The 55,779-nt window shown below is 71.2% G+C and carries 53 protein-coding genes, 2 tRNA genes and 1 riboswitch; of the genes, 26 read left to right on the top strand and 29 right to left on the bottom strand.

The genetic code is table 11. The annotated features are described in order from the left end of the window. The first annotated feature begins 119 nt into the window (after positions 1-119). Positions 120-515, top strand: a complete 396-nt coding sequence (sodN, locus tag PV682_RS33715) for a superoxide dismutase, Ni (protein WP_010353595.1) — start codon at positions 120-122, stop codon at positions 513-515. A 70-nt stretch (positions 516-585) separates the two neighbouring features. Here sodN and PV682_RS33710 read toward each other — a convergent pair whose 3' ends face one another. The 3 genes from PV682_RS33710 to PV682_RS33700 all read right to left on the bottom strand — a co-directional run bounded on the left by PV682_RS33710 (position 586) and on the right by PV682_RS33700 (position 2,843). Then, a complete protein-coding gene (locus PV682_RS33710; protein WP_319735556.1) occupies positions 586-1,065 on the bottom strand; it encodes a GNAT family N-acetyltransferase in 480 nt (159 codons plus the stop codon). Positions 1,066-1,417: 352 nt separating this feature from the next. Continuing rightward, positions 1,418-1,654, bottom strand: coding sequence for a hypothetical protein (locus PV682_RS33705; RefSeq protein ID WP_319735555.1), 237 nt, complete (start codon positions 1,652-1,654; stop codon positions 1,418-1,420). A gap of 34 nt (positions 1,655-1,688) precedes the next feature. After that, positions 1,689-2,843, bottom strand: a complete 1,155-nt coding sequence (locus PV682_RS33700; RefSeq protein ID WP_319735554.1) for an inorganic phosphate transporter — start codon at positions 2,841-2,843, stop codon at positions 1,689-1,691. A gap of 94 nt (positions 2,844-2,937) precedes the next feature. On the opposite strand from PV682_RS33700, the gene PV682_RS33695 reads away from it, so the two are divergent. Genes PV682_RS33695 through PV682_RS33685 form a run of 3 tightly spaced genes read left to right on the top strand, consistent with a single transcriptional unit; the run spans position 2,938 to position 4,500 of the window. After that, positions 2,938-3,342 (top strand): helix-turn-helix transcriptional regulator, encoded by a 405-nt coding sequence (locus PV682_RS33695; protein WP_319735589.1) that lies wholly within the window; start codon positions 2,938-2,940, stop codon positions 3,340-3,342. A 10-nt stretch (positions 3,343-3,352) separates the two neighbouring features. Next, positions 3,353-3,766 (top strand): VOC family protein, encoded by a 414-nt coding sequence (locus PV682_RS33690; RefSeq protein WP_319735553.1) that lies wholly within the window; start codon positions 3,353-3,355, stop codon positions 3,764-3,766. Beyond that, positions 3,763-4,500: a VOC family protein gene (locus PV682_RS33685; protein WP_319735552.1), complete on the top strand. Its 738-nt coding sequence runs from the start codon at positions 3,763-3,765 to the stop codon at positions 4,498-4,500. The genes PV682_RS33690 and PV682_RS33685 overlap by 4 nt, the downstream gene beginning before the upstream one ends. Positions 4,501-4,522: 22 nt before the next feature. Here the strand turns inward: PV682_RS33685 and PV682_RS33680 are convergent, their stop codons facing one another. The 3 genes from PV682_RS33680 to PV682_RS33670 all read right to left on the bottom strand — a co-directional run bounded on the left by PV682_RS33680 (position 4,523) and on the right by PV682_RS33670 (position 7,389). After that, positions 4,523-4,834, bottom strand: coding sequence for a DUF952 domain-containing protein (locus tag PV682_RS33680; protein WP_319735551.1), 312 nt, complete (start codon positions 4,832-4,834; stop codon positions 4,523-4,525). Positions 4,835-4,895: 61 nt separating this feature from the next. Beyond that, the gene (locus PV682_RS33675; protein ID WP_319735550.1) at positions 4,896-5,939 is read right to left on the bottom strand and encodes a family 2 encapsulin nanocompartment cargo protein polyprenyl transferase; all 1,044 of its coding nucleotides are present in this window, start codon (positions 5,937-5,939) and stop codon (positions 4,896-4,898) included. A gap of 46 nt (positions 5,940-5,985) precedes the next feature. Next, positions 5,986-7,389: a family 2B encapsulin nanocompartment shell protein gene (locus PV682_RS33670; RefSeq protein WP_319735549.1), complete on the bottom strand. Its 1,404-nt coding sequence runs from the start codon at positions 7,387-7,389 to the stop codon at positions 5,986-5,988. Between the two features lie 171 nt (positions 7,390-7,560). On the opposite strand from PV682_RS33670, the gene PV682_RS33665 reads away from it, so the two are divergent. From PV682_RS33665 to PV682_RS33655, 3 genes are read left to right on the top strand one after another with little or no spacing between them, the layout of a single operon-like run. Then, positions 7,561-8,430, top strand: a complete 870-nt coding sequence (locus PV682_RS33665) for a 1-aminocyclopropane-1-carboxylate deaminase/D-cysteine desulfhydrase (RefSeq protein ID WP_319735548.1) — start codon at positions 7,561-7,563, stop codon at positions 8,428-8,430. A gap of 49 nt (positions 8,431-8,479) precedes the next feature. Continuing rightward, entirely contained in the window at positions 8,480-8,818 is a 339-nt protein-coding gene (locus tag PV682_RS33660) for a trypco2 family protein (protein WP_319735547.1), read from the top strand. Between the two features lie 3 nt (positions 8,819-8,821). Further along, positions 8,822-11,941 (top strand): trypsin-like peptidase domain-containing protein, encoded by a 3,120-nt coding sequence (locus PV682_RS33655; RefSeq protein ID WP_319735546.1) that lies wholly within the window; start codon positions 8,822-8,824, stop codon positions 11,939-11,941. Here the strand turns inward: PV682_RS33655 and PV682_RS33650 are convergent. Together PV682_RS33650 and PV682_RS33645 are read right to left on the bottom strand one after the other, a co-directional pair. After that, positions 11,892-13,490, bottom strand: coding sequence for a Na+/H+ antiporter (locus PV682_RS33650; RefSeq protein WP_319735545.1), 1,599 nt, complete (start codon positions 13,488-13,490; stop codon positions 11,892-11,894). The two genes, PV682_RS33655 and PV682_RS33650, sit on opposite strands and share 50 nt — an antisense overlap. 85 nt (positions 13,491-13,575) lie before the next feature. Beyond that, entirely contained in the window at positions 13,576-14,784 is a 1,209-nt protein-coding gene (locus PV682_RS33645) for an RNA-guided endonuclease InsQ/TnpB family protein (RefSeq protein WP_319735544.1), read from the bottom strand. Positions 14,785-14,889: 105 nt separating this feature from the next. On the opposite strand from PV682_RS33645, the gene PV682_RS33640 reads away from it, so the two are divergent. From PV682_RS33640 to PV682_RS33630, 3 genes are all read left to right on the top strand, one after another. Then, positions 14,890-15,150 carry a UBP-type zinc finger domain-containing protein gene (locus PV682_RS33640; protein WP_010353611.1) on the top strand — a complete coding sequence of 87 codons (261 nt, stop codon included), beginning with the start codon at positions 14,890-14,892 and terminating at the stop codon, positions 15,148-15,150. A gap of 251 nt (positions 15,151-15,401) precedes the next feature. Then, entirely contained in the window at positions 15,402-15,815 is a 414-nt protein-coding gene (locus tag PV682_RS33635; RefSeq protein ID WP_010353612.1) for an ATP-binding protein, read from the top strand. A 17-nt stretch (positions 15,816-15,832) separates the two neighbouring features. After that, on the top strand, positions 15,833-16,852 hold the full coding sequence (locus PV682_RS33630) for an RNA polymerase sigma factor SigF (RefSeq protein ID WP_319735543.1): 1,020 nt from the start codon (positions 15,833-15,835) through the stop codon (positions 16,850-16,852). Between the two features lie 11 nt (positions 16,853-16,863). Here PV682_RS33630 and PV682_RS33625 read toward each other — a convergent pair whose 3' ends face one another. Then, positions 16,864-17,331: a hypothetical protein gene (locus PV682_RS33625; RefSeq protein WP_319735542.1), complete on the bottom strand. Its 468-nt coding sequence runs from the start codon at positions 17,329-17,331 to the stop codon at positions 16,864-16,866. A gap of 422 nt (positions 17,332-17,753) precedes the next feature. Here PV682_RS33625 and PV682_RS33620 point away from each other — a divergent pair, with 422 nt between their 5' ends. Then, positions 17,754-18,722 (top strand): diacylglycerol/lipid kinase family protein, encoded by a 969-nt coding sequence (locus PV682_RS33620; protein WP_055725082.1) that lies wholly within the window; start codon positions 17,754-17,756, stop codon positions 18,720-18,722. Between the two features lie 322 nt (positions 18,723-19,044). Further along, positions 19,045-19,302: a WhiB family transcriptional regulator gene (locus tag PV682_RS33615; RefSeq protein ID WP_006142322.1), complete on the top strand. Its 258-nt coding sequence runs from the start codon at positions 19,045-19,047 to the stop codon at positions 19,300-19,302. A gap of 189 nt (positions 19,303-19,491) precedes the next feature. Here the strand turns inward: PV682_RS33615 and PV682_RS33610 are convergent, their stop codons facing one another. After that, positions 19,492-20,958, bottom strand: a complete 1,467-nt coding sequence (locus tag PV682_RS33610) for a sensor histidine kinase (protein ID WP_055725083.1) — start codon at positions 20,956-20,958, stop codon at positions 19,492-19,494. Between the two features lie 490 nt (positions 20,959-21,448). On the opposite strand from PV682_RS33610, the gene nagB reads away from it, so the two are divergent. Next, positions 21,449-22,234: a glucosamine-6-phosphate deaminase gene (gene nagB / locus PV682_RS33605; protein ID WP_319735541.1), complete on the top strand. Its 786-nt coding sequence runs from the start codon at positions 21,449-21,451 to the stop codon at positions 22,232-22,234. Between the two features lie 24 nt (positions 22,235-22,258). Here nagB and PV682_RS33600 read toward each other — a convergent pair whose 3' ends face one another. Beyond that, positions 22,259-23,737: a glycoside hydrolase family 3 protein gene (locus PV682_RS33600; RefSeq protein WP_319735540.1), complete on the bottom strand. Its 1,479-nt coding sequence runs from the start codon at positions 23,735-23,737 to the stop codon at positions 22,259-22,261. 220 nt (positions 23,738-23,957) lie between these two features. Between PV682_RS33600 and PV682_RS33595 the strand changes: the two genes are divergently transcribed. From PV682_RS33595 to PV682_RS33575, 5 genes are all read left to right on the top strand, one after another. Beyond that, positions 23,958-24,722, top strand: a complete 765-nt coding sequence (locus PV682_RS33595) for a GntR family transcriptional regulator (RefSeq protein ID WP_055719122.1) — start codon at positions 23,958-23,960, stop codon at positions 24,720-24,722. A gap of 115 nt (positions 24,723-24,837) precedes the next feature. Next, entirely contained in the window at positions 24,838-25,095 is a 258-nt protein-coding gene (locus PV682_RS33590; RefSeq protein WP_055719121.1) for a DUF3311 domain-containing protein, read from the top strand. Then, positions 25,092-26,702, top strand: coding sequence for a monocarboxylate uptake permease MctP (gene mctP / locus PV682_RS33585; RefSeq protein WP_319735539.1), 1,611 nt, complete (start codon positions 25,092-25,094; stop codon positions 26,700-26,702). The genes PV682_RS33590 and mctP overlap by 4 nt, the downstream gene beginning before the upstream one ends. Positions 26,703-26,977: 275 nt before the next feature. Beyond that, positions 26,978-27,102: riboswitch (cobalamin riboswitch) on the top strand. A 132-nt stretch (positions 27,103-27,234) separates the two neighbouring features. Further along, on the top strand, positions 27,235-29,595 hold the full coding sequence (locus PV682_RS33580; RefSeq protein ID WP_319735538.1) for a ribonucleoside-diphosphate reductase subunit alpha: 2,361 nt from the start codon (positions 27,235-27,237) through the stop codon (positions 29,593-29,595). Further along, entirely contained in the window at positions 29,595-30,611 is a 1,017-nt protein-coding gene (locus tag PV682_RS33575; RefSeq protein ID WP_319735537.1) for a ribonucleotide-diphosphate reductase subunit beta, read from the top strand. Before PV682_RS33580 ends, PV682_RS33575 begins: the two co-directional genes overlap by 1 nt. Before the next feature lie 399 nt (positions 30,612-31,010). Here the strand turns inward: PV682_RS33575 and PV682_RS33570 are convergent, their stop codons facing one another. The 10 genes from PV682_RS33570 to PV682_RS33525 form a co-directional block, all read right to left on the bottom strand. Next, complete coding sequence (locus tag PV682_RS33570; protein ID WP_319735536.1) at positions 31,011-32,363, bottom strand: bifunctional albaflavenone monooxygenase/terpene synthase; 1,353 nt, start codon at positions 32,361-32,363, stop codon at positions 31,011-31,013. Then, positions 32,364-33,479: a terpene synthase family protein gene (locus PV682_RS33565; protein WP_407705784.1), complete on the bottom strand. Its 1,116-nt coding sequence runs from the start codon at positions 33,477-33,479 to the stop codon at positions 32,364-32,366. 276 nt (positions 33,480-33,755) lie between these two features. Then, positions 33,756-34,406: a peptide deformylase gene (def, locus tag PV682_RS33560; RefSeq protein WP_319735534.1), complete on the bottom strand. Its 651-nt coding sequence runs from the start codon at positions 34,404-34,406 to the stop codon at positions 33,756-33,758. 87 nt (positions 34,407-34,493) lie between these two features. Beyond that, a complete protein-coding gene (locus PV682_RS33555) occupies positions 34,494-35,474 on the bottom strand; it encodes a tetratricopeptide repeat protein (RefSeq protein WP_055719114.1) in 981 nt (326 codons plus the stop codon). A gap of 72 nt (positions 35,475-35,546) precedes the next feature. Further along, positions 35,547-36,839: an HD-GYP domain-containing protein gene (locus tag PV682_RS33550; RefSeq protein WP_407705783.1), complete on the bottom strand. Its 1,293-nt coding sequence runs from the start codon at positions 36,837-36,839 to the stop codon at positions 35,547-35,549. Further along, positions 36,836-38,158, bottom strand: a complete 1,323-nt coding sequence (locus tag PV682_RS33545; protein WP_319735533.1) for an HD-GYP domain-containing protein — start codon at positions 38,156-38,158, stop codon at positions 36,836-36,838. Before PV682_RS33545 ends, PV682_RS33550 begins: the two co-directional genes overlap by 4 nt. 80 nt (positions 38,159-38,238) lie before the next feature. Beyond that, positions 38,239-38,541 (bottom strand): mycothiol system anti-sigma-R factor, encoded by a 303-nt coding sequence (rsrA, locus tag PV682_RS33540; RefSeq protein ID WP_319735532.1) that lies wholly within the window; start codon positions 38,539-38,541, stop codon positions 38,239-38,241. Further along, positions 38,538-39,218, bottom strand: coding sequence for an RNA polymerase sigma factor SigR (gene sigR / locus PV682_RS33535; protein WP_187752656.1), 681 nt, complete (start codon positions 39,216-39,218; stop codon positions 38,538-38,540). Before sigR ends, rsrA begins: the two co-directional genes overlap by 4 nt. 192 nt (positions 39,219-39,410) lie before the next feature. Beyond that, positions 39,411-40,100, bottom strand: coding sequence for an alpha/beta hydrolase family protein (locus tag PV682_RS33530; protein WP_319735531.1), 690 nt, complete (start codon positions 40,098-40,100; stop codon positions 39,411-39,413). 1 nt (position 40,101) lies between these two features. Next, positions 40,102-40,917 (bottom strand): SOS response-associated peptidase, encoded by an 816-nt coding sequence (locus PV682_RS33525; RefSeq protein WP_319735530.1) that lies wholly within the window; start codon positions 40,915-40,917, stop codon positions 40,102-40,104. Between the two features lie 50 nt (positions 40,918-40,967). Here PV682_RS33525 and PV682_RS33520 point away from each other — a divergent pair, with 50 nt between their 5' ends. The 4 genes from PV682_RS33520 to PV682_RS33505 all read left to right on the top strand — a co-directional run bounded on the left by PV682_RS33520 (position 40,968) and on the right by PV682_RS33505 (position 44,493). After that, positions 40,968-41,669, top strand: a complete 702-nt coding sequence (locus PV682_RS33520) for a M50 family metallopeptidase (protein WP_319735529.1) — start codon at positions 40,968-40,970, stop codon at positions 41,667-41,669. Positions 41,670-41,711: 42 nt separating this feature from the next. After that, the gene (gene aroA, locus PV682_RS33515; protein ID WP_319735528.1) at positions 41,712-43,028 is read left to right on the top strand and encodes a 3-phosphoshikimate 1-carboxyvinyltransferase; all 1,317 of its coding nucleotides are present in this window, start codon (positions 41,712-41,714) and stop codon (positions 43,026-43,028) included. A gap of 5 nt (positions 43,029-43,033) precedes the next feature. Then, complete coding sequence (rsgA, locus tag PV682_RS33510; protein WP_319735527.1) at positions 43,034-44,044, top strand: ribosome small subunit-dependent GTPase A; 1,011 nt, start codon at positions 43,034-43,036, stop codon at positions 44,042-44,044. Between the two features lie 125 nt (positions 44,045-44,169). After that, positions 44,170-44,493 carry a DMT family transporter gene (locus PV682_RS33505; RefSeq protein WP_055724892.1) on the top strand — a complete coding sequence of 108 codons (324 nt, stop codon included), beginning with the start codon at positions 44,170-44,172 and terminating at the stop codon, positions 44,491-44,493. A 12-nt stretch (positions 44,494-44,505) separates the two neighbouring features. On the opposite strand, the gene PV682_RS33500 is transcribed toward PV682_RS33505, so the two are convergent. Then, the gene (locus PV682_RS33500; protein ID WP_319735526.1) at positions 44,506-45,123 is read right to left on the bottom strand and encodes a TetR/AcrR family transcriptional regulator; all 618 of its coding nucleotides are present in this window, start codon (positions 45,121-45,123) and stop codon (positions 44,506-44,508) included. A gap of 177 nt (positions 45,124-45,300) precedes the next feature. On the opposite strand from PV682_RS33500, the gene hisN reads away from it, so the two are divergent. The 3 genes from hisN (at position 45,301) to PV682_RS33485 (ending at position 47,280) form a co-directional block, all read left to right on the top strand. Continuing rightward, complete coding sequence (gene hisN, locus PV682_RS33495) at positions 45,301-46,101, top strand: histidinol-phosphatase (RefSeq protein WP_319735525.1); 801 nt, start codon at positions 45,301-45,303, stop codon at positions 46,099-46,101. 159 nt (positions 46,102-46,260) lie between these two features. Continuing rightward, the gene (locus PV682_RS33490; protein WP_319735524.1) at positions 46,261-46,647 is read left to right on the top strand and encodes a CBS domain-containing protein; all 387 of its coding nucleotides are present in this window, start codon (positions 46,261-46,263) and stop codon (positions 46,645-46,647) included. A 216-nt stretch (positions 46,648-46,863) separates the two neighbouring features. Beyond that, the gene (locus PV682_RS33485) at positions 46,864-47,280 is read left to right on the top strand and encodes a Fur family transcriptional regulator (RefSeq protein WP_319735523.1); all 417 of its coding nucleotides are present in this window, start codon (positions 46,864-46,866) and stop codon (positions 47,278-47,280) included. 61 nt (positions 47,281-47,341) lie between these two features. Here the strand turns inward: PV682_RS33485 and PV682_RS33480 are convergent. From PV682_RS33480 to PV682_RS33465, 4 genes are all read right to left on the bottom strand, one after another. After that, a tRNA-Met gene (locus PV682_RS33480) sits at positions 47,342-47,415 on the bottom strand. 197 nt (positions 47,416-47,612) lie between these two features. Next, positions 47,613-49,433, bottom strand: coding sequence for an SEL1-like repeat protein (locus PV682_RS33475; RefSeq protein ID WP_319735522.1), 1,821 nt, complete (start codon positions 49,431-49,433; stop codon positions 47,613-47,615). A 161-nt stretch (positions 49,434-49,594) separates the two neighbouring features. After that, positions 49,595-49,668 (bottom strand) — tRNA-Met (locus PV682_RS33470). Between the two features lie 56 nt (positions 49,669-49,724). Beyond that, a complete protein-coding gene (locus tag PV682_RS33465) occupies positions 49,725-52,649 on the bottom strand; it encodes a UPF0182 family membrane protein (protein ID WP_319735587.1) in 2,925 nt (974 codons plus the stop codon). Between the two features lie 163 nt (positions 52,650-52,812). Between PV682_RS33465 and PV682_RS33460 the strand changes: the two genes are divergently transcribed. Next, positions 52,813-53,355, top strand: a complete 543-nt coding sequence (locus PV682_RS33460) for a PPA1309 family protein (protein ID WP_055723099.1) — start codon at positions 52,813-52,815, stop codon at positions 53,353-53,355. 51 nt (positions 53,356-53,406) lie between these two features. Here the strand turns inward: PV682_RS33460 and PV682_RS33455 are convergent, their stop codons facing one another. From PV682_RS33455 to PV682_RS33445, 3 genes are all read right to left on the bottom strand, one after another. Next, positions 53,407-54,504, bottom strand: coding sequence for a YlbL family protein (locus PV682_RS33455; RefSeq protein ID WP_319735521.1), 1,098 nt, complete (start codon positions 54,502-54,504; stop codon positions 53,407-53,409). A 50-nt stretch (positions 54,505-54,554) separates the two neighbouring features. Beyond that, positions 54,555-54,845, bottom strand: coding sequence for a hypothetical protein (locus tag PV682_RS33450; RefSeq protein WP_319735590.1), 291 nt, complete (start codon positions 54,843-54,845; stop codon positions 54,555-54,557). Between the two features lie 107 nt (positions 54,846-54,952). Further along, a complete protein-coding gene (locus PV682_RS33445; protein ID WP_319735520.1) occupies positions 54,953-55,414 on the bottom strand; it encodes a molybdenum cofactor biosynthesis protein MoaE in 462 nt (153 codons plus the stop codon). Positions 55,415-55,779 lie beyond the last annotated feature (365 nt).

Genomic DNA, 55,779 nt, shown 5'->3' with positions numbered 1-55,779 from the left:
TCCGCGGGTCCAGTGTGACCCCGGACTTTGGTCCTAAGCCCCCGGGGGCGCTCGCGAAAAGCCGTCCCTCAGGGAGTAATCTCCCACTTGAGAAGACGATCACGAGGAAGGAACGCTCCATGCTTTCCCGCCTGTTTGCCCCCAAGGTCAAGGTCAGCGCCCACTGCGACCTGCCCTGCGGCGTGTACGACCCGGCCCAGGCCCGCATCGAGGCGGAGTCGGTGAAGGCCGTGCAGGAGAAGATGGCCGCCAACGACGACCCGCACTTCCAGGCCCGCGCCGTGGTCATCAAGGAGCAGCGCGCCGAGCTCGCGAAGCACCACGTGTCCGTGCTCTGGAGCGACTACTTCAAGCCCCCGCACTTCGAGAAGTACCCCGAGCTGCACGTCCTGGTCAACGACACCCTCAAGGCCCTCTCGGCCGCGAAGGCGTCCACCGACCCGAAGACCGGCGAGAAGGCGCTCGAACTCATCGCCGAGATCGACCGCATCTTCTGGGAGACGAAGAAGGCCTGACCACCGGCTTTCCGCTTGTTCCCGACCGCACCCGGCTGCCTCTCACGGACGCCGGGTGCGGTCGGTTCTCTCAGGCGGACGCGGCGAGTTCCGCCAGCGGCGTACCGGTCAGTCGGCAGATCCGCCACTCGTCGAGGAACTCGGCGCCGAGGGACTTGTACACGGCGATGGCGGGCTCGTTCCAGTCCAGGACCCACCACTCGAAGCGCTCGTAGCCCCGGTCCACGCAGATCGCGGCGAGCGCGGCGAGCAGGGCCTTGCCGTGTCCGGCGCCGCGTGCCGAGGGCCGGACGTAGAGGTCCTCCAGGTGCAGCCCCCGGGTCCCGGTCCAGGTGGAGAAGCGGGGGAACCACAGGGCGTATCCCACGGTCGCGCCGGTCGCGTCGTCCTGCGCGATCAACGCGTACGCCGCCGGCCGCTCCCCGAACAGCGCCTCCCGCAACTGCTCCTCGGTGGCCGTCGCCTGCTCCACCGCCCTCTCGTACTCGGCGAGTTCACGGATCATGGCGCGGATCTCCGCGACGTCGTCCACGGTGGCGTCTCTGATCATGCGCCCGATCATGTGCGGGAGCCGGCCCTCTGTCCATCCGTTTACCCGCCGGGGACACCGCCGCTGCGCCGGCCTCTCTCGCCGCGTTCGCGGGCACGGCCCTCCTCGTCTCGACGGTCCCCGGCAACGACTGCGGCGTCCTGCTCCGGATGGGCGCCCGGGCCCTGTGGCGGACCCGCCGTCTTCGCGACCGCCTTCCTCCAACGCCCCCTGATCCGCCGCCGCATGGCACGCCGCCGCGTAACTCCCCTGATCAGCCTGGAAGTTCGCCTGGCGGCGCAGCCCTGAGCATCCCCGTACGACGGCGGCGGCCCGAGCCGAAGCCCGGGCCGCCGCCGTACGCCGAAGCCGCTCAGTGGAACTGCGGCACGATCAGATAGATCCCGTACGCCACCACCGCCGCGCACGCGAGGAAGCACAGGCCCGCCTGGACCCGGCCAGCCACCGACGCCGTGCCGTCCGCCGGGGTGCCCTCCTCCGGGCCCCGGGCGAGGCCGAGGACGCCGAGGCTGAAGACGACGACCACCGCGACGGTGACGCCGAGACTGACCGCGGCGACCTGGCCGAGGGCGCTCCAGTTGAGATGCATCAGGTTCTCCTCAGAGACTCGGGCGGGAAGAGGCTCAGGCAGCCGTACCGACATGCGCCGGCGGCTCACTGCGCAACGCGACCTCGTGCGCGTCGTTGACGTTGCTCGCGTGAACGGGGTTGCGGCGGGAGGCCAGGAAGATCCCCCCGGCGACGGCGACGCCGATCAGCGCGACCACCGTCGTACCGAAGTTCCCGCCGTGCTTGACGGCGTACGCGGCGACGGCCCCGACGAGCGCCGCGGCCGGCAGCGTGACCAGCCAGGCGACGACCATCTTCCCGGCGACGCTCCAGCGGACCTCCGCGAGCCGGCGGCCGAGGCCGGCGCCGAGGATGGACCCGGAGGCGACCTGGGTCGTGGAGAGCGCGAAGCCGAGGTGTGCGGAGGTGAGGATGACGGTCGTGGACGCGGTCTCGGCCGCGAACCCCTGCGGCGACTGGATCTCGGTCAGCCCCTTGCCCATCGTCCGGATGATCCGCCAGCCGCCGAGGTACGTGCCGAGGCCGATCGCGAGGCCCGCGGAGGCGACGACCCAGACCGGCGGGCCGGCGTCGTGGCCGAGCGCGCCCGCGGAGATCAGGGTGAGGGTGATGACGCCCATGGTCTTCTGCGCGTCGTTCGTGCCGTGCGCGAGGGAGACGAGGGACGCGGAGGCGATCTGCCCGTACCGGAACCCCTTCTCGACCGGCTTCTTCTTCGCCCGCTCGGTGATCCTGTACGCGAGATAGGTCGCCGCGAGCGCCGCGACCCCGGCGACGACCGGGGAGGCCACCGCCGGGACGATCACCTTCTCGACGACCTTGTCGAAGTGCACGCCGTGCTCGCCCGCGCCGACCCACACCGCGCCGATCAGCCCGCCGAACAGGGCGTGCGAGGAGCTGGACGGCAGCCCGACCAGCCAGGTCATGAGGTTCCAGAGGATGGCCCCGACCAGCCCCGCGAAGATCATCCCCGGCGTGACGAGCGTGTCGTCCACGATCCCGCCGGAGATCGTCTTCGCGACCTCCGTCGACAGGAACGCGCCGACGACGTTGAGCACCCCGCTGATGAGGACGGCCGTGCGCGGCGCGAGCGCGCCCGTCGCGATGGACGTCGCCATCGCGTTGGCCGTGTCATGGAAACCGTTGGTGAAATCGAAGGCCAGCGCCGTGACGATGACCACCGCCACCAGGAACGTGATGTGATCCATTCCCCCATGCAAACAAGCGCAGGCCAATCCCGGGCGAACCCCAGGCAAAGCCTCGGCCAGGAGAGTGAACGCGCTCCGTGGCATGCTGGCGGACATGGTGAGCGTCGAGGATCTTGTGCGACTGCGGCAGGCCCGGGACCGCATGGACCGGGAGTACGCCGAGCCCCTCGACATCGCCGCCCTCGCCGCGACGGCCCTCATGTCGCCGGGGCACTTCCAGCGCAGCTTCCGCGCCGAGTACGGGGAGACGCCGTACGCCTACCTGATGACCCGGCGCGTCGAGCGGGCCAAGGCGCTGCTGCGGCGCGGGGACCTGTCGGTGACCGAGGTGTGCATGGCCGTGGGGTGTACGTCGCTGGGGTCGTTCAGCTCGCGGTTCACCGAGTTGGTCGGCGAGACGCCGAGCGCGTACCGGGCGCGGTCGCACGAGGAGAGCGCGGTCATCCCGCCGTGCGTGGCCCGGGTATACACCAGGCCGAAACGCCGCCGCCCTACCTAAGCTGACCGGCATGGACCTGAAACTCCACCAGTGCTTCATCGCCGTGGATGACCACGACAAGGCCCTGCACTTCTACGTCGGCGTCCTCGGCCTGGAGATCCGTAACGACGTCTCGTACGAAGGCATGCGCTGGGTGACCGTCGGCTCGCCGCTCCAGCCCGACGTCTCCGTCGTCCTCGAACCCCCGGACGCCAGCCCCGACGCCTCCGCCGCCGACCGCGAGTCCCTGAACCGCCTGCTGGCCAAGGGCCTCCTGCGCGGCGTGATCTTCGCGACCCCGGACTGCGACGCTCTCGCGTCCCGCGTCCGCGAGGCGGGCTACGACCTCCTCCAGGACCCCACGGACCAGCCGTACGGCGTCCGCGACTGCGCGCTGCGGGACCCGGCCGGGAACCTCCTGCGCTTCATGGAGAGGCCGGCATGAGCGACGTCCGCTGGACCTACGCCTTCATCGACCGCCCCTCCCCGGCGTCCGCCGGCTTCTGGGCGGAGGTGACGGGCACGCGCCTGTCCGAACCCCGGGGAGACCGGGCCGAGTTCGCGACGCTCCTCCCGGCCGGCGGATACGACCCCTGCGTCAAGTTCCAGACAGTCGCCGAGGGTCCCGGCGGCGCGCACATCGACTTCGCGGTGACCGACGTCCGCGCGTTCGCCGCGCGCGCGGTGGACCTGGGAGCGCGGATGATCGCCGACCACACCACCTGGTCCGTCCTGCGCTCCCCCGCGGGCCAGCTCTTCTGCGCGGTCCCCTGGCGCGGCGAGTCCACCCGGCCCCCGGTGCACGCCGCGAGCCGCCTCGACCAGGTGTGCATCGACATCCCCCCTTCCGCCTACGCCTCCGAGATCTCCTTCTTCACCGCATTGCTCCCCACATGGACCTCAACGTCCAGCCCTCTCCCGGAGTTCCACGCCCTCATCCAACCCCCCGGCCTCCCCATCCGCCTCCTCCTCCAACGCACGGACCAGGAACAGCCCCTGACCGCCCACCTGGACCTCGCGGCGTCCCCGAACATCCCGGAAGTCCGCTCCCGCCACGAGGAGTTGGGCGCGCGGACGGTAGCCGAGTTCCCGTACTGGACCGTACTGAGGGACCCCGACGGCGGCGTCTACTGCCTCACGGGCAGGGACGCGGAAACGGGCGGCCTGCCGAGGAGCTAGGGGGAGGGCGTGGGGGTGGACCTCACCCCCACGTCTCGACCCCCACCACCGCACCCACCGGAACCGCCCCGTACACGTGCGGAAACCCGCCCTCGTACCTCACGGGCACCCCCAGCCGGGCGGGGTCGATCACGAGCACGACGAGGTCGACGTAGTCGTCGCCGTACACGAGCGCGGCGGTACCTGCGAGCTGGTCCCGGGTGGAGCAGTGCACGAACCCTTCGTCGTGAAGGGTCCGCCCCCGGGTGGACCACTCGTAGGAGCCCGTCTCCTGAGCCTCCTCCCAGAGAGCGCGCTCGGTCAGATGCAGGACATGGGACGAGGTATCAGACATGCCGACACGATAAAACAGGCCCCGCACACCGTGGGGATGTGCGGGACCTGGTCCGGAGAACTCAGCTGCTCCGCCGGGTGACGAACTCGGCCAGCGTCAGCAACCCTCCCGCCCGCTCCGGATCCGGCACGGCCCGGGCCAGCTCCCCCAGCGCGACCCCCATCCGGTCCGCGGCCTCGATCTGAGCCCAGTCCCGCCCCCCGGCCCGCTCCACGGCGAGGACGACCCTCTCCAACTCCCCCTCCGCGTACGGCAGGGAGTACAGCGCGGCCAGTTCCTCCCCGGCCACCCCACCGGAGGTCAACGCCGCGACGACCGGCAACGACTTCTTCCGGGCCGCGAGATCCGCCCCCGCGGGCTTCCCGGTGTGCAGCGGATCCCCCCATATCCCGATGATGTCGTCGATGAGCTGGAACGCGAGCCCGGCCTGCCGCCCGAACGCGTCGAGGGACTCGACGACCTCAAGCGACCCCCCGCCGTACAACCCCCCGATCGCGCAGGCGCACCCGAGCAGCGCCCCGGTCTTCGCCTCGGCCATCCGCAGCACCTCGGACAGCCCCACGTCACGAGGATCCCGGCGTTCGAGGGCCGTGTCGACCTGCTGCCCCTCGCACAGCTCGATGACACAGGCGGTGAGCCGCCCGACGGCGGCGAGGGCGACGGGATGGGGGTCCCCGGCGAGGAGCTGGAACGCGAGGGCCTGGAGCGCGTCCCCGGAGAGGATCGCGTCGGGATCGCCGAAGACGTTCCACGCGGTGGCCCGATGCCGCCGGGTGGGATCGCGGTCCATGACGTCGTCGTGGAGGAGCGTGAAGTTGTGGACGAGTTCGACGGCCGCGGCGGCCCGCACGGCGGCCGTACGCCCGGCCGTTCCCCCGACCGCCTCGGCGGCGGCCAGCACCAGCGCGGGCCGTATCGCCTTGCCCGCGTTCCCGTCGACCGCCCGCCCCCGCGCGTCCTGCCAGCCGAAGTGGTACCGGGCGACCCGCCGCATCTCGGGCGGCAACGAGTCGACGGCGACCCGGAGTTGGGGGTCGACGTCGGCGCGGGCGCGCTCCAGGATGAGCGCGGCCTCGTGGGCCACTTCCCCGGCCTGGACGGTCATGTGCGCACCCGCCCCGAAGGGCGGGCACACACGGCGGGAGGGAGGGTCACCAACGACCGACCTCGACGTTCTCCAGGACACCGAGGGCGTCCGGGACGAGGACGGCGGCGGAGTAGTACGCGGTGACGAGGTACTTGATGATGGCCTGCTCGTTGATGCCCATGAACCGGACGGACAGGCTGGGCTCGATCTCGTCGGGGAGCCCGGACTGCCGCAGCCCGATGACGCCCTGGTCCTTCTCGCCGAGACGCATGGCGATGATCGAGCTGGTGCGGGCCTCGGAGACGGGGATCTTGTTGCAGGGGTAGATCGGCACGCCGCGCCAGGTGGGGATGCGGTTGCCCTCGATGTCGATGGTCTCGGGCACGAGCCCGCGCTTGTTCAGCTCGCGCCCGAACGCGGCGATGGCGCGCGGGTGCGCGAGGAACAGCTTGGTCCCGCGCCGGCGGCTGAGCAGCTCGTCCATGTCGTCGGGCCCGGGCACGCCGTCGTGGGGCTGGATGCGCTGGTCGTACTCGCAGTTGTTGAGGAGCCCGAACTCCCGGTTGTTGACCAGCTCGTGCTCCTGGCGCTCCTTCAGCGCCTCGACGGTGAGCCTCAGTTGCTGCTCCGTCTGGTTCATGGGCTGGTTGTAGAGGTCGGCGACGCGCGAGTGGATGCGCAGCACGGTCTGGGCGATGCTGAGTTCGTACTCGCGGGGCGAGGCGTCGTAGTCGACGAACGTGTGCGGGATGTCCGGTTCGCCGGAGTGGCCGGCCGCGAGGTCGACGGCCTTCTCGCCGTACTTGTTGGTGTTCTGCGCGGGGATGGAGCGCAGTTCCTGGAGGTGCGCGCGGAGCGAGTCGCCGCGCTCGACGACCTGCTGGAAGTCCTGCCGGGACAGGGTGAGGACGGTGCAGGCGGTGACCGCGCGGGCGGTGAACTCCCAGATCGCGTCGTCGTCGAGGAGGGCCTGGTCGCCGAAGTAGGCGCCGTCGGCGAGGACTCCGAGGACCTGGTCGTCGCCGTAGGGGCCGGTGCCGACCTTCTCGACGCGGCCGTGCGCCAGCAGGAACACCTCGTCGTTCGAGCTGCCGAAGGAGGCGATGACCTCTCCGGCGCCGATCTCGCGCTGGCGGGAGCGCGAGGCGAGTTCGGCGAGGACCTGCTCGTCCTCGTAGCCGCGCAGGGCGGGCAGTTCGCCCAGTTCGGCGGGGATCACCTCGACGCGGTCGCCGGTCTTGACGAAGGTGATGCGGCCGTCACCGACGGAGTAGGTGAGCCGCCGGTTCACCCGGTACGTGCCGCCCTGGACGTCGACCCACGGCAGCGTGCGCAGCAGCCAGCGGGAGCTGATCTCCTGCATCTGCGGCACGGACTTGGTGGTGGTGGCCAGGTTCCGCGCCGCGGCCGTCCCGAGGCTCTGCTGCGGCGCGCCCTCTTCGGTGCGGATCTCTTCGCCTACCGACATGGTGGATTGCCCTCCCGCTACGTGCACTGCCACGTGGTGTGCCAGGCACTCGTCTCGCGGGCAAGCCTTCCGCAGTAAAGCTGCCTTTGGTATTACCCGAAAGAGCGGGAATGGATCATCGCGAGAGTGGGAAGAGGCACGTTTCACCGAACAGTGTTCGACAATGGCCGGGTGCCCTCGCCCTCCCCGCTCCAGGAAACCCAGGACGAACGTTTCACCAGCCATGACGTCCGGCTTCTGCTGAAACGCGACGACCTCCTGCACCCCACCCTGATCGGCAACAAATACCGCAAACTGACCCCGAATCTCGAAGCGGCGTCCGGCCGCCCGCTCCTCACGTTCGGCGGCGCCTACTCCAACCACCTCCGCGCGACGGCCACCGCCGGGGCGGCCCGGGGCATCCCCACGGTCGGCGTCGTCCGGGGCGACGAACTCGCCGCCCGCCCCCTGAACCCCTCCCTGGCCCACTGCGCCGCGCACGGCATGCGCCTCCACTTCACCGACCGCGCGACGTACCGCCGCAAGTCCGACCCGGCGACCCTCGCGGCGATCCTCCGTGACGCCGGCGCGGAGGACGCGTACGTCGTCCCCGAGGGCGGCAGCAACGCGGCGGCCGTACGCGGCTGCCGGGCCCTGGGCGAGGAGCTGGCCGGCGTCGACGTGGCGGCGATCGCCTGCGGTACGGGCGGCACCCTCGCGGGTCTGGCGGCCGGCCTCGCCCCGGGGCAACGGGCGCTGGGCGTCCCGGTGCTGAAGGGCGGCTTCCTCGCCGGGGAGATCCGCGCCCTCCAACGGGAGGCGTTCGGCGCGGAGTTCACGAACTGGCACCTGGAGGAGCGCTTCCACTTCGGCGGCTACGCCCGCACCACCCCCGAACTGGAGGATTTCGCCCGGGACTTCGAGGACCGCCACGGACTGCCGGTGGAGCGTCTCTATGTCGCCAAGTTGCTGTACGGACTTGTCGCCCTGACCCGCGAGGGCGCCTTCCCGCGCGGGACGACCCTCGCGGCGGTGATCACGGGAACCCCGTTCCCGGGCTGATCCGGCGGCCGTACAGTGAGTCAGTTGACCGGCGATCAGGGGGGAACCTGTGGCGGACGAGATCGGTGTGGGCGAGGCGGTCCAGGCGCTGCGCGACGAGCTGCTCGGCGCGGCGACGGCGGGCACGGGCAGCGGCCTCTCCTTCGAAGTGGGGCCCATCGAGCTGGAGTTCGCGTTCACGCTGACCAAAGAGGTGAACGCCAAGATCGGGGTGAGCCGGATCTTCAGCGCGGTCGTGTCGGCGGACGTCAGCGGCAAGGCGGCCAAACAGGACACGCACCGCGTGAAGTTCGTCCTCACCCCCAAGGACGCCTCCGGCAACCCGCTGCTGATCAGCAACGACCATCCGCCCCAAGTCGGCGGCCTGGACTCGGCGTTCGGCCGCTGACCCGTGCCGGACCGGCTCCGCACCGCCCTGGTCGAGGCGGCGGGCCAGGGCTCGGGCCTCGTCCTCGCCCCGCGCCTGGTCCTCACGGCGGCCCACGTCCTGCGCGAGCGCACGCACGCGACGGTCCGCACGCCCCGCACTCCGCCCGTGCGCTGCGAGGTCGTCTGGTCCCGCTCCGACCGGCACTACGACGCCGCGCTGCTCCTCGCGGAGGAGGACATCCTCCCGGGCGTCGAGCCGGTGCGCTGGGGGACGCCGGTCACGTCGGAGCCGGCCGGCATCACCCTCCTCGGCTTCGCCGCAGGGGCCGGTGACCAGGTCGGCTCCCGTCCCTTCCGGGGCGAACTCGACCCCCTGGACGCCGTGGAGCGCGACCGGTACGTCCTGAACCTCACCGGCACCCCGCCCGAGGGCGCCTCCCCCTGGGCGGGCCTGTCCGGCGGCGCCGTCTGGTGCGGCGACCTCCTGCTCGGCGTGGCCGTCGCGGACCTCCCGGGCTGGCAGCACAGCCGCCTGGAGGCGGTCCCGGCGTACGTCCTGCTGGCCGACCCCGGCTTCCGGAACCTCCTGCGTCAACACACCGGCCAGGACGCCCCGTTGGAGCCCGCCGAGTTCGCGGACCGGGCCCAGCCCTCGGCACCCCTGGTCCCCGCCTCCGTCGCCCTGCTCCTGCACCCGCGCGCGGAGACGGTCCGCTTCACGGGCCGCGCGGACCTGCTCGCCGAGCTGACGGCCTGGTGCACGGACGGCGACGGCGTCTCCCTCGCCCTCCTGACCGGCGCGGGCGGCGCGGGAAAGTCCCGGGTGGCACGGGAGTTGGGCCACCGCCTCGCCGCGTCCCGCCATGCCGTCGTCCACCTGTCCCGCAACGCCGTCCCGGACGCCCTGTTCGCCTCGACAACGTCCCCCGTCCTGCTCGTCGTCGACTACGCCGAGAGCCGCGTCGAACAACTCGGCGCCCTCCTGGAGATCGTCGCGAGGCGCCCGCGCGCGGGAGCGCTCCGCATCCTCCTCATCGCCCGCGCGCAGGGCCGCTGGTGGGACGAACTCCGCGCGAGCGGGCCCGAGGCCGCCGACCTCGCCGAGAACGCCCGCCGCTGGTCCATCACCGGCACGGAGTCGCTGGGCGCCGACGTGTTCCGTACGGCCGTGACGGACCTGGCGCGCGGTGTGGCGGCCCTGGGGCTGCCGGTGGCGTCCGCACCCTGGGAGGAGCCCGCAAAGCCCCCCAGGACCGTCCTGGAGATCCATATGGCGGCCCTGGCGAGCCTCCTGGCCCCCTCGGCGGGCACGGCGGCCCAGGACACGCTCCTGCGCCACGAGGCGGCGTACTGGAAGAGCACCTCCCAGGCCCCTCCGCTGAACCTCCTCGGTGAGGCGGCCCTCCGCAACGCCGTCGTCACGGCCACCCTCGTCGGCCCGGTCCCGCGCGAGCGCGCCCACACCCTCCTCGCGCGCGTGCCGCGCATCGGCGACCAGCCGGAGGCGGTACGGCGAGCTGTCGCCGACTGGCTGCGGGACCTGTACCCGAGCACCGCGTACTGGGGCGTCCTGGAGCCCGACCCACTGGGCGAGTACCTCGTGGGCACGCGCGTGGTGGACGAGCCGGAGATCTTCCTGCGGCTGATCGACGTCCTGGACAACGAGGAGATGGTCAACGCCCTGTTGGTGCTGAGCAGGGCGTCCGCGCGCGTGGAGGGTGTCGCGGAGGTCGTGTACGACGCGGTGCGCGCGGCGCCGGGGACACTGGCGCCCCGGTTGCTGGGGGCGGTGCGGCGCAGTGCGGAACCGGCGGTGCTGGTGGGCGCGTTGGAGGTGATCCTGGACGAGGAGCTGCTGCCGGACGAGCAGTTGGTGGAGCTGGCCCACCGGATGCCGTTGCTGAGCCAGGCGTTGATCTCCTTGAGCGTGCGGTTGCAGCAGCGGGTGGTGGACGGCGAGGAGGCGACCTCACCGCTCGCGCGCGCGGGGTCGCTGCACAACCTCGCCGGACGCCTCGTGGCCGCCGGACGCCACGAAGAGGCGCTGGCCACCACGGCCACAGCGCTGGCCCTCCTCGACACCGCCCCGGACGCGCCCGCATGGCTGCGGGGGCTGCTGCTGGGTCAGCGGTGCCGCTCGCTCAACGAGTCCGGGCGCCCCGAGGACTCCGTCAGGGAGGGCGAGAGAGCCCTTCAGGAGCTGTCCCGATGGAAGGAACCGGAGGATCCCGACGTCCAGGTGAACGCCGTCGCCGCGACGCTCAACAACCTCTCCTACGGCCTCGCCGACATCGGCCGGTTCGACGAGGCCCTCGCGCGGGCGCGTGCCTCCGTCGCTCTCCGGCGGGAGCTGGCGGACCGCGACCCGGAGGCGCTCCCCGACCTCGCCCGTTCGCTCAGCACCCTGTCCCGGCACCAGCGCCGCGCGGGGGACCTGGAAGGGGCGCTCGGGACGGCCGAGGAGTCGCTGCGGGTGCGCAGGACCGCCGCCGAGGAGGAGCCGGACGCCTACCTGACGGAGCTGGACTCCACGCTGGAGCACCTGGCACAGATCCTGGCGGACCTCGACGACGTGCCCGCGCTGCGCAGGACTCTCCGGGAGGTCCTGCCCGTCCGGCGCCTGCTGGCGCGCACCCACCCCGAGGCGTACCTGTCCGACCACGCGGAGACCCTCCTGATCGCGGCGCACGTCACCGAAGGGGCGGAGAGCCTGGAAGCCGCGGACGAGGCCGTCACCGTGGCCCGCAGGCTCGTCCGCGACCAGGGCCGCGAGCACCTCCACGTCCTCGGCCTGGCCTTCCAGGCGCAGGCGCGGTCACTGGCCGGTTCCGGCAACCCGCACGTCGCGTTCCGGGTGAACGCCAAGGCCGTACAGGTCCTGCGCAGGGTGTTCCGCGAGACCGGCCAGGGCGCGGGCGACCTGCTGGAAGCCCTGGAGCTGCAAGCGCGCGCCCTCATCCTCGCGAAGCGTTTCGAGGACGCCGAACTGGTCACCGCCGAAGCGGTCGCCGTCCTGGAGGGCCTCCCCGAGGACGATTTCGTGGAGGAGCGCGCCGGAGCCCGCCACTCGCTCGCGCTCGTGCGGCAGGCCCTCACTCAGCCTCCCGATAGGCAGCCGCCTCCTCCAGATCCAGCCTCCTGAGCAGCGTCCGCAACATCTCGTCGTCGATATGGCGACCGTCCCGCAGCCGCACGAACACCTCCCGCTCGGCGCTGATCATCTCCCTGGCCAGTCGCCGGTACGTATCGTCGACGCTCTCCCCGGTGACCGGGTTCGGCTGCCCCAGCCGCTCCCACACGGCGTTGCGACGGCGTTCCAGGACCGACCGCAGCCGGTCGGCGAGGGGCGGCGGAAGGGCGTTGCGCTCGTCGGAGAGCAGTTCGTCGAGCCGCTGCTCGGCGATCCGGGACGCCTGCGCCTGCGCGTTGGCCTCCGCGAGGGTCGCCGCGCGCGTGTCGGCCTCGGGGAACTTGAGGAGCCGGATCAGCGGGGGCAGCGTCAGCCCCTGGAGGACGAGCGTCCCGATGACGGTCGTGAACGTCAGGAACAGCACCAAATCCCGCTCGGGGAACGGCTCTTCGCTGTGGTGGAGGGTCAGCGGCACGGAGAACGCGATGGCCAGCGAGACGACGCCCCGCATCCCGGCCCACCCGATGACGACGGGCCCGCGCCAGGTCGGATTGTCCTCGCGCTCGCGCACGCGCGTGAACAGCAGGCGCGGCAGGAAGGTGGCCGGGAACACCCACAGGAAGCGTGCGGCGACGACCACGAGGAACACGGCGACGGCGTACCAGGCGGCGTCGCCGGCGTCGTACTCGTCGAGCCCCTTGAGGACGACGGGAAGCTGCAAGCCGATGAGGGCGAAGACGGCGGACTCCAGGACGAAGGCGACCATCTTCCAGACGGCGTCCTCCTGGAGGCGGGTGGCGAAATCGACCTCCCACGCGCGGTGGCCGAGATAGAGGGCGACCACGACGACGGCGATCACCCCGGAGGCGTGGAACTGCTCGGCGGCGGAGTACGCGACGAAGGGGATCAGCAGGGAGAGCGTGTTCTGGAGGAGGGGTTCCTTGAGGTGGGTGCGCAGCCAGTGCAGGGGCGCCATCAGGACGAGCCCCACGACGGTCCCGCCGACCGCGGCGACCAGGAACTCCCCGATGCCGCCCGCCCAGGACGCGCCCTCCCCGACGGCCGCGGCGACGGCGACCTTGTACGCGGTGATCGCGGTGGCGTCGTTGAGGAGGGACTCGCCCTGGAGGATCGTCGTGATCCGCGACGGCAGCCCCACGCGCCGGGCGACGGCGGTGGCGGCGACGGCGTCCGGGGGCGCGACGACGGCCCCGAGGACGAGGGCCGCGGTGAGCGGCATCCCGGGCACCAGCTCGTACACGGCCCACCCGACGGCGAGCGTCGCGAACAGCACGTACCCGACCGACAGCAGCGCGACGGGCCGTACCTGCGCGCGCAGGTCGAGGTAGGAGCTGTCGGCGGCGGACGTGTACAGCAGCGGCGGCAGGAGCAGCGGGAGGACGACGTCCGGGTCGAGGGTGTAGTCCGGGACTCCGGGGACGTACGAGACCACCAGGCCGACCGCGACGAGCAGCAGGGGCGCGGGTACGGGCGTGCGGCGGGCCGCCGCCGCGAACGCTGCGCTGCCCGCCACCAGCAGGAGCAGCGGCATCACATCCATCTCGGAGCCACCCTCGTTCCTCGGTTTTTCCGCGCGGCCATCCGTACGGCCGTCGTAACCTGGCAATCTTGACTTTCCCCCCGCCTCAAGGGCGGGGGGTTCCAGCGGTCGCCCGCTGGGGTTCCTGCTTCATCGACGGCCGCCCCGTCCGGGAGGACTCCCGTTGAGGTCTTACACCGTCTCCACAGGCGGATGCCGCCAGCCCGGCGGCCAGGATGTTGCGTGCCGCGTTCACGTCGCGGTCGTGCACCGCGCCGCACTCGCACGTCCACTCGCGGACGTTCAACGGCATTTTCGCCGCGACCGTGCCACAGGCCCCGCACAGCTTGCTGGACGGGAACCAGCGGTCGACCACGACGAGTTCGCGCCCGTACCAGGCGCACTTGTACTCCAGCATGGAGCGCAGTTCCGTCCACGACGCGTCACTGATGGCGCGCGCGAGCCTGCCGTTCTTGAGCAGGTTGCGGACGGTGAGGTCCTCGATCACGACCGTTTGGTTCTCACGGACGAGACGAGTCGACAGCTTGTGCAGGAAGTCACGGCGCCGGTCGGCGATCCGCGCGTGGATCTTGGCGACCCTGCGCCGGGCCTTCTCCCGGTTCGCCGATCCCTTCGCCTTCCGCGACGACTCCCGCCGCGCGCGGGCCAGCCGGGAGCGGTCGCGCCGCTCGTGCTTCGGGTTGGCGATCTTCTCCCCGGTGGACAGCGTCACCAGGGACGTGATCCCGGCGTCCAGGCCGACCGCGTTCACGGTGGCGGGGGCCGGGGTGACGGTGTCCTCGCACAGCAGGGACACGAACCAGCGCCCCGCGGCGTCGCGGGACACCGTCACCGTGGTCGGCTCCACACCCTCGGGCAGGGGACGCGACCAGCGGATGTCCAGCGGCCCGCTCATCTTCGCGAGCGTCAACTGCCCGTCGCGCCAGGCGAAGGCGCTGCGGGTGTACTCGGCAGACGCACGGGACTTCTTCCGCGACTTGTACCGGGGATACTTCGCCCGTCTGGCGAAGAAGTTCCCGAACGCCGCCTGAAGATGCCGCAGCGCCTGCTGAAGGGGGACGCTGGACACCTCGGCCAGGAAGGCGAGTTCCCCGGTCTTCTTCCACTCGGTCAGCGCGGCGGACGACTGCACGTAGGAGATCCGGCGCTGCTGGCCGTACCAGGCCCGGGTGCGCTCCTCCAGCGCCTTGTTGTAGACGAGGCGGACACAGCCGAACGTGCGCGACAGCTCGGCCGCCTGCTCGTCCGTGGGGTAGAAGCGGTACTTGAACGCCCGCTTGACCTGCTGTGTCACGCCTCACAAGATATCATTTTCCGTGTGAGTGGCACTCTCCCCCGCGAGCGAGAAGGTGCCCCCACCCCCGGCCGAGGCCTGGGGCAGCCACGAAGGAGAGCCCCGATGAAACAGTGCACGCACGCGGACACGCTGCCGCACCCGGACCCCACGCCGCTGAACGAGACGTGTCCGGAGTGCCTGCGCGACGGTACCCACCCGGTGCAGTTGCGTCTGTGCCTGACGTGCGGGCACGTCGGCTGCTGCGACACCTCGCCCGGCCGGCACGCGACGCGCCACCACGACGAGACGGGCCATCCGGTGATGCGGACGTTCGAGCCCGGCGAGGACTGGCGGTGGTGCTTCGTGGATCACGTCCTGGTGTGATCGGGAGCGGGTACGGTTCGAGGGTCTGATGCCTGGGTACGTCAACCCGGCGCGCGCTCTTCCGATTTGGGCCCGCAGACCCCCTAGACACGGAGCGTATTCGGAGTTTTACTGTGAGTGACGCCATGGGGTCGGGGTCCCGGGACAGGACGCTGGTGAGCGCGATAGCGTCACCGCTGCACCACACTTCGCGTTACTCCGGGGGGCGACGACCCTCGGCCCGAACAGCTTGTACCACCTTGGAGGTGAGGGTGTCCCAGATCGCAGGCGAGCCCGCGACCCAGGACTTCGTGGAAGTCCGGCTGCCGGCCGCGGGTGCCTACCTGTCGGTGCTGCGGACGGCCACGGCCGGCCTCGCGGCCCGTTTGGACTTCACCCTGGACGAGATCGAGGACCTGCGCATCGCGGTGGACGAGGCGTGCGCGATCCTGCTCCAGCAGGCCGTGCCCGGCTCGGTGCTCGGCTGCGTGTTCCGCCTCGTCGACGACTCGCTGGAGGTGACCGTCTCCGCGCCGACGACGGACGGCCACGCGCCCGCGCGGGACACGTTCGCGTGGACCGTGCTGTCCGCGCTCGCGGGCAAGGTGTCCTCCGCCGTCGACGACGACAAGACCGTCTCGATCAGCCTCTACAAACAGCGCGGCGCGGGCCCCGGGCCGGCGTGAAGGACGGGGACGGGCCGGTGCAAGGCGATGAGCGCGGCGCGCGCCTGCCGACCGAGGAGGGCTTCCTGCGGCGGACGGCGGACGGCGTCGACGGCATTCCCGAACAGGCCCGGCCGCATCCGGAGGACGACACTCCGGTCGGCGAGCAGCGGGAGCGGGACGGTGCGCAGGGCACCCCTGGCCGGGCCGGGAGAACGGCTCGACAAAGGGCGACGGGCGGGACGATGAGCGAGCACGAGCGAGACGATCAGCAGGGCGGCGTGGCCGCCGTGCCACACGGTCATCAGGACCGCAGCGAGGCGCGGGCACTCTTCGTCGAGCTGCGCGGCCTCGCTGACGGCAGCCCCGAGTACGCGGAGCTGCGCAACCGGCTGGTGCGGATGCATCTGCCGCTCGTCGAGCACCTCGCGCGGAGGTTCCGCAACCGGGGCGAGCCGCTGGACGACCTGACCCAGGTCGCCACCATCGGGCTCATCAAGTCCGTGGACCGCTTCGACCCCGACCGCGGTGTCGAGTTCTCCACGTACGCGACCCCGACCGTCGTGGGCGAGATCAAGCGCCACTTCCGCGACAAGGGCTGGGCCGTCCGCGTCCCGCGGCGCCTCCAGGAGCTCCGCCTCGCCCTGACCACCGCGACCGCCGAGCTCTCCCAGCTCCACGGCCGCTCCCCCACGGTCCACGAACTCGCCGAGAAACTCGCGATCTCCGAGGAAGAGGTCCTGGAGGGCCTGGAGTCCGCCAACGCGTACTCCACCCTCTCCCTGGACGTCCCCGACACGGACGACGAGTCCCCGGCCGTCGCCGACACGCTCGGCGCGGAGGACGAGGCGCTGGAGGGCGTGGAGTACCGCGAGTCCCTCAAGCCCCTCCTGGAGGACCTCCCGCCGCGCGAGAAGCGCATCCTGCTCCTGCGCTTCTTCGGCAACATGACCCAGTCGCAGATCGCGCAGGAGGTCGGCATCTCCCAGATGCACGTCTCCCGCCTCCTGGCCCGGACCCTGGCCCAGCTGCGGGAGAAGCTCCTCGTGGAGGAGTGAGCGCCCCGGGGTCAGTCCTGCGCGTTGCCCGGGCCTCGGATTCCCAGGGCCCGGGTCGTCTCGGCGTTGACCAGCAGGACCAGCGCCACGACCGCCACGACCCCCAGCGCGATCCCCGCCGGGATGGCGACGCTGTCGGCCTGGAGCAGGGTGTATGCCACCGGCAGCGCCATGACCTGGGTCACGACCGCCGGGCCCCGGCTCCAGCTGCGGCGCTTCAGCAGCCCCCTCGCGGCAAGCAGCGGCAGCAGCGCGAGCACCGCGAGGGTGATACCCCCGGTCACGGCTCCCTGACGGTCGTCCGCGTCCCCGCCGATCCCCACGACCAGCATCCACCCGCCGCCCACGAGCAGCGCGACGCCCTCAAGACCGGCCAGCACAGCGGCGTACGTCAGCCTGCGGGGACGGGGGCCGTCGAGGGCCGTCTCCTCCGGCGTTCCGGGGGTCCGGGAGGGCTTGGGGGCCTTTTCACTGCTCACGCCTGAAGGGTATCGGCCACCTGAGAGAGACGGCTCCCACGCCCTTCGTCGGACCTATTCAGCCAGCTCGGGGAACCGGCGTCGTGCTTCCGCGAGCCACAGCCCCTCCCAGCCGCACTCCGGGCAGATCTCGAAGTCGGCCGCTCCTCCAAGGTCCGCTGGAAGCAACAGGGGCAGGCGACAAGGTCTCTCGCAGGGAGATCCGAGGAGCCGGGGGACGGATCCACAGGGGTCATGGCCGGCCTCATCCCGCACTCACGGGTGATCCGAACCACAGCCCCGCCCCGAAGCACTCTCCTCATCCGCACGCCCCCCGCCCACCCCTACACGCCCCCACCCCGTGTCGAGACTCACGCCCGTTCTCTTACCCCTCCCCTACCTCGACCTGTGCCGGGTACCCCCCAGTAGGTACGCTGCAATCCATGCGTGCACTTCTTGTGGTCAATCCGGCGGCGACGACTACGAGTGCGCGTACGCGCGATGTCCTGATCCACGCGCTGGCGAGCGAGATGAAGCTGGAAGCGGTGACGACGGAGTACCGCGGGCACGCGCGGGACCTCGGCCGGCAGGCGGCGACGAGTTCGGACATCGATCTGGTGGTCGCGCTGGGGGGCGACGGCACGATCAACGAGGTCGTGAACGGCCTGCTCACCGGCGGCCCCGACCCCGAGCGGCTGCCGGGTCTCGCGGTCGTGCCGGGTGGCTCGACGAACGTGTTCGCGAGAGCCCTGGGCCTGCCGAACGACCCCGTGGAGGCGACCGGCGCCCTGCTGGACGCGCTGCGGCAGGGCAGTGAGCGCACGGTCGGCCTCGGCCTGGCGACGGGGACCCCGGGGACGGAGGACGAGGCCGTACCCGCACGGTGGTTCACCTTCAACGCCGGCCTGGGATTCGACGCGAAAGTCATCGGCCGGGTGGAGCAACAACGCGAACGTGGAAGGAAATCCACACACGCTCTTTACCTTCAGCAGGCACTCCGTCAGTTTTTCGGAGAACCGCACCGGCGCCACGGAACGATCACCCTGGAACGGGCCGGAGAAGAACCCGTGACCGATTTGGTGATGTCCATAGTCTGCAACACGGCTCCGTGGACCTATCTGGGCAATCGCCCGGTGTACGCGTCGCCTAAGGCCTCGTTCGATACCGCGCTCGACGTACTGGGTCTCAGCCGCCTGTCGACCCCCGCACTTGCCCGGTATGCGACCCAATTGCTCCTTTCGTCCCCCGAGAAGGGACCCCAGGGCAAGCACGCCGTCTCCCTCCACGACGTGGACCAGTTCACCTTGCATTCGAAGGTGCCGCTCCCGCTCCAGATGGACGGAGACCACCTCGGACTGCGTACCAGCGTGACGTTCACAGGCGTACGCCGGGCACTGCGTGTGATTGTGTGAGCAGAAAGGGCGGAAGTCCTTTCACTCGAACGTTTAGGCCAGGGTCCACCCCTTGGAAGTACGGCTGTGACCCAGTCGACACCGAGGAATCAAAAAAAACTTTCCAGAAGGGGTTGTATCCGCCGCTGAGGTTTGCGAGTCTCTACGTGGCGATCGGGACAGCCCGCAACACCGGCATCCACTGATCACCGGAACCCCTCTTCGCGACACCAGGACCGCGCCAGGCGTATCTGGCTGGTGGCCCTTCCCTTGTTGAGGGATTCGTGAAAGCGTTCACATTCACAAGCAACCAGCACGTAACACCCAAGGAGAGGTAGCAGCCATGGACTGGCGTCACAACGCCGTTTGCCGCGAGGAAGACCCCGAGCTCTTCTTCCCCATCGGCAACACCGGTCCTGCGCTGCTGCAGATCGAGGAAGCCAAGGCCGTCTGCCGACGCTGTCCCGTGATGGACCAGTGTTTGCAGTGGGCGCTCGAGTCCGGTCAGGACTCCGGCGTCTGGGGTGGTCTCAGCGAGGACGAGCGCCGCGCCATGAAGCGCCGCGCCGCCCGCAACCGGGCCCGTCAGGCCTCCGCCTGACCCGTCCGCCCCGCGGAAAACAGCCTGAGGTTGGCGGCGCGTACGGCACGTACGCAGCTCCCGCCCCCGAACCGCAGCGCGCAGTACCCCCAAGCGCTCAGTACGACTTGCACCACATGCACGAGTACCGCAGCAGGGAGCACTAGCCCCGGCCCACATGGTCCGGGGCTCTTTGCTGTCCCGGGGCCGTCACTTCTGCGACCGCACCGGCACGTCCAGGATCACCCGCGTACCCCCCTCGGGCCCCGGCACCATGTCGAAGCCGCCGCCCAACTCCCCCTCCACCAGGGTCCGTACGATCTGGAGCCCCAGGTTGCCGGAGACCTGCGGGTCGAAGCCCTCGGGCAGCCCCACCCCGTCGTCCTGGACGGTGACGAGCAGCCGCGCGTCCTTGGTCGTGCCGCCGCGCACGGCCGTCACCTCGACGGTCCCGGTCTCCCCCTCGCGGAAGCCGTGCTCCAGCGCGTTCTGGAGGATCTCGGTGAGGACCATCGACAGCGGCGTGGCCACCTCCGCGTCGAGGATCCCGAACCGCCCGGTGCGCCGCCCGGTCACCTTGCCCGGCGAGATCTCGGCGACCATCGCGAGCACCCGGTCGGCGATCTCGTCGAACTCCACCCGCTCGTCCAGGTTCTGAGACAGCGTCTCGTGGACGATGGCGATCGACCCGACCCGCCGCACCGCCTCCTCCAGCGCCTCGCGCCCCCGCTCGGACTCGATCCGGCGGGCCTGGAGCCTGAGCAGGGCGGCCACGGTCTGGAGGTTGTTCTTCACCCGGTGGTGGATCTCCCGGATGGTCGCGTCCTTCGTGATCAACTCCCGCTCGCGGCGGCGCAGTTCGGTGACGTCCCGGAGCAGGACCAGCGAACCGATGCGCGTGCCCTTGGGTTTGAGGGGGATCGCGCGGAACTGGATCACCCCGTCGTTCGCCTCGATCTCGAACTCGCGGGGCGCCCAGCCGCTCGCGACCTTGGCGAGCGCCTCGTCCACCGGGCCGCGCGTGGGGGCGAGTTCGGCGGTCGTCCGGCCGAGGTTGTGGCCCACGAGGTCGGAGGCGAGGCCCATGCGGTGGTACGCGGAGAGCGCGTTCGGCGAGGCGTACTGGACGATGCCGTCCGCGTCGAGGCGGATCAGGCCGTCGCCGACGCGGGGCGCGGCGTCCATGTCCATCTGCTGGCCGGCGAACGGGAACGCGCCCGCCGCGATCATCTGCGCGAGGTCGGAGGCGCTCTGGAGGTAGGTCAGCTCCAGGCGGCTCGGGGTGCGGACGGTCAGCAGGTTCGTGTTGCGCGCGATGACGCCGAGGACGCGGCCCTCACGCCGTACGGGGATCGACTCGACCCGTACCGGGACCTCCTCGCGCCACTCCGGGTCGCCCTCGCGGACGATGCGGCCCTCGTCGAGGGCGACGTCCAGGAGCGGGCGCCGGCCGCGGGGAACCAGGTGGCCGACCATGTCGTCCTGGTAGGAGGTGGGGCCCGTGTTGGGGCGCATCTGCGCCACCGAGACGTACCGCGTGCCGTCGCTCGTCGGGACCCACAGCACCAGGTCGGCGAAGGAGAGGTCGGAGAGCAGCTGCCACTCCGAGACCAGCAGGTGCAGCCACTCCAGGTCGGAGTCGTCCAGGGCTGTGTGCTGGCGTACGAGTTCGTTCATGGAGGGCACATGGGCGAGCGTACCCGCCGGTTTGTCGCTGGCCGAAATATGACGTTCGTACGCCGTGCTGAATCCCATCGTCACGACATACCCGGCGCGCGGGGCGGAGTATGCGCCCCTGGACGAGTCCCCGGAAACACCCGCGGGCCGCGGCGCCTGGAGGGACCCTCAACCCTCGCGGCACCGCAGCCCGGAGCAATCCCGGCCACGGGGTGTGCGGTCCCGATCGGCCGAAAGGTGAGGAACCGGGGCAGTCAGGGCAGAGAGCACCGGGTCCTCGGTCCGCCCTCCTGTGCGGGGAGAGCGGAAGTCTCACTGTGTTTCCCAACGCAGCCTAGCCTGTGCGGGTTCCCGTGGGGGGCCTGATGGGCGGGGGAAGTTCAGCGGACCGACAGGCGGACGTCACTCCCGGGGCCGGAGCCCGTGGGCTAGATTAGAGTGGTCTAAACCACATGTCCTTTTCGGATCGTCCTCAGAACGGCAGGCCAGCGTGGAAGTTGTGATCGTCCCGGACGCCGCCGCCGGCGGCGAGCTCGTCGCCGAGGCCATCGCGCGGCTGGTGGCCCGCAAGCCGAACGCCCTCCTCGGCGTGGCCACGGGGTCCACCCCGCTGCCGGTCTACCAAGCGCTCACGGCGCGGGTCCGCTCCGGCGGCGCGGACGTCTCCGCCGTACGGATAGCCCAGCTCGACGAATACGTCGGACTGCCCGCCGAGCACCCCGAGTCCTACCGCTCGGTCCTGCGCCGCGAGGTCCTCGCGCCGCTCGGCATCCCGATGTCCGCGTTCCTCGGCCCCGACGGCGCGGCGGACGACATCCAGGCGGCCTGCGAGTCGTACGACCGCGCGCTCGCGGCGGCCGGGGGCGTGGACCTCCAGCTCCTCGGCATCGGCACGGACGGCCACATCGGCTTCAACGAACCCTGCTCCTCCCTCTCCTCCCGCACCCGCATCAAGACCCTCACGCAGCAGACCCGCGTCGACAACGCCCGCTTCTTCGACGACGACATCGCCCAGGTCCCCCACCACGTCATCACCCAGGGCATCGGCACGATCCTGGAGGCCCGCCACCTGGTCCTGCTGGCCACCGGCGAGGGCAAGGCGGACGCGGTGGCCGCGACGGTCGAGGGCCCGGTCGCGGCGGTCTGCCCCGCCTCGGCACTCCAGCTCCACCCCCACGCGACGGTCGTCGCGGACGAGGCGGCGGCCTCCAAGCTGAAGCTGGCGGACTACTTCCGCCACACGTACGACAACAAGCCGGAGTGGCAGGGCATCTGAGCCCCCCGCCCTGAGCACCCCGCCCTAAGCCCCCCGCACCCCCGCGAGCACCTCCGCCGCGGCCCAGCCGCACACCCTCGCCGCGCCGTACGTGGCGATGTGGGCGGCGCCCCGGGGCGCGGCGTGCGGGACGCCCATCTCCACGACGACCGTGCCGGGGCGGGCGGCGAGCAGGGTGGTGAGGGCGCCGGACATCCAGGAGTGGCGGTGTTCGTCGCGGACCACGGCGACGATCCGGTGGTCCCCCGCCGCCGCGAGAGCCTCGTGGCCCGCCCGTGGGCCCGTGAACGTGCCCGTCCGCGTGCCGGGGAGGAACTCGGCCAGGGCAGGGGCCAGGCCCCAGGGGGTCTCGTCGCCCACCGCCATGTTCGCCAGGGGCGTGAAGGCGGCGACGTAGGGCGGGGACGTCAGCGGGAGGTTCTGCGGGGAGGCCACCCGGAGCGCTCTTCGGGCCGCCTCCAGACCGATCCCCGGGTCCCCGGCCGGACCTGTCCCCACCCCCGTCGCATGTCTCGTCGTCCACCGCGCCAGCGCCCGTACCCGGCCCGCCGCCTCCGCGAGGCGTTCCTCCGGGAGGTCGCCGGTGCGGACCGCGGTCACCAGGGCGTCGCGCAGGCGGGTGACCGTGTCGCCGTCCGACAGGCCCCCGCCGACGCAGATCGCGTCCGCGCCGGCGGCGATCGCGAGGACGGCGCCCCGTTCGACGCCGTACGTGTCGGCGACGGCCCGCATCTCCATGCCGTCGGTGATGATCAGGCCGTCGTGGCCGAGGTCGTGGCGCAGGAGGTCGAGGGTGCGGCGGGAGAGGGTCGCGGGGCGGGCGGGGTCGAGGGCGGGGGTGAGGATGTGGGCGGTCATGACGGCGCGGACCCCGGCGTCGACGGCGGCGCGGAAGGGCGGGAGGTCGCGGGCGGCGAGCGTCTCGTAGGGGACGTCGACGCGCGGCAGCGACTCGTGGGAGTCGACGGACGTGTCCCCGTGCCCGGGGAAGTGCTTGGCGCAGGCGGCGACCCCGGCGGACTGGAGCCCGGTGACGTACGCGGCGGTGTGCCGGGCGACCAGCGCCGGGTCGGCGCCGAAGGAGCGTACGCCGATGACGGGGTTGCCGGGGTCGGTGTTGACGTCCGCCGAGGGCGCCCAGTCGAGGGTGACCCCGCACTCGGCGAGCCGGCGCCCCAGCTCGGCGGCGACGGCGCGGGTGAGGCCGGGGTCGTCGACGGTGCCGAGCGCGAGGCTGCCGGGGAAGGAGGACCCCCGGCGCGCTTCGAGGCGGGTGACGTCGCCGCCCTCCTCGTCGACGGCGATCACCACATCGGGCCGGACCTTGCGCAACTCGGCGGTGAGGTCGGCGAGTTGCCGGGGACCTGCGATGTTGCGGGCGAAGAGGCCGACGGCGGCGAGGCCCTCGTCGAGGCGGCGCAGCAGCCAGTCGGGGGCGGTCGTCCCGGTGAAGCCGGGCTGGAGGACGGCGAGCGCGTCCCGGGTCACAGTCGTCTCCGCCAAGGCCGCCCTCCGAATGGCGCACGAATGGTGTAGACCAGCATCGCGAGCTTGGACCGGACCAAGGACCGTGTCAAGGCCCGGGACGCCGTACGCAGGGAGTTCTTACCGGCCCGGACCGGAACCGACCTGCCCGTACGGGCACCCGCACACACGATCCCGTGCCACGATGGGGTGCCGCGGCCGACGGGAGGTCGGCCCGTGCGAGCCGGGAAGGCGGGCCATGAGCACCGACGTCAGCAGTGCGGAGAACGAGGGTGGAGCGACCGTCCGTACCGCGCGTGTGCCCAAGTACTACCGTCTGAAGAAGCATCTGCTGGACATCACCCAGACGCAGGCACCCGGTACGGCCGTCCCGCCGGAGCGCACGCTCGCGGCCGAGTTCGACACGTCCCGCACGACCGTCCGCCAGGCCCTCCAGGAACTCGTCGTCGAGGGCCGGCTCGAACGCATCCAGGGCAAGGGCACGTTCGTCGCGAAGCCCAAGGTGTCCCAGGCGCTCCAGCTCACCTCGTACACCGAGGACATGCACGCGCAGGGCCTGGAGCCGACCTCGCAGATCGTCGACATCGGGTACGTCACCGCCGACGACCGCCTCGCCGAGCTCCTCGACATCACGCCCGGCGGCCGGGTCCTGCGCATCGAGCGCCTCCGCATGGCCAACGGGGAGCCGATGGCCATAGAGACGGCCCACCTCAGCGCCAAGCGCTTCCCGGCCCTGCGCCGCTCCCTCGTCAAGTACACGTCCCTGTACACCGCCCTCGCCGAGGTGTACGACGTACGGCTCGCCGAGGCCGAGGAGACCATCGAGACGGCGCTCGCGACGCCGCGCGAGGCGGGGCTCCTCGGCACGGACGTGGGGCTGCCGATGCTCATGCTGTCCCGGCACTCCCTGGACCTGCGGGGGGAGCCCGTGGAGTGGGTGCGGTCGGTGTGGCGGGGGGACCGGTACAAGTTCGTGGCCCGTCTGAAGCGGCCGGTGGAGTAGCACAGCTTCAGGACGATCCTCCGGCAGGGCTTCCGCTGTGCTTATCCGTCACTTAGATTGCCTGCGCATTGCAGTGGTGATCACTGGTGATCTCAGCGAGGGGACGGAGCCGCCGATGTCAGAGACCCCACCGAAGGCAGGGGACCCGGTGGTGACGCCCGTGCGCGTCGTCATCGCCCTCTGCCTGTTCGCGCCCTTCGTGGCGCTGCTGTGGGTCGGGTCGTATGCCGATGTGAACCCGCGGTTCGCCGGTATCCCGTTCTTCTACTGGTACCAGATGCTGTGGGTCGTCGTCTCGACCGGGCTGACCATGACCGCGTACAAGCTGTGGCAGCGTGACCAGCGCGCCCGCAAGGGGGGTGCGTCGAAGTGAACGACGGCGTCAACGGCGTCGCGCTCGGCGTCTTCATCTTCTTCTTCCTCGCGGTCACCGTCATGGGCTTCCTCGCGGCGCGCTGGCGCAAGGCGGAGAACGAGCACTCCCTCGACGAATGGGGGCTCGGCGGGCGCTCGTTCGGGACCTGGGTGACCTGGTTCCTGCTCGGCGGCGACCTCTACACGGCGTACACGTTCGTCGCGGTTCCGGCGGCCGTGTACGCGGCCGGGGCGGCCGGGTTCTTCGCCGTGCCGTACACGATCCTCGTGTACCCCCTCATCTTCACGTTCCTGCCCCGCCTGTGGTCCGTCTCGCACAAGCACGGGTACGTCACCACGTCCGACTTCGTGCGCGGGCGGTTCGGCTCGAAGGGGCTGTCCCTCGCGGTCGCCCTCACCGGCATCCTCGCGACCATGCCGTACATCGCGCTCCAGCTCGTCGGCATCCAGGCGGTCCTGGACGTCATGGGCGTCGGGGGCGGCGAGGACACGAACTGGTTCGTCAAGGACCTGCCGCTGCTGATCGCCTTCGGCGTGCTGGCCGCGTACACGTACTCCTCGGGGCTGCGGGCGCCGGCGCTGATCGCGTTCGTCAAGGACACGCTGATCTACATCGTGATCACGGTGGCGATCATCTACATCCCGATCAAGCTCGGCGGGTTCGACGACATCTTCGCCAAGGCCGGGGAGAAGTACGAGGCCGCGGGCGCCGGGGGGCTGGTGCCGGCGCAGGGCGCGCAGTGGACGTACGCGACGCTCGCGCTGGGGTCCGCCCTGGCGCTGTTCATGTACCCCCACTCGATCACCGCGACTCTCTCCTCCCGCAGCCGCGAGGTCATCCGCCGCAACACGACGATCCTGCCGCTGTATTCCCTCATGCTGGGCCTGCTCGCCCTCCTCGGCTTCATGGCCATCGCGGCGGGCGTGAAGGTCTCCAACGGGCAGCTGGCGATCCCCCAGCTCTTCGAGGACATGTTCCCCGACTGGTTCGCGGGCGTCGCCTTCGCGGCGATCGGCATCGGGGCGCTGGTTCCGGCCGCGATCATGTCCATCGCCGCGGCGAACCTCTTCACCCGGAACATCTACAAGGACTTCATCCGCCCCGACGCGACGCCGGAACAGGAGACGAAGGTCTCCAAGCTGGTCTCCCTCCTCGTGAAGGTCGGCGCCCTGGTCTTCGTCCTCACCATGGACAAGACGGTCGCCATCAACTTCCAGCTCCTGGGCGGCATCTGGATCCTCCAGACCTTCCCGGCCCTGGTCGGCGGCCTGTTCACCCGCTGGTTCCACCGCTGGGCGCTGCTCGGCGGCTGGGCGGTGGGCATGCTGTACGGCACGATCGCCGCGTACGGTGTGGCCTCCCCCACGCAGAAGCACTTCGGCGGCAGCTCGAAGGAGATCCCCGGCATCGGTGAGATCGGCTACATCGGCCTCACGGCGTTCGTCCTGAACGTCGCGGTGACGGTGGTCCTGACGTTCGTCCTGAAGGCGGCGAAGGCCCCCGACGGCATCGACGAGACGAGCCCCTCGGACTACACGGCGGACGCGGGCGACCCGGGCGTCCAGACGGAACTCCCCCCGGCGACGTCGGGAGCGGCCCACTAGCAGTTCGCTCCACAGGGGTGCCACACCAGGCCGTCAGGCGGGTGCGGCACCCCTGTGGCTTGTCGCGCAGTTCCCCGCGCCCCTAAAAAAGATGCGCTGCGCGCACTTTTTAGGGGCGCGGGGAACTGCGCGAACGGCCACGACGCACCCGCAGACCGCCTCCGACAACACCCCCCACCCCCCGCCCGGCATCACAGTTCCCACCCACAAGTTGACGCTCCGAAGCCGACGCGACACAACATCTGGGGGTGACCTGACAGGGCGGCACTAGATGTATGCTCATGCTCGCTGTCGCCGCAGGGGAATCCGGTGGGAATCCGGAACTGTCCCGCAACGGTGTACTTGTGCGTATACGCGCACGGGAGTCAGTCCGAGGACCTGTCGGCAGCAAGCGCCAGCCGTGCCAAGGGACGGCTCGGCGTGCCCTGACGTCCGGGCCTCGCGGAGTGGGCCGGGGACGCGTACGTGTCGTGCGTCCGTGCTGCCCCATGCCCTCCCGCGAAGCCCCTTGCCGAGCGAGGGAGAGCCTCACGTGACCATCGCGCCAGCCGAACCGGCTTCAGAGGTCCAGGCGGTCGAGACCGGAACCGACGGTCCCGGTACCGCGCTGCTGCGGACCCTGACGGAGCTGACCGCCGACCTCCCCGACGCGGACCCCGGCCGGGTCGCCGCCGCGGCCCTGCGGGGCCGTTCCGCGCGGGCGGACGAGGCCGAGCTGCGGGAGCTGGCGACGGAGGCCGCCGCGGGCCTGATCTCGGAGGACCCGGCGTACTCCCGTCTCGCCGCCCGCCTGCTGACGATCAGCATCCGCGAGGAGGCCGCCTCGCAGAGTGTGACGACGTTCACGGAGTCGATCTCCGTGGGCCACCGCGAGGGCCTGATCGCGGACCGCACGGCGGAGTTCGCGCGCCTGCACGCGACCGCGCTGGACGGCCTGATCGACCCGGCCGCCGACGACCGCTTCGGCTACTTCGGCCTCCGTACCCTGCACAGCCGCTACCTGCTGCGGCACCCGATCACGCGCAAGGTGATCGAGACGCCCCAGCACTTCCTGCTGCGCGTGGCGTCCGGGCTCGCCGAGGACGACACCGTACGGGCCCTGGACGAGGTCGCGGCCCTGTACGGCCTGATGAGCCGCCTGGACTACCTGCCGTCCTCCCCCACGCTGTTCAACTCCGGCACCCGGCACCCCCAGATGTCGTCCTGCTACCTCCTGGACTCCCCCAAGGACGAGCTGGACTCCATCTACGACCGCTACCACCAGGTCGCCCGCCTGTCGAAGCACGCCGGCGGCATCGGCCTGTCGTACTCCCGCATCCGCTCCCGGGGTTCGCTGATCCGGGGCACGAACGGGCACTCCAACGGCATCGTGCCGTTCCTGAAGACGCTGGACGCGAGTGTCGCGGCCGTGAACCAGGGCGGGCGGCGCAAGGGCGCGGCTGCGGTGTACCTGGAGACCTGGCACTCCGACATCGAGGAGTTCCTGGAGCTGCGGGACAACACGGGCGAGGACGCCCGCCGTACGCACAACCTGAACCTCGCGCACTGGATCCCGGACGAGTTCATGCGCCGGGTGAACGCGGACGCGCAGTGGTCGCTGTTCTCGCCGTCCGACGTGCCCGAGCTGGTCGACCTGTGGGGCGACGAGTTCGACGCGGCGTACCGGAAGGCCGAGGCCGCCGGGCTCGCCAAGAAGACGATCCCGGCGCGTGACCTGTACGGCCGGATGATGCGCACGCTCGCGCAGACCGGCAACGGCTGGATGACGTTCAAGGACGCCGCGAACCGTACGGCGAACCAGACCGCCGAGCCGGGCCACGTCGTGCACTCCTCCAACCTGTGCACGGAGATCCTGGAGGTCACGGACGACGGGGAGACGGCCGTCTGCAACCTGGGTTCGGTGAACCTGGGCGCGTTCGTCACCGGCGGCGGCATCGACTGGGACCGGCTGGACGAGACCGTCCGCACGGCCGTGACCTTCCTCGACCGGGTCGTGGACATCAACTTCTACCCGACCGAGCAGGCGGGCCGCTCCAACTCCCGGTGGCGGCCGGTGGGCCTGGGCGCGATGGGCCTCCAGGACGTCTTCTTCAAGCTGCGCATCCCGTTCGACTCGGCCGAGGCGAAGGAGCTGTCCACGCGGATCGCCGAGCGGATCATGCTCGCCGCGTACGAGGCGTCCGCCGGCCTCGCCGAGCGCTCCGGGCCCCTCCCCGCCTGGGAGAAGACCCGTACGGCCCGTGGCGTGCTGCACCCCGACCACTTCGGCGTCGAGTTCACCTGGCCGGAGCGCTGGGCGGCCCTGCGCGAGCGGATCGCGTCGACGGGGCTGCGCAACTCGCTGCTGCTGGCCATCGCGCCGACCGCGACGATCGCGTCCATCGCCGGTGTGTACGAGTGCATCGAGCCGCAGGTGTCCAACCTGTTCAAGCGCGAGACGCTGTCCGGGGAGTTCCTCCAGGTCAACTCGTACCTGGTGCAGGACCTCAAGGACCTCGGCGTGTGGGACGCCCGCACCCGTGAGGCGCTGCGCGAGGCCAACGGCTCGGTGCAGGACTTCGCCTGGATCCCCGAGGACGTCCGCGCGCTGTACCGCACGGCGTGGGAGATCCCGCAGCGCGGTCTGATCGACATGGCGGCGGCCCGTACGCCGTACCTGGACCAGGCGCAGTCCCTGAACCTGTTCCTGGAGACGCCGACGATCGGCAAGCTCTCCTCGATGTACGCGTACGCCTGGAAGTCCGGGCTGAAGACGACGTACTACCTGCGTTCGCGCCCGGCGACGAGGATCGCCCGCGCCGCCCAGGCGTCCGTTCCCGTGCAGGCCACCCCCGACCCCGACGCGGTCGCCTGCTCCCTCGAAAACCCCGAGTCCTGCGAGGCATGCCAGTAATGACCACCGAAGCCAAGAAGAATCTGCTCGACCCCGGCTTCGAGCTGACGCTTCGCCCGATGCGCTACCCGGACTTCTACGAGCGCTACCGGGACGCGATCAAGAACACGTGGACGGTCGAGGAGGTCGACCTCCACTCGGACGTCGCGGACCTCGCGAAGCTGTCCCCCGAGGAGCAGCACCTCATCGGGCGGCTCGTGGCGTTCTTCGCGACGGGTGACTCGATCGTCGCGAACAACCTCGTGCTGACGCTGTACAAGCACATCAACTCCCCCGAGGCGCGGCTGTACCTGAGCCGCCAGCTCTTCGAGGAGGCCGTGCACGTCCAGTTCTATCTGACGCTGCTGGACACGTACCTGCCCGACCCGGACGACCGGGCCGCCGCCTTCGCCGCCGTCGAGAACATCCCCTCGATCCGTGAGAAGGCCGAGTTCTGCTTCAAGTGGATCAACGAGGTCGAGAAGCTGGAGAGCCTCCAGACGCAGGCCGACCGCCGCCGCTTCCTGCTCAACCTGATCTGCTTCGCCGCGTGCATCGAGGGCCTGTTCTTCTACGGCGCGTTCGCGTACGTCTACTGGTTCCGCAGCCGGGGTCTGCTGCACGGCCTGGCCACCGGCACCAACTGGGTCTTCCGCGACGAGACGATGCACATGAGCTTCGCCTTCGACGTGGTCGACACGGTCCGCAAGGAGGAGCCGGAGCTCTTCGACGACGTCCTCCAGAAGGAGGTCACGGACATGCTGGCGGAGGCCGTCGAGGCGGAGCTCCAGTTCGCCCGCGACCTGTGCGGCGAGGGTCTCCCGGGCATGAACACCGAGTCGATGCGCGCCTACCTGGAGTGCGTCGCCGACCAGCGCCTGGTCCGCCTCGGCTTCGCCCCGGTGTACGGCTCGGAGAACCCGTTCTCCTTCATGGAGCTCCAGGGCGTCCAGGAGCTGACGAACTTCTTCGAGCGCCGCCCGTCGGCCTACCAGGTCGCCGTGGAGGGCACGGTCGACCTGGACGAGGACTTCTGACCTGACCGTCACGACGGCCCGGCACTCACCCCGAGTGCCGGGCCGTCGTGCAGCCGAAGGCCGACGGCACGCGGGGGTGCGGGCGCCGGAGCCGGGGTGACCGGAGCGGCGACGGGCGCCGGAGCGGCGGCCGGGGCCGGGGCGGCGGCCGGGGCCGGGGCGGCGGCGACCGGCGCGGGAGCCGGAGCAGCAACGGGGGCCGGGGCGGCCGGGGCCGGGGCGGCGGCCGGAGCCGGAGCGGCAGCGGCGGGCGCGGCGGCCGGAGCGGCACCGGGCGCGCCGAGGTTCGTGTCGGTGACGCCCTCGGCGGCCTGCCCCGCCGTCCCCCGGTCCGGTCCGCGCCGCTGCTCCGGGTCCGCCGCCCGGCACTCCCCCGGGTGCCGGGCCGTCGTGTCGCCGTCAGCGGGCGATCGGCCGCAGGCGCAGGTCCCTGGGCCGCAGGGTGATGCCGATGCGGTGGCGGGAGTCGGAACCCGCCGTTTCCTCGAAGGTGAACGCCGTCGCCATGGAGGCCGTCAGGAGGGTCATCTCCGCCATGGAGAAGTGGTCGCTGGGGCACTTGCGGTTGCCGACGCTGAAGGGGCTCATCGCGTATTTGGGGACTTCCTCGGAGCCGCCGGGGAGCCAGCGGTCGGGGGAGAAGAGTTCCGCGGAGCGGTAGGAGCGGGGGTCCCGCTGGACCGCGTAGGGGCTGTAGACGATGTCGGCGCCGGCGGGAATGTCGTATCCGCCCAGAGTCGTGGCGGCGACCGCCCGGCGGGTCAGAATCCATACCGCCGGATAGAGGCGGAGGGTCTCGACGACGACATTCCCGGTGTACGGCAGACTGCGGACGTCGTCGAATCCCACGGGCCGGTCGCCCACCACGTTTTTCACCTCGGCCCGGATCTTGTCGGCGTGTTCGGGGTACTCGGTGAGCACCAGGAGCAGCGACATGATCATGGAGCCGACGGTTTCGCTCCCCGGTGTGAGTATCGCGATGACCTGGTCGTGGATCTCCTGTTCCGAGATGGGTTCGCCATTCTCGTCGACCGCTTCCAGCAAAGCCGTCAGCAAATCGTCCGGCTTTTGACCGGAGGCGCGCCGGTCGGCGACGATCTCGTCGACGAGGAGGTGCAAATCGGCCAGTGCCCGGTTGAATTCGCGGTTGGCCGGAAGCGGCACGCGATAAAGCGGTCCGAGGGGGACCACCATCCGCTGGTACATACCGCGGAAGAGGCTCGCGAGGTCCGCGCAGATCCGGTCGGCCCGCTCGTCCATGTAGCTCCCGCGCATGAGGCAGCGCGCGGCGATCCGCGTCGCGACCCGGAACGACTCGGCGGTGACGTCGAGGCTCTCGGCGCCGCGCCACCGCTCGACGAGGGCCCGCGCCTCCTCCTCCATGACGGGCCCGTACCCGGGTATCGCGTCGAGCCGGAACGCGGGCTGTATCGTGCGCCGCTGGCGCCGGTGCAGGGGCCCGTTGGCGGTGGCGACCCCCTGCTTGCCCAGGAGGCTCTCCAGCGACTCCCAGAGGGGCCCGGCGATGATGTAGTCGGGGCTGAGGGCGACCTCGCCGATCAGCTCGGGCGAGGTGACCGCGTACACCGTCTTCGGCCCGAGTTTCAGCCGGACGACGTCGCCGTGGTCGCGCAGTCCGGAGAAGAACGCGAGGGGTGAGCGGGCCAGTTTCCAGCCGTGGCCGAGGACGGGGAGCCCGCCACCCGCGAGGGGCGCCTCGGCGGGGGCGGGCCGTACCGATTCGAGGGTCATCTATTTCTCTCCCGCGGGCGCGTTGTCGACATAGGGGGGTGTGGACCGGTCGTCCCAGCTGTCGACCATGTAGCGGCCGGACTCGTGGTGGAACCAGTAGACGGAACCGAACCAGTTCCGCATGTTCGCGAGGCAGACGAGCACGGCGTCGCGGATTTCCTTGTCGCCGATCCCGTCCGCGTACCTGCGGGTCTCCCGTTCGGCGGCGAGGAAATCGGCGATGCATTCCAGTATTCGGTGCCTGAGTTCCTCAACGGATTCCTCAAGCGTCAGTCCTTCGTGGACTATGAGGCTGATTCCGAGGTTGTGGACCTCGTCGCCCGCTATTTCCTTCGGCAGCGAGCAGAGGTCGTTGTACCAGGCGGCGAATTCCTGGCTGAGCAGTGCGGCCCGCCGGAATGCCGGGTGTTTCCGCACGGTGTCCGGCAGCCGGACTCCGGCGGCGGGTTCCAGGAGGTCCGTCCATATCCAGTGGGCGAAAGTGAGGCGCCTGAGGGCGAGATATTCCTCGACCGGCGGGACGCGCGCCTCGACGCGGTTGCGGAACTCGCGGTCGTACGCGTCGATCACCTGGTGGAAGTGGCGGGCGAAGCGGGCGTTCCAGTTCGCGGGCAGGAAGCCGTAGAGCCGCAGGACGCTGTCGGCGAGGCCCGCGACCAGCGGGTCCTGGTGGTGCAGGTGGGCCGCGGGGGCGTCGAGGGCCTGGTGGAGCAGGGACTTCAGGCGCCGCCAGGAGGCGGTGCGGCCGTGCACGATGTCGCGGTCGTGGCGGTCGTCCCAGACGAAGAACCACGCGCTGTAGTCGGTGATCGCCTGGAGGACCGCGTCGGGGGCGCCGAGGTAGTAGCACGCCATCAAGTCCGTGTAGCACAAGCCGTCGGCATATTCCGCGACCTTGTCCGGCGGCATGAGCCGCTTTTCCAGCAGCCAGCGCCGGGTGTTCTCCTGTAGCCGGGGCCAATACGGATGCCGCAGGCGGGGAAACTCCGCCTCGACGACCGGCAGACTCAGCGACGGCGGAACCGCGGGCGCCGGGCCGGTCTCCGGCGCGCGGTTTGCGGCACCGCGTGCGGCACCGGTCCTGCTGTATGTGGTGCTGTGTGGGAAAGCTGGCACGAACAACCCCTCTCGGCCGCCTGTCGCACACACCCCTCCCGCTGTGCCGGGCGTGCGCCGTTGCGTATCCCCGCTCTTCCCATTCAGCACCACAACTGACCGTTCTGGGAACGGATTTGCTTCTTTCACCACCCCGGAATGATGAGATTCCACCCCTGGCTGACTGGTTATGGATCAAAAGGTGCGCTTACGCGATCGGACGTGCGAGGGACATACGAGCGACGCCCGGCCGGAGGGGGTTCCGGGCCGGGCGTCGGCGGGGTGCGCGCGGGGGCGTCAGTCGTTGGCGACCACGGGGTAGCGGGGCTCGTTCTCGGCCATCTGCTTCAGCGCCTCCTTGCGGTCGCGCTTGGAGAGGCGGTCGATGTAGAGGTAGCCGTACAGGTGGTCGGTCTCGTGCTGCAAACACCGTGCGAAGAAGCCGGTGCCGCGCACCTTGATCGGGTTGCCGCGCTCGTCCTGGCCGGTGACCTCGGCGTAGTCGGGGCGCGCGAGTTCGGCATATGCGGTCGGCACGGACAGGCAGCCCTCGTTGCCGTCGTCCAGGCGCCGCTTGTCGGCGGGGAGCTCGACGAGCTTCGGGTTGCAGACGACGCCGGTGTGGCGGACCCCGTCGTCGTCCGGGCAGTCGTAGACGAAGACCTTCAGGTCGACCCCGACCTGGTTCGCGGCCAGGCCCACGCCCTCGGCGGTGCGCTGCGAGGCGAACATGTCGTCGACGAGCTTCAGCAGGGCGTCGTCGAACTCGGTGACGTCCTTGCACTCCTTGTGCAGCACCGGGTTGCCGACGACGGTGATGGGCAGCGAGGTCCCGCGCTCGCGGTAGGCGGCCTCGCGCGCCTCGTTGTCCTCGGTGTCGATGACGAAGCCCTCGTCGTCCACGGGGAGCACGCCCGCGTGCTGCTGATCGGTGTCCTGCTGCGCCATGACGAGGTGAGCCTTCCTGCAACCTGAAGAAAAATCTGCGGGTACAGCCTAAAGGGAGGCACACCGGAGAACCGGCGCCGTAACGGTTCAGCAGACCTCTTCGACGTCCCGGTAGTCCCGTGTGTCCGGACTGTCCGCGACCCACCCGTCCAGCAGCCCCGCCACCAGTGAGGCCGGCGCGGCCACCCCGCACTCGCGCTCCGGCACCCACAGCTGGCCGTCGGTGCGGTGGCCGAGGGGGCCCGGCTGGCCCGGTTCGCTGTGGTCGTGGGGGTCGAGGTGCTCCCCGTCGCCCTCGTCGGACGGCATGCGCGACTCGGAGCACGTGCGGCACAGCAGCCGCACGGACGACGACCAGTCCTCGGCCGCGAACCCGGCGTCGGCGGCGAGCTGTTCGAGGGCGTCCCGGTCGGCCTCGGTGGCCGCCTCCAGGAGCACCACCCAGGTCGGCACCGGAGACGGCGCCCACAGCTCGATCTCGTCGAAGACGGGGTAGGAGTGCCCGGCGGAGGTGGTCCGCTCGCCGTGCGGCACCCCGTCGTGCAGGACGACCTCGCCCCAGCGCCGCCCGGAGGAGGGCAGCGGGATGGAGAGCACCTCGACGCGCGCGGGGTCCAGCCGCCGCCCCCACACCACCTCGGCCTCGCCCTCGGGGGAGAGCCGGACGGCGGCGCTGCCGAGGTCCATGCCGACGGGCTCGGCGGCGGAGCCGGAACCGCCCGGTACGTCGAGCCCGTACGCCTGCCAGGCGCGGCGGGCCAGCGGCCAGTCCTGGAGGGCGGTCGCGGCGATGCCGACGTTCCACCAGTCGGGGGCGCCCGCGTCCTTGTCGAGGAGGGCGACGGCGCGCAGCCCGGCGGCCCGCGCCTGCTCCCAGTCGTGCCGGAACTTGTGCAGGAGGGCCAGGTTGAACCAGGACTCCGACAGCCAGGGTTCCAGATCGGCGGCGCGGGTCAGGAGCGCTCCCGCGTCCTCGTACCGCCCGTCGCCGATCAGCGTGAACGCGCGATCGGTGGCCTGCCGCCAGGAGGCGGAGGGCCGGTGCCGTCCCTTGCCGAAGATCCTCACATCACCACCCGCCAGTTCCCCTGACACCCTCTGCTCATCGCATCAAACCATGTACGACCGGAAGGGCGCTCCCTACCCATGGGTTACCCAGGGACGGCCGGGGTATGACGGCCCGCCCCCAGGCCCGCTCCCACGCCCTCCCCCGGGCCCGCCCCCAGCCCCGCCCCGATCGCCGGACAGCACCCGCGCGAGCGCCGCGACGACCTCGGGCGCGTACCCGGCGCCCGTCGTCCCCAGCCTCAGCTCCTCCAGCGCGCTGAGCGGCCCCGAGGCGCGCGCCTTCTCCTCGTACGCGTTGACCACCCGGACGATCCGCGCGGCCCGGGGCCGCCCGGCGCCCGGGTCGGCCTGCCGCTCCACGACGGCGGCGACCTGCGCGCCCGCGCCGGTCTGCCGGACGACGGCCCCGCCGAGCAGCGCGATCCGGCGCTGTTCCTCGGGCGGCAGGCCGCTGGTCGCGCCCTCGGGGACGGGGTCGACGAGGCTGAGCTGGCCGATGTCGTGCATCAGCGCGGCGTACTCCAGGACGGTCGACTCGGCCTCGCTGAGCCCCAGTTCCCGGCCGACGGCCTGGCAGAGCGCGGCGACGCGGTGCGCGTGCCCGGCGGGCGTGTACCCGGCGATCTCGGTGGCCCGCGCGAGGGACGCGATGGTCTGCCGGTAGGTGGCCCGGACGGCCGCGTACCGGCGCAGCGCGACCTGCGCGAGCAGCAGCGGCACGCAGAACAGGGGCACCGCCCACAGCCCGACGACGGCCACCGCGAGCGCGGTCACCGCGCCGGTCGCGCACACCGCCGACCCGATGCCGGGCACCGCGCGCAGTTCGTCGCGCAGCAGGGGCCCGTACGGCCATCCCGTGCGCGCGTGCGCGAGCGCGGCGGCGACGACCGCGTCGCACAGGGCCGTCAGCACGAGCAGCGCCAGCAGCAGCACGGCGTACCCGGGGCCGTCCGCGAGGACACCCCGGTTGACCAGGGGCTGGAAGCACAGCGCCGCGAACCCCACGGACAGGACGCGGCGCACGAGGTGGTCGGCGGCGCTGCCCCTCCCGCGCGCGATGTGCGGCACGTTCCCGGTCAGCGAGGCGACGGCGACCACGGCGACGACCTGGGCCGCGCCGTGCCCGGTGGGGTCTCCGGCGTCGTCCCCGAGGAGCGCGTACGCGAGGGAGGCGGCGGCGCCGAGGGGCGCCATGTCCCGGACGCCGGGCCCGCTCCAGCGGAGGGCCTCACCGAGGGCGATCAGGGCGGCGAAGGCGAGGACGGTGGGGGCGTCCTTGAGGCCCTCGGCGCAGGTGAGGGCGAGGGCGGCGGTCACGGCGAGACCGGCGGCGGCGTGCAGGAGGAGGAGCGGGCGGCGCCTCAAGGCCGTACCGCCTGATCGTCTTCTTGTACGACTTCGACCTTCGCCGATGCCGGTGCCGGTGCCTGTGCCGGTGCCTTCGCCGGTGCCTGTGCCCTCTCCGGCACCCCCGGCTCCTCCGCCGTCACCACCGGATGCCACCCCCACCGGTCCAGCGCCCTCCCCAGCGCCTCCACCATCCGCGGGTCGAACTGCGCGCCCGCGCACCGTCGCAGCTCCTCCATCGCGACCGGCACCGGGCGTGCCCTGCTGTACGACCGGGTCGAGGTCATCGCGTCGAAGGCGTCCGCGACGGCGACGATCCGGGCGGGCTCGGGGATGCCGTACCCGGCGAGGCCGTACGGGTAGCCGCCCCCGTCGAACCGCTCGTGGTGGTGGAGGATCGCGGAGCGGGCCTCGCCGAGGAACGCGATCCCCCGGGTGATCTCGTGCCCGTACTCGGGGTGCAGCTCGATGACGCGGCGCTCCTCGGGGGTGAGGGGCCCGTCCTTGCGCAGCAGCCGGGTGGGGACGCCGAGTTTGCCCACGTCGTGCAGGATCCCGGCGAACCGGATCAGCTCAACGCGCTCCTCGTCCATGCCGAGTTCCCGGGCGATCATCACGGACGCCTGCCCGACGCGTTCGCTGTGCCCGCGCGTGTACTCGTCCTTGATGTCGACGGCCTGCACGAGCGCGCGGATGGTCGCGCTGTGGGCGGCGCGCTCCCGGTGCACCTGGGCGAACACCCACCAGGCCACGCACATCGGCAGCAGCACGAGCAGCGCGGCGACGGGCCCGTACGGGCTGCGCCACAGCACGGCCATCATCAGCCCGGCGAGCCCGTGCACGGCGAGCGGCGCGAGGGCCCGGCAGATCACGGGCCGCCGCACGGGCTCCCCGGCGAGGACGCGCACCCCGGTGTCGAGAACGATCAGCACGAGGCAGTAGACGAGCACGGCGGCGGCAGCGGGCACCAGGGCGTACGGAAACTCCGGCGCGACGACGGCGTCCCGGCCCCCGAGCCGCCAGTGCACCCACCCGGCCGCCCAGACGGTGACGGCCCCGGAGGCGGCCCGCCAGACGCGCCGCACCCGGCCGGCGGAGGCGCACAGGGCGCCGGGCAGGGGCACGAGGGCCGCGGCGGGCGGCGGCAGCAGGAACACGGCGGCGAGGAGCACGGGGTGGAAGGCCCCTTTGACGGCCCGCTCCCCGATGGCGTGCACGAGGGCGAGCAACCCGACGGCGGCCCAGGGCGTCCTGTCGGGCAGGGGCGCGCACACCACGACGGCTACCAGAACGACCGCCCCGACAAACACCCGCGCCCGCCCCGCAATAGCCTCCACGGACGGGAAGCCTAGGGACGGGCGGATGGGACGGAAGGTGTAACTAGAGGTAGTACCCCGTTCGAGTGAGGGCCGGTGTGTCAGGTCTCTTGCGGGGCACCCGCGACGTCATGGTCCGGGACGACCTGCCCCGAGCGGATCAGGTCGAGCCGTCCGAGGACCTTGGCGCGCAGGTCGGTCGGCACGTCGTCCTGCCCGCAGCACCGCTTGACCAGCTTCTTCACGGCCTCTTCGAGCCCGTACTTCTCCAGGCACGGCGAGCACTCGTCGAAGTGTTCCCGGTACTTGTCCCGGTCCCCGAGCGGCATCTCGCTGTCGAGGTACTCGTAGAGATGATCGAGCACCTCGGAGCAGTCCGTCTCGTGGTGGTCTCCGCAGCTCATGAGCCCGAGCCTTTCGCTTCGTTCGACTCCCCCGCGCCGGCCGGGACGAGACCGCGCTCACGCGCGTAGTCCTCCAGCATGCCGCGCAGTTGGCGCCGGCCCCGGTGCAGCCGGGACATCACCGTACCGATGGGTGTCCCCATGATGTCGGCGATCTCCTTGTACGCAAAGCCCTCGACGTCCGCGAGATAGACGGCGATGCGGAACTCCTCCGGGATCGCCTGGAGCGCTTCCTTGACATCCGAGTCGGGCAGGTGGTCGAGCGCCTGCGACTCGGCGGAGCGCAGCCCGGTCGACATGTGCGACTCGGCGCGCGCGAGCTGCCAGTCCTCGATCTCCTCGGCCGCCGAACGCTGGGGTTCGCGCTGCTTCTTGCGGTACGAGTTGATGAACGTGTTCGTGAGGATCCGGTACAGCCACGCCTTCAGGTTCGTGCCCTCGCGGAACTGGTGGAAGGACGCGTACGCCTTCGCGTACGTCTCCTGTACGAGGTCCTCCGCGTCCGCCGGGTTGCGGGTCATCCGCAGTGCGGCGGAGTACATCTGGTCGAGGAATTCGAGCGCGTCCCGCTCGAAGCGCGCGCTGCGCTCCGCGGTCGACTCGTTGACGCCCCGGCCCTCGGGCTGCTCCGCCTGGCCGTGTTCGGTCCCTGCGTCGGTACCGGTGACCGGACCCACCTCCTCAAGATTCCAGGCGGCACCGAGACCGGTACCACCAGAATCGGAGGATAGACGACGATCCACTCCCGCCGCCGCCCGAATCTGAGCGGTCTTGGCCGCATGCAGCACCGTCCAGTCCAGGTCGGCGCGGCTGGAACGGTTCGGGCAGATGGTCGAACCCATGCGGCGGACTCCCTCTCTACGGCCTTCTCAACGTCCTGTGTCTGCCTCAACAGTCGTACGGGACTCAACATTCCCGAGCGTCCCGATCCACCGGACGACGCCGTCCGTGATGACCGTCACGGTCTCCTCCGGCGTGACCCCGCTCCTCTTCGGCACCGCGAACCCGTGGTCCCCGTACGGCACCTCCACCATCCCGAACTCCCCCTTCGGGAACTCCGCCGGCTTCCCGAAGGGATCGTTCGCGCCCTGCACGACGAGCGTCGGCACGCCCGCGCCGAGCAGTTCCCCGGCGCGGGACTTCTCCGGCTTGCCCGGTGGATGGAGGGGGAAGCTGAGCGCGAGGACGGCGACGGCACCGAGGTCCTTCGCCGTACGGCAGGCGACCCGGGCACCGGCGGAGCGGCCACCGGCGATGACAGGGAGGCCCTTGGCGGCCACGGCCCCCCAGACGCCGGACCACCCGACGTCAAGGGTCTTCGGAGCCGGCGCGACCTTCTTCCCCGCCACCCGCCACGGCTGTTCGACCAGGGCGACGGTCACACCGTGGGCGGGGAGTACGGCGGCCAGTGCCTGGAGGTCGCGGGCCTCGACACCGCCGCCCGCGCCGTGGCTCACGGCGAGGACGAGGCGGGGGTTCTTCGCCGGGTGCCAGGTGACACGGGCGTCGCCCGCGTCGGTGGGGACGGTCTCGGAGGTGGGGGCGGGCTGGGGGGTCATGTCAGAAGAGTGTGCCCTCCTCCGGGCCCTCCAGTTCGGTCAGCAGCTCCGGGCCGTTGTTGCGGACGTTGCTCACCGCCGTCGACACCGGGTACGCCCGCATCAGTCCGTGCGGCGGGGGCGCCAGCATCGGTACGAGGTCGTCGGGGTCGGTCGTCGAGGGGTCCAGCCAGGCGTCCCACCGGTCCGGCGTCAGCATCAGCGGCATACGGGGGTGGATCTCGGCCAGGCTGCCGGGCCCTTCGGCCGGGGCGACCGCGAGCGGCGTCGTCTCGGCCTCGGTCGTGATCACCGAGCACGTCACCCACCAGGCCAGCGGATGGTCGTCCGGCAGCGTCCGGTCCCGCCAGAACTCGTACAGCCCCGCCATCGCGAACACGGACCCGTCGGCCGGCGTCACGAAGTACGGCTGCTTGCGGGGCCGCTTCCTCTTCCCCTCGACCTCCAGGTCCCGCTCCTCCTTCGCGGTGACCCACTCGTAGTACCCGTCCGCCGGGACGATGCACCGCCGGCTCGCGAACGCCCGCCGGAAGGACGGCTTCTCGGCGACCGTCTCGGCCCGCGCGTTGATCATCCGCGCGGCGCCCTCGGGCGACTTCGCCCACGAGGGCACGAGCCCCCACTTCACCGTACGAAGCTGCCGAACCGGCCGCCGGTCCTCCGCGTCTTTCAACGGACGGTCGAGAACGACGTACACCTCTTTCGTGGGCGCCACGTTGAAATCGGGCGCCCACGCCTCTTCCGGCTCGATCCTCTCGATCTCAAAGATTCCCGCGAGATCCTCGGGCCCACGACTGGCCGCATACCGTCCGCACATACGTGCCACACTGCCAGACCCCGCACGACAGTTGGGAGCCACCGCCGCTTATGGACACCACCTTGTGGGACCGAGTCACCGGACTCCAGCCCGACCCCGACCTCTGGGTGGTCCTGGCCACAGCCGTCGCCGCCCTCGCGATCGTCGTCCCCCACAACCTGTGGCGCGTCTCCCGCAACGCGATCACGATCGCGCACGAGGGCGGCCACGGCCTGATCGCGCTGCTGACGGGCCGCACGCTGACGGGCATACGCCTCCACTCGGACACCAGCGGCCTCACCCTCAGCCGGGGCAAGCCCCACGGCATAGGCATGATCCTCACAGCGGCAGCGGGCTACACGGCCCCGTCCCTGCTGGGCCTGGGCGGCGCGGCCCTGCTGGGCGCGGGCCGGATCACCCTGCTCCTGTGGGCGGCAACAGCCCTCCTGGTAGCCATGCTGGTGATGATCAGAAACGCGTACGGCGTCCTGACGGTGGTGCTGTCGGGCGGCGCCTTCCTCCTCGTCTCCTGGCTCGCCGGCCCCCAGGTCCAGGCCGCGTTCGCGTACGCGGTGGTGTGGTTCCTGCTCCTGGGAGGCGTACGCCCGCCGTTCGAGCTCCAGGCCAAGCGCAGGCGCGGCGGAGCGGCGGAGTCCGACGCGGACCAGCTGTCGCGGCTCACCCACGTACCGGCGGGGCTGTGGCTGTTCCTGTTCCACACGGTGTCGCTGTGCTCGCTGCTGGGCGGGGGCAGGTGGCTGCTGGGGCTGTGACGCCGCGCGTCCCGGAATGCAACGGCCGACTAAAGTGAACGCATGCCGCAGAACCCCGTCCACACCGCCCACTGGCCCGCCCCCACCGCGAGCGGAGCCGTCGACGCGACGGTCCACGTGCCGGGGTCGAAGTCCGTCACCAACCGTGCCCTGGTGCTAGCCGCGCTGGCGAGTGAGCCGGGGTGGTTGCGCCGCCCGCTGCGGTCGAGGGACACCCTGCTCATGGCGGGCGCGCTCAGGGCGATGGGCGTGGGGATCGAGGAGGGGGTCGGCCCGGACGGCACCGGTGAGGCGTGGCGGGTGCTGCCCACCGACCTCCGTGGCCCGGCGACGGTGGACGTCGGCAACGCCGGCACCGTCATGCGCTTCCTCCCTCCCGTGGCCACCCTGGCCGACGGCCCGATCAGGTTCGACGGCGACCCGAGGTCGTACGAACGCCCCCTGCACGGAGTGATCGACGCCCTGCGCGCCCTGGGCGCGAGGGTCGACGACGACAGCCGGGGCGCCCTCCCCCTCACGGTCCACGGCCAGGGCGCCCTGGACGGCGGCCCGGTGGAGATCGACGCCTCCTCGTCGTCCCAGTTCGTCAGCGCGCTCCTGCTGAGCGGCCCCCGCTTCAACCAGGGCGTGGAGGTGCGGCACACCGGCGCCACCCTGCCCTCCCTCCCGCACATCCGCATGACGGTGGACATGCTCCGCGCGGCCGGCGCCCAGGTGGACACCCCGGAGGCGGGCGGCGAGCGCAACGTGTGGCGGGTGACCCCGGGCGCCCTCCTGGGCCGGGACCTGACGATCGAACCGGACCTCTCCAACGCCCAGCCCTTCCTCGCGGCGGCCCTGGTGACCGGCGGCAGGGTCACCGTCCCGGACTGGCCGAGGCGCACGACGCAGCCCGGTGACGCCCTGCGGGAGATCTTCACGGCGATGGGCGGCTCCTGCGACCTGACGGACGAGGGCCTGACGTTCACCGGCACGGGCAAGATCCACGGCATCGACGTGGACCTGAGCGACGTCGGCGAACTGACCCCCGGCATCGCGGCGGTGGCCGCCCTCGCGGACTCCCCGTCGACCCTGCGCGGCGTGGCCCACCTCCGCCTCCACGAGACGGACCGCCTGGCGGCCCTGACGAAGGAGATCAACGAACTCGGCGGGGACGTCACGGAGACGGCGGACGGCCTGCACATCCGCCCGAGGCCCCTGCACGGCGGCACGTTCCACACGTACGACGACCACCGCATGGCGACGGCCGGCACGATCATCGGCCTGGCGGTGAAGGGCGTCGAGATCGAGAACGTGGCGACGACCGCGAAGACCCTCCCGGACTTCCCGGAGATGTGGACCGGGATGCTCGGGAGCTGACGATCATGCGTCGCTACGGCAAGCACACCGACGAGGACGACATCCGCTCGCGCCCCAACCGCAAGGGCAACCGTCCCCGCACGAACATCCGCCCCAAGCACGAGGACGCGGCCGAGGGCATGGTCCTCACGGTCGACCGGGGCCGCCTGACCTGCCTGGTCGAGGACCGCACGGTCCTCGCGATGAAGGCCCGCGAACTGGGCCGCAAGGCGGCGGTGGTCGGCGACCGCGTCGCCCTCGTCGGCGACCTCTCGGGCGCGAAGGACACCCTGGCCCGCATCGTCCGCATCGAGGAGCGCACCTCGGTCCTGCGCCGCACGGCGGACGACGACGACCCGTACGAACGCGTGGTCGTCGCCAACGCCGACCAGCTGGCGATCGTCACGGCCCTCGCGGACCCCGAACCCCGCCCCCGCCTGATCGACCGCTGCCTGGTCGCGGCGTACGACGGCGGCCTGGCCCCCCTCCTGGTGCTGACCAAGTCGGACCTGGCCCCCCCGGACAAGCTCCTGGAGCTGTACGGCGACCTGGACATCCCGTATGTGGTCACGAACCGCGAGGAGCTGGAGAACGGCGACGCGGCGGACCGCGTACGGGAGTTCCTGACCGGCCGGACGACCGCGTTCGTCGGCCACTCGGGCGTCGGCAAGACGACCCTGGTCAACGCGCTGGTGCCGACCGGCCGCCGCCGTCTGACGGGCCACGTCAACGCGGTGACCGGCCGGGGACGCCACACGACGACGTCGGCGCTCGCGCTCCCGCTGGACGGCGCCGACGACTGGGTGATCGACACCCCCGGCGTCCGCTCCTTCGGCCTCGCGCACATCGACCCGTCCCGCGTCATCCACGCCTTCCCGGACCTGGAGGAGGGGACGGCGGACTGCCCGCGCGCGTGCAGCCACGACGAGCCGGACTGCGCGCTGGACGCGTGGGTGGCCGAGGGCCACGCGGACCAGGCGCGCCTGTACTCGCTGCGCCGGCTGCTGGCGACGCGCGAGCGCACGGAAGGCGACTGACGGGCCGTCAGGGCACGTCCCTGACCTGGGTGTTGTTTGTGTGTACCTGAGTCCGGTAAGTGCACAATCGCACCGACCTCGATCGAGCGTGACACCAGACGTGACACCAAACGGGAGGACAGCACATGGCATGGCTGCTGGTCGTCGTGGCCGGACTGCTCGAAACAGGTTTCGCGGTGTGCCTCAAGCTGTCCCACGGCTTCACGCGCCTGTGGCCGACGATCGCGTTCGCCGCGTTCGCGCTGGGCAGCTTCGGGCTGCTGACGCTCGCGCTGAGAAAGCTGGACGTGGGTCCGGCGTACGCGGTGTGGACGGGGATCGGGGCGGCCGGGACCGCGATCTACGGGATGATCTTCCTGGGGGACCTGGTGTCCACGCTGAAGATCGTGTCGATCAGCCTCGTCATCATCGGGGTGATCGGGTTGCAGCTGTCGGGGTCGGCGCACTGAGCCGGGAGGGGTTCAGCCCACCGCCCGGTGCTCCAGCGCCCCGGCCACCAGCTCCCTGACGCCCCCCTCCCCGGCCGGTGCCGCCACGCACGACAGGGCCAGCCTGACCGCCAGTTCCGCGCCGCGCACCACCTCGTCGGCGTCGCCCTTCCCGGTCCCGGCCGGGACCAGCACGGCCAGCGACCGCTCCCGTACGTGGGCCACGAAGTCGCCCGGCGAGGGCAGCGGCCCGTCCGCGCGGCGCTGCGCGGGCACCGCCGTGGCCGACAGCACCGCCCTCAGCGGCGGGGCGGGCAGCCGCTCGCTCCAGCAGCCGGTGAGCATGGCCCGGACGAGGGGGTTCTCGCGCGCGTGCGCGACGGTCCACTCGGCGAGCCCGACGAGCCGCTCGCCGACGTCGCCCTCGCCGTCGTCCCCGGCGAACGCCCGCTCGACGCCCGCGAGGTAGCCGTCCGCCTCCCGGCGCACCAGGGCCCGCGCGAGCCCGTCCTTGCTGCCGAACTCGTTGTAGAGCGTCTGCCGCGACACCCCGGCCGCCGCGGCCACGTCCACCATCCGCACCGTCGACCACGACCGCCGCGCCAGCGCCGCGAAAGCGGCGTCCAGCAGAGACTCCCGCGCTGAGGGCATCGTCGCCTCCCTGGGCCGAGCAACTCTGCCGCCCACATTTGACGCGCCCGGAACCAGTGTCAAGAGCCCGCGTCCCGATACGGCGGGAACCCGTCACGGGAAAACCGACACCAACCCGCAACCGCCCCGTGCCCCCGCGCATGGCCCGGCCGTCACCTCGGCGGATACGGTTCCCCCATGCCGGACTACCTCGATGACCTCCGCCTCGCCCACGTCCTCGCCGACGCGGCCGACGCCGCCACCACGGCCCGCTTCAAGGCGCTCGACCTGAAGGTGGAGACGAAGCCGGACATGACCCCGGTGAGCGAGGCCGACAAGGCGGCCGAGGAACTGATCCGGGGCCACCTCCAGCGCGCCCGCCCGAGGGACGCGATCCTCGGCGAGGAGTACGGCGTGGAGGGCACGGGCCCCAGGCGCTGGGTGATCGACCCGATCGACGGTACGAAGAACTACGTACGCGGTGTCCCCGTCTGGGCGACCCTGATCGCGCTGACGGAGGCCGCCGAGGGCGGTTACCAGCCGGTCGTCGGCCTGGTCTCCGCGCCCGCGCTGGGCCGCCGCTGGTGGGCGGCGAAGGGCCACGGCGCCTTCACCGGCCGCTCCCTGTCCTCCGCGTCCCGCATGCACGTCTCCCGGGTCGCGAACCTCGCCGACGCGTCGTTCGCGTACTCCTCGCTCTCCGGGTGGGAGGACCGCGGCACCCTGAACGGCTTCCTGGACCTGACCCGCGAGGTGTGGCGCACGCGCGCGTACGGCGACTTCTGGTCGTACATGATGGTCGCCGAGGGCGCGGTGGACCTGTGCGCGGAGCCGGAGCTGTCGCTGTGGGACATGGCGGCGACGGCGATCGTCGTGCAGGAGGCCGGCGGCGTGTTCACCGGTCTGGACGGCCGTCCGGGGCCGCACAGCGGGAACGCGGCGGCGTCGAACGGGCTGCTGCACGAAGAGCTGCTGGGGTACCTGAACCAGCGCTACTGACGGCGCCCACCGGTCGGCACATCTGAGCGCGCGCGCCCTCAATAGGCGCCGCACGCCCCCTTGTTGACCCCCGCTTTACCTGCGACGCTGAGGGCGCCCCCACTTGTGCACTTGTGAATCTCCGCACTTTCCGGGATCACAGGAGGAGGTCACCCCTCGATGCTCGTCCACGAAGCCATGACCCCGACGGTCCTCACCATCGGCCCCGCCCACACCCTCCGCCAGGCCGCCGCCCTGATGTCCGCCCGCAGGGTCGGCGCGGCCGTCGTCCTCGACCCGGACGCCGGCAACATCGGCATCCTCACGGAACGCGACATCCTCAACTCCGTGGGCCTCGGCCAGAACCCCGACCACGAGCCCGCCCACGCGCACACCACGACCGACGTCGTCTTCGCGACGCCCTCGATGCCCCTGGAGGACGCCGCCCTCGCGATGACCCGCGGCGGCTTCCGGCACCTCGTCGTCCTGGACGGCGGCGAACCCGCCGGCATCGTCTCGGTCCGCGACATCGTGCGCTGCTGGATCCCGGCGAGGGTGCCCGCGTAACCCCGGACACGCCAGGTGGGCCGTCCCCCGCAGGGACCGGCCCACCAACCTCGGCGAGCGGTCCAGTGCTGGAGCGACCGTGCAGGGCCTGGACCACGGCCTCCAGCCGCCCGCCGAACTTCACTCCGGATCCTACATTGGACCAATTCCAAGTCAAGCCAGCTTCCAAAGTCACACCCGTTCGTAAAACGGCACCCGGCTGTTAATCTGGACGGCATGAGTGACCTTCTGGAGCGGCTGCGCGGGCGCGGATGGCGCATGACCGCACAGCGGCGCGTCGTGGCCGAAGTCCTCGACGGCGAACACGTCCACCTCACGGCCGACGAAGTCCACTCCCGAGCGGTGGCGAAACTCCCGGAGATCTCCCGAGCGACGGTCTACAACACGCTGGGCGAACTGGTGACCCTGGGCGAGGTCCTGGAGGTGACGACGGACAGACGGGCCAAGCGCTACGACCCCAACGCCCACCGCCCCCACCACCACCTCGTCTGCGCCCAATGCGGCACCATCCGCGACGTCCACCCCACGGGCGACCCCCTGACCGACCTCCCCACGACAGAACGCTTCGGCTTCACGATCGAGGCGGTGGAGGTCACATACAGAGGCGTCTGCCCGAACTGCGCCAAGCCGTAGGCGCCCCGGAACACACCGAAGGCCCGGGTCCTGTTCCCAGGACCCGGGCCTTCGCTATCAGTAGCGGGGACAGGATTTGAACCTGCGACCTCTGGGTTATGAGCCCAGCGAGCTACCGAGCTGCTCCACCCCGCGTCGGTGAACACAACGTTACGCGAGGTGCAGGGCAGAGGCAAATCGATTCCCCCGAAGCTCAGCCACAACCAGCCTGTCCGGCGCTTGAGGACGAGGCCCTTAGGGCCGAATGGGGTCCAGGGGCAGAGCCCCTGGCGGGGTGGAAGGGGCGGAGCCCCTTCAAAGGATGGGACGGGTAGGGGCGGCGGGGGCGAGATTCACGCGCTCAGCTCCTCCCGCAGAGCGTCCCGCAGCCGAGCCGCCCGCTCCCCCACCTCCCCCGGCCCCAACTCGACGGCCCGGGAAGCCCACCGCTGCCCCTCGACCAGCTCACCCCTGCGCGCGCACACCAGCGCGAGCCGCAGCGCGGCCCGCCCATGCCCGGCGCCGGCCGCCCGCTGCCACCACACGACCGCCTCGGGCTCACTCCCCTCACGGGCGAGCAGCAGCCCCAGGTTGAAGGCCCCGTTCCGCGACCCCGCCTCCGCCGCGGCCCGGTACCACCGAGCCGCCTCGACGACGTCCCCCCGCCCGGCGGCCAGCATCCCGACCCGGACCTGAGCCCGCCGATGCCCTTGGGACGCGGCCCGCTCGTACCACTCCTCGCACTCGCTCTTCTCCCGGACAGGCTCGCCCAGCTCGTGCGCGGACACGGCGGGCCGCCGCGCGTCGAGCAGCGCGGCCAGCCGGTACGCCCCCTCCGCGCTCCCCCCACCCGCGGCACACCGCAGATGCCGCTCGGCGGCCTGCTCGTCCCCTTCCCGGAGCCGGGCCATGCCCACCTGGAGCGCGGCCTCGGTGTGCCCGGCGGCGGCGGCCCGCTCGTACCACCGCAGCGCGGCGTCCTCCTCCCCGCGCCCGGCGTGCAGGATGCCGAGGTTGAAGGCGGCGTCGACGCTCCCGGCCTCGGCGGCCTTGGAGAACCACGGCTCGGCCCCACTGGCGTCCCCGTTGCGCAGCAGCAGAATGGCGAGCGCGTTGGCGGCCTCCCGGTGCCCGACGTACGCGGCCCGCCGGTACCACTGCTCGGCCTGGGCGTCCCGCCCCTGCTCGGCGCAGAGCAGCCCGAGGTTGTACGCGCCGTTGATGTCCCCGGCGTCCATGGCGGCCCGGTACCAGCGCTCGGCGGTCTGGGTCTGCCCCCGCTCGGCGTGCAGCGCGCCGAGCGCGTTCGCGGCGTTCCCGTCCCCGTCCTGGGCGCCCCGCAGCCACCAGATGGCGGCGTTCTCGACGTCCCCGGCGTCGCGCAGGAGGAAGCCGAGCGCGCAGGCGGCCCGGGCGTCCCCGTCCTTGGCGGCCATGAGGTACCACCGCCCGGCCTCCTTGAGCTCTCCGCGCCGCTCCAGGATGCCCCCGAGGTGGAGGGCGGCCCGCAGATGTCCGCGCGCGGCGGCCTGCCGGTACCACTGCTCGGCCTCGGCGCTGGATTCCCCGCGCTCCCCGAGGAGCCCTCCGCTGCCGGGCCGGTCGAGCGCGCGGGCGAGCCGGTAGGCGGCCTCGCGGTGCCCGCGCTCGGCGGCGGCGCGCAGCCACTTCCCGGCGCCGGCGTCGCCGCGGTGCTCAAGGAGGTCGGCGAGGGCGTAGGCGCCGAGGGTGTGTCCCTGCTCGGCGGACTGCCGCAGCCAGTACTCGGCGGCGGGCTCGTCCCCGCGCTCCCGGTGGTGGCGGCCGAGCGCGTGCGCGGCGGCGGAGGACCCGGCGACGGCGGCGACGCGCCACCAGCCGGCGGCCTCGTCGGCGTACCCGCGCTGGTGGAGGAGGACTCCGAGGTTGTTGGCGGCGGCCCGGTCACCGGCGGCCGTGGCCGCACGCAGCCGGGGCTCCGCACCGTCCAGGTCGCCGCGCCGCAGCAGCCGCGCGCCGAGGACGCTGGCCGCCTCGGTGTCGCCGCCTTCGGCCGCGAGCCACAGGCGTGCCTCCTCGGCGGCTTCCCCCGTCTCGTCCGGGGCCGCTTCCTCGGCCTCGCCGGCAGCCTCACCCGAAGGCCGCGCAATTCGCCCTGTCCCGTACAGAGTTCCCTTGTCCCCCATAACGTCCATCGTCGCACCACCTGCAACCGAGTTACATCCGGTATACCGCAGTCAGTGAGGTCACTTCAGCGTTTTGTCGACATGCCCACAGAGAGACACATCAAACCCCTTTTCCTTCCAACACGCGCCGAAGGCCCGGATCCTAGTTGGATCCGGGCCTTCGCCTTCAGTAGCGGGGACAGGATTTGAACCTGCGACCTCTGGGTTATGAGCCCAGCGAGCTACCGAGCTGCTCCACCCCGCGCCGTGTTGTGACAACCGTACCACGGCGCGGAGGGAGCCTCCGACCTGCTCAAGCCCCTACGAAGAGCTGGGACTTGGCTTGGGGCTCGGACTGGCCGCCGGAGCCGGCTTGACCGCCGCCTGCGCGTCCTCGGCCCGCTTCAGCGCGGCCTCCAGATCCTTCTGGGCCTGCCCGTACGCCTGCCAGTCGCCCTTCTTCAGGGCTTCCTGGCCGGCGGTGAACGCCTTCTGCGCGTCCTGGAGGGCCTGCTGGACCGTCGGGTTGGACGGGGTCGACGGCGGCGGGGTCGTACCGCCGCCCCCGTCGTCCTCACCGGGCGGCGTGGCCGGTGGCGGGCTCTGCGTGTCGAAGACCTTGTCGAGCGCCGCCTCCAGGGTGTCCTCGAACGCGGTGTTGCCGTTGTAGGTCACCAGCACCTTGCGCAGCAGCGGGTACTTGAGTCCACCGCCGCGTACGTAGACCGGCTCCACGTAGAGCAGTCCGCCGTCGAGCGGGACCGTCAGCAGGTTGCCGTACTCGACCTCCGAGTCGCCGCCTCTCAGGAGGCGGATCGACTCGGCGATGTCCTGTTCGGAGTTGAACTGGCTCTGGACCTGTTTGGGTCCGTCGACGGTCGTACTGGTCGGCAGTTTCAGGATTCTGATCTTGCCGTAGTCCGCCGTGCCCGCCTCCGCGTCGACCGCCATGAACGCGCTCAGGTTGTCCCGGCCGTTGGGCGTGAGCGTCGTCGTCAGCGAGAACGCCTGCGCCTTCTGGTCGGGCATCTTGAGGCTCAGGTAGTACGGCGGGACCGCGTCGCCCGACTTGTTGGTCGGGTCGTCCGGGACCTGCCAGACCTCGCTGCCGCTGAGGAACGTCGTCGCGTCCTTCACGTGGTAGCGGGTGAGCAGCTCGCGCTGGACCTTGAAGAGGTCCTGCGGGTACCGCAGGTGGTCCATCAGGTCCTTGGAGATCGCGGCGCGCGGCTCGACCGTGTCGGGGAACGCCTTCATCCAGGTCTTGAGGACCGGGTCCTGGGTGTCCCACTGGTAGAGCTTGACCTCGCCCGTGTACGCGTCGACGGTCGCCTTCACCGAGTTGCGGATGTAGTTGACCTGGTTCTGCTGGGCCACCACCGCGCGCGAGTTGTTGGCCGCCGTCAGCGAGTCGGCCGTCGTGTCACCGAGCGTCGTACGGGAGGCGTACGGGTAGCCGTTGGTGGTGGTGTACGCGTCGACGATCCACTGGATCTTGCCGCCGACGACCGCCGGGTAGGCGTCGCCGTCGATCGTCAGCCAGGGGGCGACGGCCTCGACGCGCTCCTTGGGCGTGCGGTTGTACAGGATCCGCGAGCCCTCGCCGATCGCGCCGGAGTAGAGGATCTGCGGCTCCCCGAAGGCCACCGCGTACGCCGCCCGGTTGACCGGGTTCGACAGGTTCACACCGCTCTTGCCGGTGTAACTCGTCGTCTTCTCGCCGCTGTCGTCGGAGTAGTCGATCTCCTTCTGCGGGCCGCCGACGATCGAGTACGTCGTCGTGCGCTCGCCGTAGTAGATCCGCTGCTCGTACTTCCCGAGCTGGCCCGTGGAGGGCAGGTCGGACTCGGTGAACACCGGCCGGCCCTCGGAGTCGACCGAGGTGCCCTGCGCGGCGACCGCGCCGTAGCCGTGGGTGTAGCGGAAGTGGTTGTTGATCCAGTTCTTCTTCGGGATCCCGGCGAGGTTGATCTCGCGCAGGCCGATGACCGTGTCCTGGTCCTTGCCGTCCTTCGTGTACCGGTCGACGTCCAGGTTGGTCGGGAAGGCGTAGTAGTTCCGGATCTGCTGGAGCTGCTGGAACGTCGGCGAGATGATGTTCGGGTCCATGATCCGGACGCTGGCCGCCGCCGCGGCGTCCGCGCGGAGCTTGGTCTTGTCCGTCGCCGCCGGCTTGCCCGAGTACTCGGTGACCTGCGCGTCGTCGATGCCGTACGCCTCGCGCGTCGCCTTCAGGTTCTTCGCGACGTACGGGGCTTCCTTGGCCTGCTCGTTCGGCTGGACCTGGAACTTCTGGACGATCGCCGGGTACAGGCCGCCGATCAGGATCGCCGAGAGGACCATCAGGCCGAAGCCGATGACCGGGAGCTGCCAGGTGCGCCGCCACAGGGTGGCGAAGAAGAGCAGGGCGCAGATGACGGCGATGCAGAACAGGATGGTCTTCGCCGGGAGGTAGGCGTTGGCGTCGACGTACCTGAGGCCCGTCCAGCTGTCGGTGGCCTTGAAGTCGCTGGACTTGACGGCCAGTCCGTACCGGTCGAGCCAGTAGGCGACCGCCTTCAGGGCGACGAAGACGCCGAGCAGCACCGACAGATGGCCGGTCGCCGCCGCCGTCGCGCGCGCGCCGGGGCTGGTGACGCGCAGTCCGCCGTACAGGTAGTGGGTGAGCGCCGCCGCGATCAGGGAGATGATCGTCGCCGCGAAGCCGAAGCCGAGCAGGAAGCGGTACCAGGGCAGGTCGAACGCGAAGAACGACACGTCCAGGTGGAACTGGGGGTCCTTCTTGCCGAAGGACACGCCGTTGACCCACATCAGCCAGGTACGCCACTGGCCCGACGCCGAGGCGCCCGCGATCAGGCCCACCAGGGCCGTGATCCCGAGGAGGAGCCACTTCTTGTACGGCGCGATGCCCATCCGGTAGCGGTCCAGGCTCTGCTGCTCGGCCGACATGGCGGCCAGCGGCGGGCGCAGGCGGTGCGCGAGCCAGATGTTGAAGCCGACCGCCAGGGCCATCAGCAGGCCGAAGACGAAGAAGAGCCCGACCTTGGTCCACAGGGTGGTGGTGAACACGGACGAGTAGTGCACCGACCGGTACCAGAGCCAGTCGGTCCAGAACCCGGCGAACATGGTGAACGCCATGCCGAGCACGGCCAGCACGCCCAGTGTCAGGAGCAGGGTCCTGGCTCGCCTGGACGGGCGGCCCACTCTGATCCGTGGCCCCGTCGGGCCTCCGCCGCGGTCCGGCATCTGGAAAGCCAAGGTGGCACCTCGAAGTTCGCTGTCGATCCCTCAGGCCCGCGTTTTCGCCGACCCCTCGTGGCCCCCGGTGATCGCGGGCCCACACCTATGCAACTTACTCACCGTTTACTCGGTTCCCGATTCAGGTCACGAACGAGAGAGGATTGTGACCATGTCCAACACTCCCATGGCGGCGAACCCGCTCACCCGGGCCGTACTGGAGATCGACGAGTACGTCTCCGGTCTCGGCTGGGACCAGCCCGCCCGCCTCTTCGCCCTCGTCGACACCGCGCGCCTGCGCCGCGAGGAACCCCGCCTCGCCTCCCAGCTCGGCCTCGACGACGCGCCCGAGACCGCCGGTCTCACCCCGATCGAGCAGGACGAGGTGCCCGCCGGCCGGCCGCTCGACGAGTTCCTCGCCACGATCGCCTGGCCGGCAGCGGTCACCGGCTGCGCGCTGACCGTGGAGCGCCTGATGCTCCCGCCGTCCGCCGAGGCCCAGGTCCCCTCGGACCTGAACGAGAAGAAGCTCGCGCAGTGGGTCGCCGCGCACCCCGACCGCCAGGAGGTCCGCATGACCGTCGCGGTCCTGCGCGACGGCACCCGCGACTCGGCCCTGCGCCTGCGCGAGAAGGACACGCCGTCGGAGGTCCTGACGGGGGGTGCGCTGGTCCCGGGCCTCGCGGAGGCCCTGTCGGCGACGTTCGAGGACTGATTTCTTCTGTACGACGGTGAGGGTGCCCTTTTCAGCTGAGGGCACCCTCCGTCAGTTCTTGCTCGTGCACTTCGGGAGGGCGTCGGTCTTGCCCTCCCTGATGTCGGCCAGCGCGCCGAGCGCGTCCTTGATGGTGGCGACCTTGACGAGGGTCAGACCGCTCGGCGTGTCCTTCGCCGCCGCCGCGCAGTTGTCGGCCGGGGTGAGGAAGTACCGGGCGCCCTTGTCGCGCGCGCCGACCGTCTTCATCTCGATGCCGCCGATCGGGCCGACCTTGCCGTCGTCGTCGATCGTGCCCGTCCCCGCGACGAACGTGCCGCCCGTGAGGCTGCCGGGCGTGAGCTTGTCGTAGATCCCGAGGGAGAACATCAGACCGGCGCTGGGGCCGCCGACGTCCGCGAGCTTGATGTCGATGCTGAAGGGGAACGTGTGGTCCGTCCCCGCCGAGATCCCGACGATGGCGCGCTTCTCGCCGGTGTCGTCCGAGGTGGCCGTCCTGATCGTGACCTTCTCGGTGGCCGTCGCCGTCTTCCCGGACTTCTGCGCGGCCTCCTGCGCCTTCGCCGGGATGATCGTGAACACGACGTCCTCGCCGGGCTTGTGCTTCGTCACCAGTTTCGCGACGTCACCGGGCTCCTTGACGGCCGTCCCGTCCACGTCCTTGATGACGTCCCCGGCGTGCAGCTTGCCCTCCGACGGGGAGCCCTTCACGACCGTCGACACGATCACCCACGACCGCACGGGGATGTTCAGCTCCTTCAGCGCGGCGACCTTCGCGCTCTCCTGGGACTGGCTGAACTCCTCCGCGTTCTCCTGCGTGGACTGCTCCTCCGTCTTGCCGTCCGGGTACAGCGTGTCGTGCGGGACGACCTTGTTGTCGTGCGCGAGCCAGCCGTACACGGCCTCGACGAGGTTCATCCGGTAGTCGGCGCCGGTGACGCGGACGGTGGTCATGTTGAGGTGCCCGGACGTCGGATACGTCTTGTGCCCCGAGATCTGGAGCACCGGCTCGCCGTCGTGGTCCCCCAGCGTGTTCACCGTCGGACCCGGTGACATCTCGGAGTACGGCACCTTGACGAACACCCCCACGCACAGGAGGGCGATCAGCATCAGGGTCGAGGCGAGCATCGTCGCTGTGCGGCGTGGCATGGGTCGACAGTACGGGACGGGGCTGTCAGTGCACCGTCAGGGCGGGCCGGTCAGGTGCGGGCCTGCTCGGGGGCCGTGGCTTCGAGGGCGCGCGAGGGCTCGGTGACGGAGGCGGGGGGTGTGTCCTGGGGGGCGACGTTCCGGCGGGCGTCCTCGAATCCGGCGTACCGGAACTCGCCGTCCCGCGGGATCGGGCGCTCCATCGCCGCGCGGAAACGGGCGTATCCGTCCAGTTCGGGGCCGTCGCTGCGGGCCTTGCGCGTGCGGTTGGCCCAGCTGCCCCACAGGCCCGCGCCGATCGCCGCGAGCAACGGGATACCCAACCAGGCGAGCGCCCCCATGTACGACCTCCCGACCCCGGACGAGCCACCGCGAACTGACTGATCAGCAGATTAACGATCCGCACTGACAACGCTCACGCGGGGGCGCCGGTTACGCAACCGGAGCCTCAGCAGGCCCCCACCCACTCCTCGGTCCCGTCGGAGAACTTCTGCTGCTTCCAGATGGGCACCTCGTGCTTGAGATCGTCGATGAGCCTGCGGCAGGCCGCGAACGCCTCGGCCCGATGAGCACAGGCCACGGCGACGATCACCGCGACATCCCCCACCCTCAGCTCCCCCACCCGATGCACAGCCGCCAACGCCCGCACCGGAAACTCCGCGACGACCTTCTCGGCGACCCGCCGCATCTCGCCTTCGGCGGAGGGATGACAGGAGTACCCCAGCGCCTCGACCCCGGCCCCCTCGTCATGATCCCGAACGGTCCCGACGAACAGAGAGATCCCCCCGGCGGAAGGATCCCCCACAGCCCGGAACACCTCATCCAGAGACAGCGCCTCCCCCCGCACAGCAACCAACTTGACGGGATCGACGGCCCCGAGTTCCCCGGGATGATCAAAAGAATCAGCCATGCCCCCATGGTCCCTCATCCACCACGAAGGAACGGAGCCAGGCACCACCAGCCCATTCTTCCCAGCCCACCCGCCGCTCGAGAACAAGACCACACCCAGCACCTCCAGCCCACCCGCCGCTCAAGAACAAGACCACACCCAGCACCTCCAGCCCACCCGCCGCTCGAGAACGAAGCCACGCCCAGCACTTTCAGCCCGTCCGGCGTTTGAGGACGAGGCCCTTCAGGGCCGATCACCACCCACCCACAGCACGCAGCCCCCACCTCCCCCACCCACCCGGGGTCCAGGGGCGGAGCCCCTGGCGGGGTCGTTGAAGGGGCAGCGCCCCTTCAGGATGGGACGGGTAGGGGCGGCGGGGGCGAGGA

This window comes from Streptomyces niveiscabiei (assembly GCF_033794345.1).
In the GTDB taxonomy this organism is placed as follows: Bacteria; Actinomycetota; Actinomycetes; order Streptomycetales; family Streptomycetaceae; genus Streptomyces; species Streptomyces niveiscabiei.
The sequence above is the reverse complement of the archived record's forward strand: the minus strand, read 5'-3'. Positions and strand labels throughout refer to the sequence as shown.

Coding starts and splice junctions, on each gene's coding strand:
- sodN (WP_010353595.1), top strand. CDS start 120: ATGCTTTCCCGCCTGTTTGCCCCCAAGGTCAAGGTCAGCGCCCACTGC.
- PV682_RS33710 (WP_319735556.1), bottom strand. CDS start 1,065: ATGATCAGAGACGCCACCGTGGACGACGTCGCGGAGATCCGCGCCATG.
- PV682_RS33705 (WP_319735555.1), bottom strand. CDS start 1,654: ATGCATCTCAACTGGAGCGCCCTCGGCCAGGTCGCCGCGGTCAGTCTC.
- PV682_RS33700 (WP_319735554.1), bottom strand. CDS start 2,843: ATGGATCACATCACGTTCCTGGTGGCGGTGGTCATCGTCACGGCGCTG.
- PV682_RS33695 (WP_319735589.1), top strand. CDS start 2,938: ATGGTGAGCGTCGAGGATCTTGTGCGACTGCGGCAGGCCCGGGACCGC.
- PV682_RS33690 (WP_319735553.1), top strand. CDS start 3,353: ATGGACCTGAAACTCCACCAGTGCTTCATCGCCGTGGATGACCACGAC.
- PV682_RS33685 (WP_319735552.1), top strand. CDS start 3,763: ATGAGCGACGTCCGCTGGACCTACGCCTTCATCGACCGCCCCTCCCCG.
- PV682_RS33680 (WP_319735551.1), bottom strand. CDS start 4,834: ATGTCTGATACCTCGTCCCATGTCCTGCATCTGACCGAGCGCGCTCTC.
- PV682_RS33675 (WP_319735550.1), bottom strand. CDS start 5,939: ATGACCGTCCAGGCCGGGGAAGTGGCCCACGAGGCCGCGCTCATCCTG.
- PV682_RS33670 (WP_319735549.1), bottom strand. CDS start 7,389: ATGTCGGTAGGCGAAGAGATCCGCACCGAAGAGGGCGCGCCGCAGCAG.
- PV682_RS33650 (WP_319735545.1), bottom strand. CDS start 13,490: ATGGATGTGATGCCGCTGCTCCTGCTGGTGGCGGGCAGCGCAGCGTTC.
- PV682_RS33640 (WP_010353611.1), top strand. CDS start 14,890: ATGAAACAGTGCACGCACGCGGACACGCTGCCGCACCCGGACCCCACG.
- PV682_RS33620 (WP_055725082.1), top strand. CDS start 17,754: ATGCGTGCACTTCTTGTGGTCAATCCGGCGGCGACGACTACGAGTGCG.
- PV682_RS33615 (WP_006142322.1), top strand. CDS start 19,045: ATGGACTGGCGTCACAACGCCGTTTGCCGCGAGGAAGACCCCGAGCTC.
- PV682_RS33610 (WP_055725083.1), bottom strand. CDS start 20,958: ATGAACGAACTCGTACGCCAGCACACAGCCCTGGACGACTCCGACCTG.
- PV682_RS33595 (WP_055719122.1), top strand. CDS start 23,958: ATGAGCACCGACGTCAGCAGTGCGGAGAACGAGGGTGGAGCGACCGTC.
- PV682_RS33590 (WP_055719121.1), top strand. CDS start 24,838: ATGTCAGAGACCCCACCGAAGGCAGGGGACCCGGTGGTGACGCCCGTG.
- PV682_RS33575 (WP_319735537.1), top strand. CDS start 29,595: ATGACCACCGAAGCCAAGAAGAATCTGCTCGACCCCGGCTTCGAGCTG.
- PV682_RS33570 (WP_319735536.1), bottom strand. CDS start 32,363: ATGACCCTCGAATCGGTACGGCCCGCCCCCGCCGAGGCGCCCCTCGCG.
- def (WP_319735534.1), bottom strand. CDS start 34,406: ATGGCGCAGCAGGACACCGATCAGCAGCACGCGGGCGTGCTCCCCGTG.
- rsrA (WP_319735532.1), bottom strand. CDS start 38,541: ATGAGCTGCGGAGACCACCACGAGACGGACTGCTCCGAGGTGCTCGAT.
- PV682_RS33530 (WP_319735531.1), bottom strand. CDS start 40,100: ATGACCCCCCAGCCCGCCCCCACCTCCGAGACCGTCCCCACCGACGCG.
- PV682_RS33525 (WP_319735530.1), bottom strand. CDS start 40,917: ATGTGCGGACGGTATGCGGCCAGTCGTGGGCCCGAGGATCTCGCGGGA.
- PV682_RS33520 (WP_319735529.1), top strand. CDS start 40,968: ATGGACACCACCTTGTGGGACCGAGTCACCGGACTCCAGCCCGACCCC.
- aroA (WP_319735528.1), top strand. CDS start 41,712: ATGCCGCAGAACCCCGTCCACACCGCCCACTGGCCCGCCCCCACCGCG.
- rsgA (WP_319735527.1), top strand. CDS start 43,034: ATGCGTCGCTACGGCAAGCACACCGACGAGGACGACATCCGCTCGCGC.
- PV682_RS33505 (WP_055724892.1), top strand. CDS start 44,170: ATGGCATGGCTGCTGGTCGTCGTGGCCGGACTGCTCGAAACAGGTTTC.
- PV682_RS33500 (WP_319735526.1), bottom strand. CDS start 45,123: ATGCCCTCAGCGCGGGAGTCTCTGCTGGACGCCGCTTTCGCGGCGCTG.
- hisN (WP_319735525.1), top strand. CDS start 45,301: ATGCCGGACTACCTCGATGACCTCCGCCTCGCCCACGTCCTCGCCGAC.
- PV682_RS33490 (WP_319735524.1), top strand. CDS start 46,261: ATGCTCGTCCACGAAGCCATGACCCCGACGGTCCTCACCATCGGCCCC.
- PV682_RS33485 (WP_319735523.1), top strand. CDS start 46,864: ATGAGTGACCTTCTGGAGCGGCTGCGCGGGCGCGGATGGCGCATGACC.
- PV682_RS33475 (WP_319735522.1), bottom strand. CDS start 49,433: ATGGACGTTATGGGGGACAAGGGAACTCTGTACGGGACAGGGCGAATT.
- PV682_RS33465 (WP_319735587.1), bottom strand. CDS start 52,649: ATGCCGGACCGCGGCGGAGGCCCGACGGGGCCACGGATCAGAGTGGGC.
- PV682_RS33460 (WP_055723099.1), top strand. CDS start 52,813: ATGTCCAACACTCCCATGGCGGCGAACCCGCTCACCCGGGCCGTACTG.
- PV682_RS33455 (WP_319735521.1), bottom strand. CDS start 54,504: ATGCCACGCCGCACAGCGACGATGCTCGCCTCGACCCTGATGCTGATC.
- PV682_RS33450 (WP_319735590.1), bottom strand. CDS start 54,845: ATGGGGGCGCTCGCCTGGTTGGGTATCCCGTTGCTCGCGGCGATCGGC.
- PV682_RS33445 (WP_319735520.1), bottom strand. CDS start 55,414: ATGGCTGATTCTTTTGATCATCCCGGGGAACTCGGGGCCGTCGATCCC.